This is a genomic window from Luteolibacter flavescens (assembly GCF_025950085.1).
Classification (GTDB): domain Bacteria; phylum Verrucomicrobiota; class Verrucomicrobiia; order Verrucomicrobiales; family Akkermansiaceae; genus Haloferula; species Haloferula flavescens.
In genome coordinates this window covers 57,672-112,771 of record NZ_JAPDDS010000014.1, presented here as the reverse complement: position 1 = coordinate 112,771, position 55,100 = coordinate 57,672, and the positions used below count along the sequence as shown (strand labels likewise).

The following is a 55,100-nucleotide window of genomic DNA, read 5'->3' as shown; positions in this document are numbered from 1 at the left end:
ATCCTCGCGGAAGAGCGGGTGGTCATTCCGCGTGCGCAGCGAGGCGAGGTAGTCCAGCTCCTCCGCGCGGAAGCGGAAATCTTCCAGCCACTTCAGCGCGGGCTCCAGACCCGCCGCGATGGCATAGCCACCGTGGAAGGGCAGCCTGCGGAAGAAGAGATGGAAGACGCTTTCCTGCTCCGCCTTTCCCGCCTGCCAGTAGGCGGCGGCCATGGTGAGCTGGTAGAGATCGGTCTGGAGCGGGCTGTTCATGCGCGGGGTTTCTGTTGGAAGAGGTTCAGAGGTCGAAGAGGAATCCCCGCTTCGCCGCGGCGTCGTACTTGCGGCGGTCGAAGCGGTGGAGCCGGGCGGGCCGGTGGGCACCGCTGGTGAATTCGTCGAGGGGAGTGAGGAAATCAAATGACAGGAGCTTCTTGCGGAAGTTCCGCTTGTCGATGGGCCGACCGAGGATGGCCTCGTAGAGCGCCTGGAGCTGGGTCAGGGTGAAGTGCCTCGGCAGCAGCTCGAAGCCCACCGGCTGGTAGCGGATTTTCCCCCGCAGGCGCTCCAGCGCGGCGGCGAGGATGTGGTCGTGGTCAAAGGCGAGGCCGGGCAGCCCGCCGATGGGAAACCAGGCCGCCTCGCTCGCATCCGTGTCCCCCTTCGCCGGATGCTGGTCCGGCCGGACGAGGGCATACCACGCGACACTGACCACCCGGCCGCGCGGGTCCCGGCCCGGCGTGCCGAATGTGCGGAGTTGCTCGAGGAAGACATCGCGCAGGCTGGTCTCCTCCTCCAGCTCGCGGCGTGCGGCGTCTTCCAGATCCTCCTCCATGCGGACGAAGCCGCCTGGCAGCGCCCAGGCACCGAGGAAGGGCTCGATGCCGCGCCGGATGAGGAGGACCTGCAGGCCCGTGCCATCGAAGCCGAAGACCACGCAGTCCACGGTCAGCGCGGGGCGGGGGAACTCGTAGGTGTGGGCCATGACGTTCGTTCGCTGGCGGGAAGAAAGTGTAAAAACAACACGAAGTCAAGCAATGGATTTCGCCGGGCTTGCCACGGGGCGTTTGAAGCTGGAAGTTGGGGGCATGGACACGATCAAGCTACTCCTCTGCATGACGGTGGCGCTGCTGGTAGGCGCGCTGGCGATGTCGTGGAAAAATTTCCGCCAGGACGTGCGCGCCACGCCGAAGAAGGAACTGTCGGAAGTGCATCGGCAGATCGCCGAGATCGAGCAGCAGCGGAAGCTCCTGCAGGAGGAGAAGGAGCGACTGATGCTCGGTGTGCCGCTCTCGCCGCCGTCCGCTCCGGGCACCGGCGTGCCTGCCATGCCGGATATCCCGGAGATGTCCGAGCAGGATGCGCCGGAGACGGGAGCGGTCTTCCCCGATGAAACGCCGGCCGAGGAGGTCGCGCCGGTGACGCCGGACATGCCTGCTCTGCCGGACGCCGAGCAGCGGGCAAAGGCGATCGCCGCCGCACCGGTGGTGGCAAAGATTTCCGAGTGGCTGGAAGACCCGAATCTCGGGACATTCGCCATTCTGGAGATCCTCGATCCCGCGGTCGTGAAGGCCGACGTGGTTCTCAGTGTCCGGCGGAATTCCGGCATCCTCGGCAAGCTGAAGGTTGGCGAGGTCGCTCCGGAAGGAGCCTCGGCCAGTCCGACGGCAGTCTTCGGCCAAGTGAAGCCGCAGGTGGGCGACGAGCTGATCGTGGAGCCGTGAGGCCGGGCTGCTTCGAAAGAGCCGGATCAGATTTCTTCAACGAGCCGCCAGCGGGAAACTGCGGGCGGCTTTTATTTTTCACGCGGGGGCTGAGGGGTGGAAGTGGGCTGCATGGGTGGCTTCCGCAGTGTCACTACTGCGACTACGAGGTGGATGGGCGGCGTTGGGGCGCGTGGCCACACCCCCCGCTTGCCAGCGCGCGGGAAACCACCGATGACATCGCGCATGCACGAGGATGCGGAGGAGTTCCGGGCGCGGGTGATCGAGATCGCGGGGGAGGTGTTTCCGGAGTTGGACTTCGAGGTGGATCCGGAGGAGGACGATGTGATCGTCGCCGGGCAGATAAGGCTCGGCCTGCAAAACCTCCGCGCGAAGTGCGAGTTGGGGGATCTGGCGGACGAAGAACTGGCCACCATGGTCGCGGACCACTTCGGGCCCATCCTGCGGAATGAGACGCCGAGCCTGGACGATCTCACGCTGGAGGAGCTGCGGGACCAGCTCCGCCTGCAGCTCATGCCGGCCGAGTATGCGGAGGTGGCACCGCTGCCCATCATCGCGTTTCCCTTCGCGAAAGGAGTCACCATCGGCATCGTAGCGGACTTCCCGCAGGCTTACGCCTACGTGAGGCAGGCGGACCTGAAGCGCTGGGACACCACGGCGGATGAGATCTACGAGATCGCGCTGGAGAATCTGGAAGAGATCAGCCGCGGCATCGGCATGCATCTCAGCAAGAATGACGAGGACACCTTCCTCGCGATCGATGCCGGGGATGGCTACGATGCCGCTCGCATCCTCCTGCCGCGCCTCCAGGAATTCATCGCCACACACCTGGGCGAGACCTTCCGCTTCGGCATTCCGAATCGCGACTTCCTCATCTGCTGGCGGCTGGATAGCAGCGCGGACCTGCACCGGCAGTTCGCGGAAAAGATCGCGGACGATCACTCGGAGCGCCCCTACGCGCTCTCACCCTCCGTCTTCGTGCGGAATTCCGAGGGGAACTTCCACGAACAGTCAGGACCGCACGGAGCGTGATGGTGTAGGAAGGGGGTGACTGGAGATGTGTCTCTCCCGTCGCAACCCTACCGCGCCGATGAATCCACGCACGCTTCCGACTTTCCTCCGCTCCCTGCTCGCAGGCATAGCCCTCGCTGCCGGTGGTATAGCAGCAGCACAGGAGCCCGCCGTGCCGACGAAGGAAACGCTGCTCCTGCAGGACATCCGCGTGCATGACCCGTGGATACTGCCGCATGCGGGGAGCAAGACCTACTACCTCTATACGAGTTCGCGAGACGAGGCGACGCGGCGGAATGGCGTGAAGGCCTACAAGAGCACGGACCTGAAGCACTGGACCGGGCCGGTGGAGGTCTTCCGGGTGCCGGATGGCATCTGGGCAAATCCCACGCACGGCACGTGGGCCTCCGAGGTGCATGCCTACCGGGGCCGCTACTATCTCTTCGTCACGCTGCACAACAACGACTCCGTCTTCGCAAAGCCGCCGGAGACCTGGCGGCCGAATCACCTGCGTGGCACCGCGGTGGCCGTGGCGGATTCGCCCGAGGGGCCTTTCGAATTGCTGAAGAAGGATGGCCCGCATCCGCCGCGGAATTTCATGACGCTGGATGGCACGCTCTACCTCGATCCCGAGGGGCAGCCGTGGATGGTCTATTGCCACGAGTGGATCCAGAAGATCGACGGCACCATCTCCGCCATCCGCCTGACGGACGATCTCTCCGCGACGAAGGGCGAGCCCATCCATCTTTTCAAGGGCTCCGATGCGCCGTGGCTGAATGCGAGCCTGAAGCCGGATGCCGCGCAGCTCAGCTATGTGACGGATGGCTGCCAGCTCTACCGCACGCGGGATGGCTCGCTCGTCATGCTCTGGTCCAGCTACCGGAATGGCGTCTACATCGAGACGCAGGCGCGATCAAAGACAGGCAAGCTGGAGGGGCCGTGGGAGCAGCTCGATCCACTGGTGGATGGCGATAGCGGGCACGGCATGTTCTTCGATACCTTCGCCGGCCAGCGCATGCTGGTGGTGCACCGGCCCTTTGGAAAGCCGACAACGCGGGCGAAGCTCTACGACGTGGAGGATGCAGGGGACCGCTTCAGGATCGTGCGCCCGCGCGGGGATCTGGATGGGGATGGCCGGGCGGCGATCTCCTCCGGGCGGTGACCGCTCACGGCTCCGGCGAGCGATTCATGTCGGTGGCGCGCCAGAAGTACCACGCGGCGACGGAGCGGTGCGGCTGGAAGCGCTCGCCGAGTGCCAGCAGTTCCTTCGGCTTCGGCATTTCGTCGAGACCGTAGGCGATCTTCCACCCGGCGCGGATGCCGAAGTCGTCCACCGGCCACACGTCCGGCCGGCCGAGGGTGAAGATGAGCAGCATCTCCACCGTCCAGCGTCCCACGCCGCGCACCTGCGTGAGGCGGGCGATGATTTCCTCGTCGGAGAGCTCCACGATCGCCTTTGACCCCGGCACCACGCCGGAGAGGGTCTTTTCCGCGATGTCCCGGATGGCGGCGGTTTTCGCGCGGGAAAAGCCGACGGCGCGGAGCTGGTCGTCCGTCACGGTGGCCAGTGCCTTCGGTCCGGGGAAGCGGCCGCCGAAGAGTCCGCGGAAGCGCCCCAGGATGGTCTGCGCCGCCTTGCCATGGAGCTGCTGGTGCGCCACGGCATTCACGAGCGACTGGAAGGGCGTGCGGGTGCTCTCGATCTCCATCCGGCACGGGCCAACACGGCGGATGAGCGCCTTCATGGAGGGGCAGGAGCGTTGCAGGCATGCCACGGCTTTCGAGTGATCTGCTGCTGTCATCTCATCCCATCCCGGCGCAGTCCGGGCCCGGCGTCAATCGCCGCGAATCTCCTTTCCATCCCGCGAGGGGACACACTACGAGTATCTGCAAATGAATATCCGCGCGTCTCTTGTCGTCCTCGCTTCCCTCATCGCCAGTGGCGTCTCCCTCGGTGCCGATGGGCACGTGCTCGCCCGTGCGGGCAGCCTGCCCGCGCCGGGGAAGGCCGTGACTGAGACCATGGTCCACGACGTCGCCGGCTCCGCGCTCACCCTCTCCGTGGGCGAGCAAAAGATGGAGGGCACCTATGGCATGAAGGAGACCTCGACCGAGGTCACCGAAGGCATCTCGGAGACCAAGGCGCGCCGCATCCTCACCAGCAAGACCGCGGAGCACCGCATGATCATCATGGGCCAGGAGCAGCCGTCGCCGGAAGTGGCGGACCCGCTGCAGGGCCTCCCCGTCATCTTTGAAAAGAAGGATGGCAAGTGGACCGCCACTCTGGAGGAAGGCGAGCCGACCGAGGAGCAAAAGACCGCACTGGAAGGGCAAGCCAAGCAGCAGGAATCCGATACCGACTTCCTCGTCTACGGCGACAAGCCGCGCAAGCCAGGTGACAAGTGGGAGGTGGACGTGAAGAAGCTGGAGAGCTTCGGCGGTGCGACCGGTCTGACGGGCACCTTTTCCGTGGAATTCGTGGAAGTGAAGGAAGTCGCCGGAACTTCCTGCGCAGTGCTGAAGTCCACCCTCGACATCTCCGGCACCGCCGAGAAGGAAGGCGACGCGCCCGCCATGAACATCAAGCTCAAGGGTGAAACCCTCGTCCACCGCTCGCTGGCGGACCTCGTGGACCTGGAGTCGAAGCTGACCGGCACCATGACCGTGGAAGGCTCGCCGAACGAGGGCGTGAAGATGACCATGACCGGCCCTGTCACCATGACCGGCACCGCGACGGTGGGTAAGCCGTAACCAACCGCCACCAGGCTGATTTTGGCCCCGAAAAGGGCTCGGCACCCAAAGGTGCGGAGCCCTGCGTTGGCGGCAATGATCTCCAGCAAGCCCGTTGATTGGGCTGGAATCGAGGTCCATGGTGGGTAAGTTGGTCCCATGGCCTCGACCTTGGAATTGCTGGAAAAGGAAGCCCTGCTGCTGCCGGATGATCAGAAGGTTACCCTTGCGCACAGGATCCTTGCCAGTGCTGAACCGCAACCGGAGCCGTCCATCGAAGCCTTGTGGGAAGCTGAGATTCTCCGCCGGATCGACCGGCTGGATCGGGGCGAGACCACGACTCATGCTGCCTCCGAGGTTTTCAGGGAGCTTGATCAGCGGTTCGGATCATGAGAGCCGAATTTTCCGCAGAGGCCCGTGCGGACCTCTTTGATGCGGTAGCTTACTACGAAGGCAAGGAAGCGGGTCTGGGAAAGCGGCTTCGCGATGAGGTCGCCCGAATGCTGCTGACGGTCGTTTCCGCTCCTTATTTGTGGAGAGAGCGCCGAGGCGGGTATCGACGCGTCAATTGTCCCGTCTTTCCCTATTACCTCGCCTATGTGGTGAGGGAGGAGGTTCTTGTGGTGGTGGCGGTGGCACATTCCAGCCGCCGTCCCGGATATTGGCAGGACCGGCTCTGAAGGCGCTGCCTGTCGATCCCACAAGAGCTCGTCGCCTCAATCTTCCCGCCGCGGCGCGCGCTTGGCGGTGAATTTCCGCGGGGCTTTCTTGGCGGCTTTCCGGGCGGTCTTCTTCGCCGCCTTTTTGGCGAAGTGGCGCTTCTTTTCCACCGTCTTCGGGCGCGGTTCATGGGTCCCGAGCAGCGAGGAGGCCGCGGCGCGCTTCACCCGCAGCTTCTCGCCGCCGAGCTGGGTGCCGTTCAGGCCCTTGATCATCTGCTCCGCCTGGTCGATCGACGGCATGTCGGCGAAGCCGAAGCCCTTCGACTTCCCGGTCACCTTGTCGATCACCAGATCGAAGGTCTTCACCTTCCCGTACTGGTCGAGCATCCGGCGGACGTGTTCTTCGGTGATGTTGCGGTCGATGTTGCGGATGAGGATGATCATGCCCGCCGCGAGAATAGCAGCAGGCCCGGACCGGGAACGAGCACGGAATTTCTCCTTCTTTTCAGAAAAGGATGCTGCCGACGAAGTCGCGGATGTGGTCCGGCACCGAGCCGCGCTGCGGGACGATGACGACCAGTTCGCGGGCCAGCGGCTCCGGCAGGCGCACGCGCTGGAGGCGGCGCTTGCGGGCGAAGGTGCTCACCGCCCGGCGCGGCACGCACGCCGTGCCGAGGCCCAGCGCCACGAGGTGGATGGCCATGTCAAAGCTATCCAGCTCCATCGCCGGGGAGATGGCCGCGCCGCGCTTCTCCCACCATGCGTCGATGCAAGCGCGCGACCGGGTGCCGGCGGGCGGATGGATCCATGCCTGCGCCTCTGCCCAGCTCCGCCATTCCCTGCGGTCGGCAGCGACCGCCGGGACGGAATGCCCGTGTGGTGCGATGATCGCAAAGGAGTCGGCGATACGGTGGGTGACTTCCACTCCCGCAGGCAGCCGCGATGGCGGGCAAAGAACGCCCACGTCCAGCCGGGAGTCGGCCACGTCTTCCACCAGCTTTGACCCCGCGTGATGGGAGACCGTCACGGTGACCTCCGGGTGGCGGCGGACGAAGCCGTGCAGCACGCCGGGCAGGTGGGCCAGCGAGACACTGCGGGAAAATCCGATGCGGATCTTCCTCGCATGGCCGTGGAATTCCTCGCCGAGCCGCCTCAGTGCCCCGGCCATGATGCCTGGCACGGCCTCCGTTTCCCGCAGCAGTAGGCTTCCGGCAGGGGTCAGCGTCACCCGCCGTGTGGTGCGCTGGAAAAGCGTCACGCCCAGCCGCGACTCGATGAGCTGGATCTGCCGCGTCAGCGCGCTTTGTGAAAGCCCCGCAGCCTTCGCCGCGGCAGTCATCCCGCCGTGTGCAGCCACCAGCCGCACGAGGTGCAGCCCGTGGAGATCGATGGCCGGGAGTGAAGGCTCATTCATGCTGGAATGTGATTAATCCATGCCATCAATGAATTTAACGCAATGGCAGAGTCCGGTCATCATTCCCGTCATGGCCGACCGAACCGAAAAGCATCCGGGCAATGTCCCCGGTCCATATTACAATGACACCTCCTGCATCGACTGCGACTACTGCCGGGAGATCGCCCCGCAGGTCTTCCGCCGGGATGACGAGGAGGGCCTGAGCTATGTCTGGCATCAGCCGGTCTCGCCGGAGGAGCAGGCACTCGCCCGGAAGGCGATGGAAGGGTGCCCTACTGAGACTATCGGTTGCGATGGGTGATTGCCGTGAAATGGATTGACCGCGTAGCCGTAACTCCAGTCATCATTCATCACCATGAAACCCGTATCCGCACTCCTCTGCCTCGCCGCCGCCCTCGTCTCCACGAGCTGCTTCACCGGGAAATCCGCCCAGGCCTCGACCGTCACGCCCGAGCAGTCCTTCAAGGCCGCCGATCTGGATGGCGATGGCAAGGTCTCGCGCGCGGAGTATGACTCCTACCTCATCGGCGAGATGTTCGCCCGCTACGATAAGGACAAGGACTCGGTGATCACCGAGAAGGAATTCGTCTCGAATGGCGGCACCAAGGAAGGCTTCTACAAGGTGAACACCAGCGGCACCGGCAAGATCACCCTGCACGAGGCCCGCTCCAGTGCCGCGGTGAAGAAGACCCTCGCCGCGCCCTTCAAGGAGGCCGACACGAATGGCGACGGCCAGGTGACGCTGGCGGAATTCCGCATCTCGCGCGAAAAGACGCTCGATTACGTCCGCTAAGCGGCGGTCGGTCGCGATTCGGAGTTGTCCGTCGCGGCGCGGGGCTTCAGGAAAACGCGGTGACGACTACGCCCTGGCTCATCCGCATTCCCGATGTCTTCGCGCCCTTCGCGCCGCAGATCCTGGAGGGGCTGGGGGCCAGGCCGCGGAAGGCGCTGGGCAGCGACTACCATCTGGTGGACCTGGCCGATCCCTCGGCGCTCGAGGACTCGGAGTGGTCCATTTTCATCCGCTGGGCGCTGCCGGTGGACCATGCGTGGCCGTGCTGCCCGCAGAAGATGGACGGCTTCGTGGAAAAGGCCGCGCAGGGCATCCTGAAGAAATTCGGCGACCGCGCCCCGCAGGCGATCTTCACCGGGCCGCTGCTGCCCGGCGCGCCGCATCCCTACTACAAGCATCTCGCGACGAATCTCCGCGGGCGCGTGCTCCAGCTCTTCCCCACGCTGCCGGTGGCGGACGTGGAGTCGCAGGATCCGGAGGCGGGGACGCTTTTCGCGCTGGTGGGGAAGGAAGGCCTCTACTGCGGCATCCGCAGCCCGCGGGAGGCGAATGGCTTCTACCCCGGCGGGACGAAATTCATCCGCCAGAGCGAGGCCATCAGCCGGGCCGGGGCGAAGATCGCCGAGGCGCTGCACTACCTGAAGCTCCACCGGCCGGACCTGCCCGCAGGAGCGCATTGGCTGGAGCTGGGTGCCAGCCCGGGCGGCATGACGGCGGAGCTGCTCGACCGCGGCTATCGCGTCACGGCCATCGACAAGGCGGCGCTGGATGCCCGGCTCGACCGCGCCCCGGGCCTCACTTTCGTCCGCGGGGATGTGGACACCTTCCAGCCGAAGGGTGAATTCGACGCCCTGCTCTGCGACATGAATGGCGACCCGCGCGGCTCGCTGCGGCAGGTGGTGCGGCTCTCGAAAAGCCTGCGGCCCGGCGGGAAGATCGTCTTCACCCTGAAAGCCGCCGGGGCGGACACGCCCGGCGAGATGCTGGAACTGCTGCGCGCCGCCGAAGCCTACGCCACGGCCTCCGGGCTGGAACTCATCGCCAGGACGCACCTCACCTACAACCGCCAGGAATTCACGCTCTTCTTCGAGGTGGGGTGAGCAGGGAAAAAGTGGCTGCGGCATCTTGCCGCCAGCCTTGACCATGAGGATGTCATGGCAAGTAGACTCCTGACGATGAATGGAGAACCACCTCCTGCCGACGACGCTGAGGACGAGCTGGAATTAGAGCCGAAGGGCGAGAAGGATACCGGTGCCTGTGCGGACTGCGGGCACCTGAGCCGCTTGGTTAATGGCTTCATTCACGGCGGGAATGGTGGTCCTACCCGCGCCGCTTACTTCGTGCATTGGACGCTCGGCGTGTCGGAGCATCCTGCCAATTTCGACCTGATCCTCGGACCATGGGGGGATGAGGCGGATCCGGCCGAGCGGGTCGCCGTGTCCTTGGTTTACTTCAATGACGCCGAGCGCAACTTCTTCACGGTCATCGATGCGCAGGGCAGGCGGCACGATGATCGGAAAGTGGCGGGACGTGCCTTGTCGCGTGAGGAGTTGCTCGGCTCGCCGGATCTCGCGGCGGAGGTTTTCCGGATGGTCGATCTCATCCTGTTGAGAGACTCCCGCATCGGGACCATCGAGACGAAGCCTCCGGGCCGTGGAGCGGGGTCCTTCATGGGCAAGATTCTGCGATTCTTTGGTAGATGACCTTATGATGGGAAGGGGTTGGGGAGGCTATCGGCAGGATGCCGATGCCACGGTTTTGACACTGCTCGGGAAGTCTTGGCGTCGTTGGCGACTTGGCGGTTCATCAAAAATCCGCCATCCCTGTTTCAGCCTCCCCTGTGAGTTTTCCAGCGGACCTGTGCTTACCGCTGCCAGGATGTCAGTAGCGCCCGAATGCAAATGCCGGGCAAACTGTTTGACAGAATAAACGCGTTTCAGAACGTAACGGGCGGCGGCGGTTCTTGGGAATACCAGCGGTTTTCCCGGCGACGTCGCGCCTGATCCGATCCATCATGATCGCTTTCCGGCCTGCCGGATCCTCCGTTAAACCCAAGTCCGCATCTCATCCATGAAACACCATTCCATCCTCAACCCGAAGGCCGTGCTGCTGGCTGCCAGCACCCTGAGCCTCACGCTGGCGCACGGCCAGCTCCGCCAAGCCCCGGCGGGTGAAAACGATGTCATCCCGCCCTCGACGCCGCTGGTCGCCTGCGACCCGTATTTCAGCATCTGGTCGCCCGGCGACACGCTGAATGGCGTGGAGACCACCCACTGGACGGGCAAGCAGCACCAGCTCACCAGCCTGGTGAAGATCGATGGCCAGGCCTTCCGCGTGATGGGTGCCACCCCGCTCGCCACCCCGGCGCTGGAGCAAAAGAGCCTCACCGTGCTGCCCACGCGCACGATCTACACCTTCGAGGGTGCGGGCGTCTCCATGTCGCTCACCTTCATGACCCCGGCGCTGCCGGACGATATCAGCCTGCTTTCCCGCCCGGTCACGTATCTCTCGTATGAGTTCAAGTCCACGGACGGGAAGCCGCACGACGTGTCCGTGTTCTTCGGCGCTTCCGGCGAGCTGACGGTGAATACGCCGGACCAGGACGTGACGTGGAATGATGCCAGCGCCGACGGCCTGGCCGTGGTCCGCATGGGATCGAAGGACCAGCCCGTCCTCCAGAAGAAGGGCGATGACCAGCGCATCGACTGGGGCTACCTTTATCTCGCCGCCCCGGAGGGCGATACCGCCGGGCGTGCCTTTGGCGCGCCGAATGAACTCGGCATCGCCTTCGCGGGCAATGGCCTTGGCCAGCAGAAAGGTGCCAAGGGCGAGGCAGATCGCGCCGATGGCGTGGGTGCTGGCCTGGAGCTGAAGTCCTTCCAGGTGGGCAATGACCCCGTCTCGAAGTGGGCGATGATCGCCTATGACGACATCTACGCGATCCAGTTCAACCGCAAGAACCTCCGCGCCTATTGGCGGAAGGACGGCTGGGAGGCAAAGGACCTGCTCGCCGCTTCCGCAAAGGAATTCGCCGAGCTGAGCAAGCGCTGCGAAGCCTTCGACACCGAGCTGATGGCAGACATGGAAAAGATCGGCGGCGTGAAATACGCGAAGCTCGCCGCGCTGTCCTACCGCCACTGCTTTGCCGCCGGCAAGTTCGTCGCCGATGACAATGGTCAGCCGCTGCAGTTCTCGAAGGAGAACCACTCGAACGGCTGCATCGCCACGTCGGATGTCTTTTACCCCATGGCCCCGCAGTTCCTGCTGCTGAGCCCGTCGCTGGCGAAGTCCTTCCTCGCGCCCTTCATGGAGTATGCGAAGAGCGACCGCTGGAAATTCCCCTTCGCCCCGCACGATCTGGGTACCTATCCGCACGCAAATGGCCAGGTCTATGGCGGCGGTGAAAAGACCGAGCACGACCAGATGCCCGTGGAGGAAAGCGGCAATCTGCTCCTGCTGATGGCCGCCCTCGCCCAGATGGAGGGAAATGCCGACTACGCGGGCCTCTACTGGAGCCGCCTGGAGCAATGGGCGGAATACCTCAAGAAGGAAGGCTACGACCCGGCGAACCAGCTCTGCACCGACGACTTCGCCGGTCACATGGCGCACAATGTGAACCTCAGCGCGAAGGCCATCTGCGCCCTCGCCGCCTTTGGCAAGCTCTGCGACATGCGCGGGGAAAAGGAGAAGGCTGCGGAATACACCGCGCTCGCGAAGGACTTCGCCCAGCGCTGGGTGAAGGAAGCGAAGGACGGTGACCACTACCGCCTCGCCTTTGACCGCCCGGGCACCTGGAGCCAGAAGTACAACCTCGTCTGGGACAAGATCCTCGGCCTCGGCCTCTTCCCCGATGAAGTCCTCCGCACCGAGATGGACTTCTACCTGAAGAAGCAGAATGCCTACGGCCTGCCGCTCGACAACCGCCGCGACTACACGAAGCTCGACTGGATCGTCTGGACGGCTTCGCTCACGCAGGATCGCTCGGATTTCGAAGCCCTCATCGCGCCCATCATCAAGTTCGTGAACGAAGGCCCGGTCCGCCTGCCGATGGGTGACTGGTATGACACCGTGAACGCGCGGAAGGAGGGCTTCACCGCTCGCCCCGTGGTCGGCGGCGTCTTCCTGCCCGCCCTCTATCACAAGGACCTGTGGACGAAGTGGGCGAGCCGCGACGTGACCAAGGCGAAGGGCTGGGCCCCGATGCCCGAGTACATCGAGCCGGTCCTCACCACCATCGTGCCCAGCGGCATCGAGAAGGACGGCATCGTCTGGAGCTACACGACCGACCGCCCCGAGGGCGAGTGGTTCGCCACCGGCTACGATGACTCGAAGTGGAAGAAGGGTGCCGCGGGCTTCGGCGCCGGCGGTCCGCCGAATGCGAAGATCCGTACCCGCTGGAACAGCTCCGACATCTGGGTCCGCCGCGAGATCGAGATGCCATCCAGCATTCCGGACAGCATCCAGCTCCACGTTTACTTCGACGAGGACATCGAGGTCTTCATCAATGGCGTGCGCGCTGCCGCCGCCGGTGGCTTCGTGACGGACCTCTCGCTCGTGCCGCTCCTCCCCGAGGGCAAGGCCGCGCTGAAGCCTGGCAAGAACGTCATCGCCGTCCACTGCAAGCAGACCACCGGGGGCCAGTACCTCGACCTCGGCATCGTGGACGTGAAACCCGGCGAGAAGAAGAGCAAGTAAGCCAGCCGGACAAGCGACATCGCTTCCTACAAGTCAAAGGCACGGGGTGAAAGCCCCGTGCTTTTTTGCGTGAGGGGGGCGCTGCGGACAGGGCAGATGAACCGCGGAGGCGCAAAGGTCGCGGAGGATCGCAGAGAGGCGAAGAAAGGGCCTCCATTTGCCATAATCTCTGCGATCCTCCGTGACCTCTGTGTCTCCGCGGTTTCACGAAAGGACGGAGAACATGCCGATCCGATTCGCCGGGCAATTCTCGTATCTTCCAGAGTTATGGAAGTTGCGTCATGCCGGTGAATCGGGCACGACTGGACTCATGCCAGAAGCCCCGTCCGTCACGAAACCGCTCGCAGTGCTAATCGATGCGGACAATGCTCAGGCGGCGGTGATTGCCGCGGTGCTCACTGAGATCGCTGCCTACGGCACCGCGAGCGTGAAGCGGATCTACGGGAACTGGACGTCCGATCAGCTGAAGGGCTGGAAGGGACCGCTTCTCGAGCACTCGATCCAGCCGATCCAGCAGTTCAGCTACACCACCGGCAAGAACGCCACCGACAGCGCAATGATCATCGATGCGATGGACCTGCTCTATACCGGGCGCTTCTCGGGCTTCTGCCTGGTCACCAGCGACAGCGATTTCACGCGACTTGCCGCACGCATCCGCGAGCAAGGTCTGCTAGTGCTGGGCTTCGGGGAAAAGAAGACTCCGAAGCCCTTCGTCGCTGCGTGCGACAAGTTCATTTATACCGAAGTCCTCCAGACTGCATCCGACACCGCCGCGGGCAATGAGGTGAAATCGAAGAAGACGGGAGCCGAGCTGGGCAAGGATCGCAAGCTGGTGCAGCAGATCCTCACGGCCATCGACTCCGCCACGGGCGAGGAGAGCGAGTGGGCATCGCTAGGGCTGGTGGGAACCCACCTCTCCAAGCTCATGCCCGACTTCGACTCGCGGAACTATGGCTACGGCAAGCTGAGCGAACTCTTGGAAGCCATCGGCTCCTTCGAGCTTTCGCGGAAGGACAAGCACGTGCTCATCCGCAGGAAGTCCAAGGGCGGTTGAGCCAACTTAGTGGGCCGCTTGGCAAGTGACCTCACCGGCGGCGAAACCATCCCGCCCATGGATTTCTGAAAATGGTCACCCGTTCGTCGGAAGTGTTCCCGAGGAAGTTCATGCGGGTCGCGCTGGTGGCAAAGCGGGCACCATCCAGCGATGCCATTCCTGCCGCCGCGCGGATGTTTCCCCGCTGCAGGAAACCGCGGTCGAGCATCGCAGCCTGTCCGAACATCGGATTCCCGAACATGTCCGGGGTGAATCCATGGACGAGGATACAGCCGTCCTTTGCCGCCAGCATCGAGGACTGGAGCGGGATCTCCACTTCATCCACCACGGACCACTCGCCGGCTTCCCTGCTGATCCTCCACAGGATGCTTCCTCCCGTGGGATTGCCGAGGAAGTCGGTGTTTCCGAGCCCGACGACCAGTACCTCACCGTCAAACGCCGCGTGCATGTTCACGGTGGACACAAGGAACGAGCCGGGGTTGAAGAGCTCGACGGCCTCCCCTGCGGTCCATGTGCCGGCGGGCGTCTTTTCGTGGAACTCGATGTAGGCGGGTTGACCGTTGCCGCGGCGGATGAGCGCGAGCCGGTTTTCACTGAGAAAGAAATCATTGGGATTGCTCAGTGTGCCCCGCGGGAACTCGCGCTCAGGCTGCCAGTCGCCGGTCTCTGCGTTTCGCGAGAAGATGAAAAGCGACCCGCCGACATTCGGGAACGCGAGCAGGTCATCCGAGAGGAGGATCTTTCCATTCGGCCAGACGGTCCCTTCGAAGGCTCGTGCGATCGACTGCGTCAGGATCCACTTCCCGCTGCGGTCCAAGCCATAGACCGAGAGTCCGCCGGGCCATGGGGCGGCCACCATGAGCTCGCGGTCGCGCAGCGCCATGGGAAATTCCGGATGAGCGCCGGGTGAGAAGGCGCTGATGGAATCGACCTCCACCTCCTGCCGCCATTGCCAGGGCTTCCGGGCACCCCCGCTGGTGCGTTGGAAGAGGTGAACCGAGGCGCTGGAGTCGCCGGATTCGCTCCAGCTCGATTCGCTGACCGCCAGCCACCGTCCGGATATCTCGACATCGGCTGCAAAAACGGAACTCCCTGGATTTCCAACCGGAGCATCGGCTCGGGAAATGATCTGCTCCACCGGATACCACTCCTGCTTCTTGAGCTGGGGGCGAGCCACGACGGTGCCCGTGAGGGCGATCAACAGGAGGGAGGAGAAACGCACGGTCGGACCATGCGTGACCTGACGATGATAACAAGGAAGATGAGTGGACGCCTCCTTTGCCCAATCCGCTGCAGGTAGCCTGCCGGACCGCATCAGGTCACTCCCCGCGCTTGTCGGCGGTGGGCGGGGTGGCGATGACTCCGCCACCGGCGGCGGGCGCCGGGGTGGTGGGGGCCATGTCGCGGCCGTTGGGCAGCCTCTTGGTGAGGTCGGGCAGGATCATGCCGCTGTCCCGGTTCACCAAGGCGGGGGGCTGTTCCGTCGTGGGAGCGGCTTCCGGCTTGGTGGGCTTGCGCTGGCCGGTCGGTGGCACCGGGTCTTCGACCACGACTGCCTTCGGCGCACACGCCGCGAGGCCGAGAGCAAGGAAGAGACAGCAGGCCGGTTTCATCATCGGAGGGGAACGATGGCGCAGCCCGGGCGGCTTGGCAATGGCGAAGCCGGGGCTGCCTGCGGTGCGGACCGCTCAGTGCTTTGCCTCCGGAAGCCGGGCGAGCCACTTTTCCACGTCGCCGATTACCTTGTCCTTCTGATCGTCATACATCAGCAGGTGGTAGCTCTCGGGATAGTGCTTGTAGGTGCGATTTGCCTCCTTCGGGACGTTGCCGTAGAAGGCCTTCACGTCGGATTCGCTGCTGAAGAAGTCCTTCCCGCCGTGAAGCACCAGCGTCGGCACGGAGAAGGTGCGGGCGCAGTCCGGCATGCCATCGATGAGGTCGCTGAGCGCCACGAGCAGGCGAAGCGTGTGCCGGTCGATGTGCCAGGAATTCGTCTCCGCCTGCTGCGAGTGCACCGTATCGTGCGTCATCTGCACCTGCTGGCCGCCAGCCATGGTCTCCAGCGAGACGCGGGCCGTCGGGATCACCCCGGCGATGCCGTGGACGAGGTCCTTCTTCCACTTCGGGAAATCCTCGCGGAATTTCACCACCGGCGAGGAAAGCACGATCGCATCGCACGGCGGCTTTTCCCCGGCGGCGACAGCCTGCTCGTAGGCGTGGGAAACGATGAGCGCGCCCATGCTCTCGCCGAACCACACGATGCGTGCGTCCGGGTGCTTCGTGCGCACCATGGCGGAGAATTTCGCGAGATCGCTGAACCACAGCTCCGGATCATCGATGTCGCCACGGCGCTCCTTCAGCGGATCCTTCCCCTGGCCGCGCACCTCGTAGGCATACACGGCCATGTCAGGTCGATCCTTCAGGAGGCGCTTGCCGAGATTCTCGTAGTCAATGGAGGCTCCGCAAAAGCCGTGGACGCCGATGACCACGGTCTCCGGCTCGGCTTTCGCGCTCATCCACTTGCGGTAGCCGAAGGTTTCATTCCGCACGGCTTCCTCCGGCCTGTCCGCCACCAGCGCGTAATTCGTCGCGCACTGGGTGAGCAGGAGGGGCGCGAGAAGCAGCGCGCCCAGCCGTGCGGCCGTGCGTGCCCGGCTGCCACCGGCTCTGCTGGAAATGCGCTTCATCCGCTGCGAAAGTGCCACCAAGAGGCCGGGTCGGCAATCATGCATTCGCCTCAATATCGGCAGGGCCGCACCGTTAGACCGGCACGGCTTCCCGCTTCGCGAGGCCGCTGGTGATCGCGGGCAGGATGTCGGCCAGCTCGTTTGCCACCACGAAGTCCCCGGGCTGGCACATGCCGCTGAGCAGGTCGATCAGCGGGTCCCAGAAGCGCACCCCGGCGGCATTCGGGCGGTTGAAGATCACCACCGGCTTGCCCGCCATCAGCTCGTTTTCCTGGCGTTTGAAAATCATCAGTGCCAGCAGCTCCTGCACCGTCCCGGCTCCCCCGGGGAAGATCACGAAGGCATTCGAATTCTCGATCATCACCTCCATGCGAGTGTAGATGTCCGGCCGCAGCCAGAAGCTGGAGAGTCCGTCCGGCAGGCCTTCCAGCTCGATGATGTGCGGCACATTCGACCCCGCGGTCCAGCCGCCCGCGCCCACCGAGCCCTCCACCACGGCACCCATGATGCCGGAGCGGCCGGCACCGGAGACGCAGCCCAAGCGGTTCACCGCCAGCAGGCGTCCCAGCTCACGGCCATCCGCGAGATAGGCAGGGTCTTCCAGCGTGGCTGAGCAGAAGACGCACACGTTTCCCACGTAGTCCGTGGGGATGGGCGTGTCGAATGACGTGCCCTTCGCCTCGCCGATCTTGTGGCGGCCGGGATCTGGCACCCCTTTCTCGCGGACGAGTTCCAGCGTTTCCAACACCGCCTCGGGAGTCCCCGCGGTGAGCAGGAAGTCGCGGTGATCCTGCTTGATGGTGCCCATCTTGTTCAGGTGATCGAGCACCGAGAAAAAGGGGTCCCAGGAAAAGTCCGTATTCAGGATCACCGTCGGCTTGCCGGAGAGATGCTGGTCCAGCGTCTGGTAGCCGACGAAGATGGAGATCGCCTTGAACATGTCCTCCAGCGTGGCACCGGGCGTGAAGACGAAGCAGTCCGCCTCCACGATCTTCCGCTCGATGTTCGAGAGCGTGATGATCTGGTCACCGTTGGAATTGTAGATGTCCCACCCTGCACCGAAGAGCAGGTAGAGAAGGCGGGCACGGACCGCTCGGCCGGGGTCTTCGGTTCCGAGCACGGTTCCAGAAAGTCTTACTTTAGGCATGGGATTCGCTGAATGAAGGCTGTCTTCGCAGCCACCGTCCCCCTTGGGTGGGGACGGCTTTGAATGCCGCAACGTACGCCATGGACCCCTTTCTTCAAGCCGCCATCGCGGAAGCGACCACCGGTTTCTCCGAAGGCGGCATCCCCATCGGCAGCGTGCTGGTGCGGCAGGGGATCATCATCGGCCGCGGGCACAACCGACGGATGCAGCAGGGGAATCCCATCCTGCACGGCGAGATGGATGCGCTGCAGAATGCCGGCCGCCTACCCGCGCACATCTACCGCGAGTGCACGCTCTACACCACGCTCTCGCCGTGCCCCATGTGTACCGGCGCGATCCTCCTCTACGGCATCCCCCGGGTTATCGTCGGGGAGAACCAGACCTTCATGGGCGAGGAGGCGCTGCTGCGGAGTCGCGGCGTGCACGTGGAGGTGGTGCAGAGCCCGAAGTGCGTGGATCTGATGCGCATCTTCATCGAGGCCAATCCGGGGGTGTGGAACGAGGATATCGGCGAATCGTGATTTCACGCTTCGCACCGGGTGCGTCCGGGGTGCATCGTCCGCGGCGTGAGCCCCGCCCTGGAGACCCTGCTGCTGCCCTTTTCGCAAGGCGAGATCGCCGTGCCGCCGCGGGCCTTGTTTCTCGGGGCGGAGCCTCATCCGGACCTGGTGTCATGGCCGCAGGTGACCGGCTGGCAACCGCTGAAGCCGCTGGCGGATGCGTGGGAAAAGGCGGGCCTCCCCCGCACGGACGCACCCGCAGGCACGTGGCCGCTGGTGCTGCTGCTGCCGGGCAAGTCGAAGGACGAGACGCTAGCCGCATTCGCGAGGGCGCATGATTTGTTAGAAAGCGGCGGCACCCTGGTCGTCTCGATGGCGAATACCGCGGGAGCGCAGCGCTTCGAGAAGGAGCTGGAGAAAGCGACGGGCAAGGTGGCCACGCTCTCGAAGCACAAGTGCCGCGCCTTTCACGCGGTGAAGGACGGCTCGTGGGATGAGGCCGTCCTCGCCGGGTGGCGCGCGCTGGGCACACCGCGCGAGGTGGATGGCTTTCTCGTCGAGGCCGGTGTCTTCAGCGCGGATCACGTCGATCCCGGCTCGGCCTTGCTCGCCGCGCATCTGCCGAGAAACCTGCGCGGCACCGTGGCCGATCTCGGCGCAGGCTGGGGCTATCTCGCGAAGGCGGTGGCCGACACGAATCCCGCGGTGAAAGCGGTGCACCTCTACGAGGCGGACGCCCGTGCGCTGGACTGCGCGCGGAAGAATCTCGGCGAGGGGAATTTCGAGTACCACTGGCACGATGTCGCCGCCGGAGTGCCGGGCAAGTACGAGGTCATCGTGAGCAATCCACCCTTCCACACCGGACAGGCGACGGATGTCCTGTTAGGGAAGACATTCCTTGGCGCTGCCGCTGCAGCGCTGAGGACGGGCGGGCGCTTGCTGATGGTGGCAAACCGGCAGCTCCCCTACGAGCCGGAGCTTGAAGCGCTCGGGCTGGTCTGGCGCAAGCCCGTGGAGGACTCCACCTACAAGGTAATCTTTGCCGAAAAGCGGATGACCATGAGGTCTGAAGGTGGGCGGCGCGGGCGCTGAAAACTTACCTGGAAATTCCTACCCGGAACCTGAACGCATGAAACTGGTGAAACTCCTCGCGAACCTCGGCTACGGCTCACGCAGCCAGGTCGAAAGCTTCCTGCGCAAGGGCGTGGTGACGGACACGGAGGGCCGCGTGCTCGGCTCCAGGGACTTCCCTCCGCATGCCGAGATCCTCTTCAAGGGCGAACCTCTCGATCCCCCGGCGCCGCTCACGCTGATGTTTCACAAGCCCGCAGGCTACACGTGCAGCACCGATGACCCCGGCGACACGATCTACGACCTGCTGCCTGTGCGTTACGCGCTGCGGAATCCGGTACTGAGCCCCGTGGGCCGCCTCGACAAGGACACCACCGGCCTGCTGCTGATGACGGACGATGGCCAGCTCCTCCACCGCCTGATCAGCCCGAAGCACCACGTGCCGAAGACGTATCACGTCACGCTCGATCGCCCGATCGAGGGCCACGAGGCGGCGCTCTTTGCCAGCGGGGAGCTCGTCCTGCGCGGCGAGGACAAGCCGCTCCTGCCCGCCACCATGGAAGCGCTCGGCGAGAAGGAAGCGCGCATCACGCTGGAGGAAGGCCGCTATCATCAGGTCCGCCGCATGTTCGCCGCCGCGGGGAACCACGTGGTGGAGCTGAAGCGCGTCTCCATCGGCGGACTCGCGCTGCCCGATGACCTCGAGGAAGGTGAGTGGCGCACCCTCGGAAGTACGGAACTCGCCGTAGCAAAGGGCGGGTGATGCCGCGGGTGCAGACGCACTTCATTCCCGCGGCAGGCCGCCGAGATGGCGATAGCGCATGAGGGCGGAGAAGTCGGCAGTCTCGTGAACCGGCGCACCGAGCGACTGGATCATCATGCTCCCGTGTTGATTGAGGACGCATTCCTCAAGCCGGTATTTTTCGTCTCCCGGATACTTTGCGAAGCCGACCCGCGTCCCGTATTCGCCACCCTGTCGCAATTGACGGTCGATGAGCGCGGCGGCTGCCAGTCCCCTCGGGCGTCCGAGCAGATCCACGAGGCTCCCGCGCAACGTCGCCAGTTCGTCTTTGAGGCGATCACCCACGGGCTCGATGCGCACCGTCATGTAGCGGGCGAGCCCGTTGTCGCTGGCGCGGACGACGGCGAGACTCTCGGCCGGGATCGTAGTGGCCAATTCCAGCTCCACTCGTGTGGATGCCTTGAAGTAGATGTCGAATGCGGCGCGGATCGCTGCCTGCTCTCCGGGGTCCAGCGCCAGCAGATCCCTGAAGTCCTGGGTGAACTCACAATCGTCGGGATCGAAGGCGGTCACGTCGATGGTGTCCAGCAGGCCGGGAGGCACGAGCAGGGTTTCCACCGGCTTTTCCAAGGAGCGTGCCTTCCTGCTGGAACCTGCCTCCGCTAGTCCTGCGGATCGATCCATCGGGGTGCCCGGGCGACCGCCGGCTGATGGGATGAAATCGTGCGGTGGAGGAGGGGCCTCCCTCGCTGACCGCGACAGCCAGAAGCTGGCGAGGAAGACGGCAGCACCACAGGCGATGAAGGCAAATGGTGGCTTCATCGGTCGCCCGGAGGTTGGCCCCCGTTGTTGAGTTCCGGATCGAACTTCAGGAAGTCCACCCTTCCCTCGGAGTTGATGCTATGGTGCATGGGACGAGCTTCCGGCGGCGAATCAATCCTTCTGGCCACATACCAGAATCCGTGAAGATGCCGAGGAAGATGCCTGTGGTCGGAGATTGTAATCATGCCGGTGAGAGACAAGGTCACCTCCAGATCGTGGCCGTATTCTTCCTCAAGTTTCTTCGCGGCGACATAGCGGGCGAGATCCCTTTCCGCTGCTGACAGGTTGCCGGGAAGAGCGGCGATCGCCTCCTCGGCGAGAGGGCGGATGTCATCCTCGGACAAGGCCGGTAGGACCACCGAGTCGTTTTGCTTCATCACCCGTCCGACGAATTCGCCTGCCTGCGTGAGCTTCGCCATTTCCGCTGCGCGGTCCGCCGCTTGGACGAATGCGTCGGCTTCGACCTCTTCCAATTTCAGGAGGTCGTGGAATTGGCTGCTGTCGATGCTGATATTACTGCGTTCCAGCCAAGCGACCGGAATGGGCGTCCACGCGCCGGAGGAGTCGGGCCTGTGGCTCGGGGAAGGCTGCCTGCTTGAGGGGTCGTGAAGCCGAAGGCTGTGTGCCTCTGGCTGGGTGGCCACGTCATCGCCGGACTTTCCGGGAGCTTCTTGTGCCGGGGTCATTCGTGCTGCCCACCAGCCTGCAACGGCACATACAGACATCGTGACGACCCACGTGAATGCACGTGGCCACCGGGCAGCGATGTTTGCATGGGTGCTGATTTCAGCATGTCATGTCTTGGAGATACTGATGTCAAGCTGCCTGGAATCGCTCTCATCGCGTCAGGGCGATGTCGGAATTGAGCAGGGTGTTTGCGACGAGGACCATGGCTGCCTCGTCGGGCGTGGGTGCCAGTTTCGCGGATTCCGCGGGGGATTGCTCGTAGTCCGCCTTTGCCTCGGCGTGGAGCTTGGCCAGGGTGCCGATCACCGGCTGCGGCGCGTCTTGCAGCGTCAGCATCTTGTAGCCGAGCGCAAGGCGTTCTTCCACGGTCGCTCCTTCCATCCGCTTTGCGAATGCCCGGGCGAACTCGATGTGCGCGGGATCATTCAGCGTCACCAGCGCCTGCAGCGGCGTATTCGTGGAGATGCGGCGGGCCGAGCAGACGTCACGCGTCGGCGCATCAAAGGTGAGGAAGGCCGGGTAGCCGCTGGTGCGCTTCGAGTAGGTGTAGAGCGCGCGCCGGTAGCGGTCCTCGCCCTGCGACGTGTCCCATCGAGCCCCGCTGTAGACCGACTTCCACACGCCCTCCGGCTGCGGCGGATAGACAGGCTTGCCGTATTGCTTCCGAGACAGGAGGCCGGAGACGAGCAGCGCCTGATCCCGCACCATCTCCGCGGACAGCCGCTGGCGTGGGCCGCGTGAGGCGAGCTGGTTCATCGGATCGGCTGCGAGTGCGGGCGGCGTTGCCTTCGATGACTGCCGGTACGATGCCGATAGTACCAGCTCGCGGAGGAAGGGCTTCAGGTGCCAGCGATGGTGATCGCGCAGGCGGAGCGCGAGGTGATCGAGCAGCGGCTGGTTCACGGGTGGCAGGCCGGAGCTGCCGAAGTCCTCCTGCGTCTCCACGATGCCGGTGCCGAAGAGCTCGGCCCACAAGCGGTTTGCCATCACTCGCGCGGCCAGCGGATTCTCCGGGCCGGTCAGCCACGCGGCCATGTCGAGGCGGGTCATCCGGCTGTCGCTCGTCCCGCCGCCCGTGAGGCTAGGGATCGCGGGCTGCACGGGGACGTCTTTCGTCATGCGATTGCCGCGGAGGAAGACGCGGGTGTCGCGCGTCGCCTCGGGCAGCCGTTCTTGCATCACGGGAATCATGATGCCGGGTATCGCTTGGTAGGCCTGCCTGAGCTCGCCATGGGCCTTCCACGAGTCAGCGCGGCCGGGGCTGGTCACGAAGGTGGTAAGCCGCTCGTCCGGCGAGATGGCGAGGCGGAATTTTCGCATCACGCATCCCTGCGTCTCATTGCAGGTGACGCCGTGTTTCAGCCGGATCTCGAATTTCGAATCCGCAGGCGAATCTTCCACCTTCTCCGCGACAAACCATCCGGTCCTCGGTCCGCGCAGCACGGGATAGTCGCCGAATCCGCCGCCGCCCTGCACGACACCGTTATGATCATGCGGACCGGCGATGAAATCCGCGACGACTTCCTTCAGCTTCACCGGCTGCCGCGTGCCATCGGGCAGGACGCGGTCGATCTCCAGCTTCGTGACCACCGCGCCGAACTCGCTCCACTTCGCCGGATCGTCACTCGTCGGCAGGATGTCCAACCGCAGCACCCCGAGGCGCGATGCCGGCAATGTGACCGTGAAAACGGTGTTGGTCGGATTCGTCCCGCTGGCCAGGAAGACCCCGTCTGCCTGTTGCTCCAGCTTCCCGGTTGCTGCCGATGCGGTGGCGGAATCCGCCTTCACCGTCTGCCAACCGGTGGTCTCACGGGCGAGCGCGAGGACCTCCTTGTTCAGCACATCGCGTCCAAGCCGGATCTCTTTTTCGAGGCGCTGCGCCTCGGCTTGTTGTGCCGGATCATCCGCGGACTTCGTCTTGGGGAACTCGTTGTTTAGGTCGCTGTCCTCGCTGCTGTCGAAGAAGGCCATGAACTTGTAGTAATCTTCATGAGGGAAGGGATCGTAGGGATGCGCGTGGCACTGGATGCAGGCGAAGGTGGTGGCATTCCATGCCGTCCACGTCGTGTTCACGCGGTCCATCACCGCGGCCACGCGATACTCCTCGTCATCGGTGCCGCCTTCAGTGTTGTTCTGCGTGTTGCGATGGAAGGCCGAGGCGATCAGGTCGCCGGGCTCCGGGTTTTCTAACAGATCGCCTGCCAGCTGCTTTTGCGTGAACTTGTCGAAGGGCATGTCCGCGTTCAGCGCGCGGATCACCCAGTCGCGGAAAGGCCAGATGTCGCGGTGCGGATCCTTCTCGAATCCCGTCGTGTCCGAGTAGCGCGCGAGATCCAGCCACATCGCCGCCCAGCGTTCGCCGAAGTGCGGCGATGCGAGCAAGCGGTCCGCCACGGCCTCCTTCGCGGTCCCGGGACTTTCCGCGATGGCTTTCTCGAAAGCGTCCCACTCCTCCAAGGTGGGCGGCAGTCCCGTGAGGTCGAGCGTCACGCGGCGCAGCCACTCCGCGGGCGGAGCCTCGGGCATCGGCGCGAGATCCTTCGCCTCCAGCTTCGCGAGCACGTGGCGGTCGAGGTCCGACTTCGGCCACTGCGCGTTTGTCAGCGTCGGCAGCGGTGGCTCTTCCGGCTTTTGGAAGGACCAGTGCTCGCCCCACTTCGCTCCTTCGCGAATCCATCGCTCTAACAACTCGATCTGCGCCTTCTCCAATCCATGCGGATGCTCGTGGGGCGGGGGCATCTTCTCATCGGGATCGCTGCTCGTGATGCGACGCATCAGCTCGGATGCGGCGGGATCACCCGGCACGATGATCGTCTTGCCCGACTCGCCGATCCCAAGCGCATCCTCGCGATAGATGAAGGATGTGCCGCCTGCCTGCTTCACGCCGCCGTGGCAGGTCGTGCAGTTTTTCGTGAGGATGGGCCGGATGTCGCGGTTGAAGTCGACCGGCTCCTCCGCCGCCAGCGGCAGCGTGAAGGACGCGAGGATGAGCGGGTGAAGTCGCATCGGATGGTGAAGCTATACGGGATGCCCTTCACGGGTTTCATCGCCCCGAGCGTGGAAAGTCAAAGTAGGGCCGCGAGGATCGGGCGGAAATCACCCGTAAGGGTCAGCGGAGGGCGGCTCGCCATGCAGGCACGAAAAAGGCCGGAACCCATCGGGCTCCGGCCTTGAGATGATCAGGTGCTTCGAGGGACTTCTCAGTCCTTCTTGGCGGTGCGGGCATTCAGCTCCTCGACCGTCTTGCGCAGGTTGTCGATTTCAGAGACCTTCGCGGCGACCTGCTGCTGGAGCGAGTCGCGGTTGGTCACGGCGGAGGCGAGTTCGCCCTTCACGGTGTTCAGCTCCTTCTGCAGGGCGGCCTGGTTGTCCTCGGCTTGCTTGCGGGCGATGTTCGCCTCGCGGATCGCGCCGGTGGCGAGTTCGGTCTGCTCCTTGGCAGCCTTGATCTCGGCTGCGAGCGGTCCGACCGTGTCACGGAGCTGGGAAGCCTGCTTCTGGAGTTCGGCCAGGGCGTCTTGGGTCTTGGCGAGATCGCCACGGGCCTCGTCACGCTCCTTCACGACGGTCTCGGCCGTCTTCTTGAGTGCTTCGGCTTCGTTGCGGACGGCCACGATGGCCTTCTCGTTCTCGGCCAGCTTCTGGGCGAATTCACCGCGCTCGCGGATCGCCTTGGCCAGCTCCTCGGACTTCGCCTTCACGTCGTTGGTCAGCTTCGCGTAGGCTTCCTTGATGCCAGCGAGGGCATTCTGGGTCGCGGTCAGGCGTTGCTTCGTTCCGGCGTGCGCCTTTGCCTCGTCTTCGCCGCGCTTGGCGAGTTCGGCGTTGGCGGCCTTCAGGCTGTCGACTTCCTTCTTCAGTGCGACGCGCTCGGCAGGTGCCTGGAGCTCACCGCGCACTTGGGCAAGGTCGCCTTTCAGCGTGCTGAATTCCTTCAGGGCCGAGTCCATCTCATCGCGGAAGGTGGCGAGCTTGGCGTATGCTTCCTCGCCGGCTCCCAGCTTCTTCTCAAGCGAGGTAGCCTTGTCCTTCCAGCGGGCGATCTCCTGGTTGGAGGTGCCGAGCTGCTGCTTGAGACCGGCGAGCTGCTGCTCCAGCAGTTGCGTCGCCTCGCGCAGGGCGGTGGCTTCGGTGCGTGCCGCATCGCGCTGGACGGCCGTGTCGGCGGCCTCCTTGCGTGCGTCGTTCACCGACTTGTTGATGTCCTCGAGCTGCTTGTGGAGCTGCTTGAGGGCCTCGGCATCGGAAACAGCGGTCGCGGCGGCCGGAGCCTCTGCAGGCTGGGCTGGCGCAGGTGCATTCTCCGCGCGGACAAGCGGGCTGGCGGTCACCGCAAGGGTGAGCCATAGTGGTGCAATGGTGCGTTTCATGGTTTGAGAATCGAGTCGCGAAACGAATTTCCCCCCGCGACCTTGCAACCTACATAATCAACTAATTGCGCCGTTCAATCAAACTTCATACCAAATATGGTTAATAAAACCTAACAATGCAACATGCGCCAATGGCAAGTCGAATCTGTCAGGAAAGCAAATCCGGCCGGTTCACGCGCGTACGCTCCAGAGCCTTCTCCTTCTTCCACGCGGCGATTTTCGCGTGATGCCCTGAGGTGAGCACTTCCGGCACTTTCATCCCGCGGAAATCGATCGGGCGGGTGTAGGCGGGCGCCTCCAGCAGGCCGGGATCGGAGAAGGATTCCTCCTGGTGCGAGCGCTCGTCGCCGAGGGCTCCGGGGAGCAGGCGCACGATGGCATCGGTCACCACGGCGGCGGCGATCGCGCCATTCGTGAGCACGTAGTCGCCGATCGACAGCTCGATATCGACGAGCGCCTCGATGACCCGGTGATCCACTCCCTCGTAGTGGCCGCAGAGCAGGATGAGGTGTGTTTCTTCCGAAAGTGCCTGGGCGGTCGCTTGTTTGAAAACGCCGCCCTGCGGGGTCATCAGGATCACCTTTGACTCCGGGGTGCGCAGTTCTTCGATGGCGGCGAAGATGGGGCCCGGCATCATGAGCATGCCTTGGCCACCGCCGCAGGGCGTGTCGTCGGTTCGCTTGTGCTTGTCGGTGGACCAGTCGCGGATGTTGTGGGCGCGGATTTCCACCAGCCCGGCGTCCTGTGCGCGGCGGATGATGCTCTCGCCCAGCGGGGCGAGGGCGATCTCGGGAAAGAGGGTGAGGATGTCGATGCGCATCTGGCGGCCCAAGTTTTAGCGGTGAATGCGAGCGAAGGAACGCGAATCTTCCGCGGGACGTCGCGAAACGGCTGCGCCGTTTCGGTGGGGCGAGCGTTGATGGAGATCGCCGCCTGCGAGTCGTCTGGGGGCCGCCCCTTCGATGGGGGATCGCACTCGGGATCAATCTTCGGGCCGCACCCAGCCGGAGCGACGCAGTCGCCCCGCTACATGCGGTAGTCCTCTACACGAAGTCGCTTCGCTACCTTGAGTTCGCGATGAATGCGACCAGCGCGATGACGGCGATGACCAGCAGCGTGACGAACGCGATCTTCCACGCGCTGAGCGGGAAGCGGGCGTGGGCGGTGCCGGTCACGGCATTCACGGCGCCTTGCCACGTCTTGCCGCGATACTGGTAGGCGAGCAGCCAGATCGGCACGAGGATGTGCTTGAAGGTCTTGTCGGAAAACTGGGGGAAGATCCGCAGGTTCCGGTAGGTGTCTCCCGGGACCTCGCGGCCGCACATCTCGCGCAGCATCCCCTCCATGGTGCCAAAGCCGAGGCGCGCGGCATCCAGCAGCGGCACCTGGTAGTGCTCCACCTGCCAGCCGGAAACGTAGCGCGTTTCGTAAGGTACTAGGTCCTTAGTAGGAAAGGGCTCCAGCTTCCGGAGCAGATCGGTATCGAGCCCGCGCGACCCGGACACCACGACATCGTCGAACCACGTGGAGACATGGCCACGGGCGGGCCGCCACTTCGTGCGGCGCTCGCGGCGGCTCACCGTGCGGCCATTGGAGTCCCGGCTCTGCACGGTGACATAGTAGTAGGTGCCGCTCTCGGCGGTCCACGGGCACTCCGCCGAGGAGTCGAAGGTCCAGTAGGGCAGATAGACGCGGTGGATGCGGTCGATCAGGTTGCGTCGCTTCAGGTCATTCGGCGCGAACCAACGCGCGGCGAGGAAGGCCTTGATCGCATGATACGCCTGCTCCTTCGAGATCGCCGCGGGCAGCAGCGACTCCGGCAGGATGGGGCTCTGGATGTCCTGGTAATCCAGCAGCTCCGGGGAGCCGCAGAAGTCGCAGTGCTGCGCCACCGTGCCCGCGCCACGGACGAGCACGGCGTGGCAATTGTTGCACTCCACGCGGCGGGTGGCCGTGTCCACGTTGGCCGCCTTGTCGCCCAGGGTGGCGAGCGTCGCGTCGAGATCGTGCTCGACCACGCTGCCGGGCATGGGCGGGGGGCCGACATTCGGGAAGTGGGTGCCGCAGTAGGGGCAGACGAGTTCCTTCTTTCCCGGGTCCCACTCCGCCTTGCCCCCGCACTCCGGGCAGACGTGCCGCTCCAGCGAGCGCACCTCCGCGGCCACCCCGCGCTGGCCCGGCAGCGGGGGTGGGATGCGTTTCTTCGGCAGCTCCAGCGGCGGGGCTTGCTCGTCCGGCAGCTCCGTTGAATCGGTCGGCTCCATGGCGGTGCAGGGGCTTGCGGCAGGGATGCCGCAGCCGTGCTATTGGGCGAGGAAGGCGTCGAGCGCGGTGCGGGTGACCCGGTAGCTGGAGCCGATCTTCTTCGCGGCCAGCGTGCCGGCGGATATCTCGGCCATCACGTCGGCCTCGGAGACGCCGAGCATGCGCGCGACGGTCGCGGGATCCAGCACGTCCGGATTTGCCACGGTGGAAGCCGCGGCTCCGGCGGCCGCCGCGGGGGCACCCGGCAGCGGCGGCGGCGTGCCACCGGTGAGACCGCCCTGTTGCATGAGTTCCTTCGCCACGGCGAATCCGACGGCGAGCTCGCTGGCCATGCCGGCGGCACCACCGCCACCGCCCGCGGCCATGCCCTGCGCCATCTGGTACTTCACGTAGTCGTTCAGGTTTCCGATGGCGGACATTGCCGAGCGCTTGTCGATCGCCTGCTCCACTTCCGGCGGGACGCTCACGTTCTCGACGATGAAGGAGGAGACCTCGATGCCGTACTTCGACGAGATGACCGGATTGATCAGCGGCAGCAGCGCGTCGCCCAGCTCGATGTAGCGCGTCGCCACGTCGAAGACCGGCACATGGGCATTTGCCAGCGCGTCGGAGAAGATGCTGACGATGCGCGAGCGCATGGTATCAGCAAATTCATCCACGCGGAAATCGTGGTCCGAGCCGGCGACCTCCTTCAGGAAGGTCTGCACGTTCACCACCTTGAAGTCATACGTGCCGTAGGCGCGCGCGCGGACCACGCCGAGGTCGGCATCGCGCAGCATGATGGGATTCGCGGTGCCCCACTTGTTGCCGGTGAAGAGGCGGGTATTGACGAAATAGACGTCCGCCTTGAAGGGCGACTGGAAGCCGTACTTCCACCCCTTCAGCCGGGTCAGCACCGGGATGTTGTCCGTCGTCAGCGTGTGCTTGCCCGGCGTGAAGGTATCACCGAACTGGCCGAGATAGAGGAACTGCGCGACCTGGCTTTCCCGCACGATGAGCTGGGCGCCGTTCTTGATCGCCTTGTCGTCATCCGGGTAGCGCCAGGCGATGGTGTCCCGTGAATCGTCCTGCCACTCGATGATCTCGAGCAGCTCGCCTTTGATGAAGTCCATGAGTCCCATATGCGTGGAAGGGGTAGAAATTAACCGGCGCAGACTGGCGTCCCCGGGCGATGTCTTCAATGAGAAACCGGCGGCGATTTTGCATCCCCGGCTGCACGCTTCCCAACTCCGGCGGACCTGCTAGATGACACGGGAGTGTCATGAAAGACTCCACGAAGTTGATCCTCGGTTCGCTGTTCTTCGTCCTGATCGGCGCGGGGGCACTCCTTGCTCCGCAGTATCGCGAGTGGAGCTCGGCCCGCACCTTGGCGGAGCTGGAGACGCTGCCGCTGAAGTCGGGCGTTGCCAGATCCGGCAGCGAGATCACCGGCGGCCGCGAGACGTGGTCGCTGGGGAGCTACGGCATCACCGACCTGGGGAATCTCCGCCTGGCATTCGAGGACCTGCCGTTTTCGGGCAGCTCTTCCTCGGGCGCACTCGTCCTCGCGACCGACTCCACCCATGTCGGCGGCGGAGGCAGCACCGGCGAGGGGAACCGGACCTTCGACCACGAGTCGATTCCCGGCGGGACGCGCGTTCATTTCGGCGGTGCCACTTTCGAAATCGTCGGTGGGAAGCTCACCCTCGCGGACAAGACCGTCGATGTCACGGGGCCGCCCTCGCTGGTGATCATTGGAAAGGACCGCCGGATCCGCGAGGTCAGGCCGCTCAAGCCGGCTGCCCCATGACACGAAAAAGCCCGGCTCCCTCACGGAAGCCGGGCTCTTCAAATCCAGTCGCGTCCCGATTAGTTCGAGGACGAGATCAGGCTGGCCTGGGTGGCGCCCTTCTTGAGCTTCTTGGCCTTCAGCCAGCTCATGGTGGCGCGCAGCTTTTCACCGGTCTTTTCGATTGGGTGGCTGGCCTCTTCCTTGCGGATCTTGTTGAAGCGCGGGTAGCCGTTCTTGTATTCGGCGATCCAATCCTTGGCGAACTTGCCGGATTCGATGTCCTTGAGCTGCTTCTGCATCCGCTTCTTGACGGAAGCATCGATGATCTTCGGACCCACGGAGACGTCGCCCCACTCGGCGGTCTCGGAGATGGAGAAGCGCATGCCGGCGAGGCCCTGCTCGTTCATCAGGTCGACGATCAGCTTCAGCTCGTGGAGGCACTCGAAGTAGGCCATCTCCGGCTGGTATCCGGCTTCGACCAGCGTTTCGAAACCAGCCTTCACCAGGGCGGAAGCACCGCCGCAAAGGACGCACTGCTCGCCGAAGAGGTCGGTCACGGTTTCCTCGCGGAAGTCGGTCTCGAAGACACCGGCGCGGGTGCAGCCGACGCCGCGTGCCCAGGCGAGTGCCTTGTCCTTGGCCTTGCCGGTCGCATCCTGGTGGATGGCGATCAGGCCGGGAACACCCTTGCCTGCGACGAACTGCGAGCGGACCGTGTGGCCCGGGCCCTTCGGCGCGACGAGGATGACGTCGATGTCGGCCGGAAGCTTGAGGCCGCCGAACATCACGGCGAAACCGTGCGAGAAGAGGATGGTCTTGCCCTTGGTGAGGTTCGGAGCGATGTCCTTCTCATAGACGCCCGGGATGACGGTGTCCGGCACCGCGACGAAGATCACGTCGGCGGCCTTCACTGCTTCAGCGGTGTCCATGACCTCGAAGCCGAGCTTCTTGGCGACTTCGCGGGACTTGGACTTCTTGTAGAGTCCGATGACGACCTTGCAGCCGCTGTCCTTGAGATTGAGGGCATGGGCGTGGCCCTGGGAGCCGAAGCCGATGACGGCCAGGGTCTTTTTCTTGAGCGGCGTGAGGGACGCGTCCTTGTTCGTGTAGATCTTCGCGGCCATGGCGATGAGGTTTCAGTGGTGTTTGCCGGAGCCTCCTCAGCTACGGCGGGCGGACAAGCTGGAGACTTGATCCTCAGGGGTCAAGCGCGCGGTGCGCGGCGGATTGCGCCGCATTTGGTCCCGTGATTCGCGTGATTCGTCACAGTGACCTTGGACACCGCGCGACGGGACGGCATGTAATGCGACGTGACCCGCATCGTTTCCATCCTTGCATCCCTGATGTTGCCTCTATCCGCCGCCACGTGGACGAGTGACTTCGACGCAGCGCTGAAAGAGGCCAAGTCTTCCGAGAAGGCCGTGCTCATCGACTTCACCGGCTCCGACTGGTGTGCGTGGTGTATCAAGCTGGAGCAGGAGGTCTTCGACAAGCCGGAGTTCGAGGCCGGGGTGAAGGACAAGTTCGTGCTCGTGCAGCTCGACTACCCGAAGGACAAGACACGCCTCACCGAGACCGTTGCGAAACAGAACGAGGCGCTGCTGAAGCGTTACCCCGTGAAGGGCTACCCGACCATCCTGCTCTGCGACGGCGATGGAAAGCCCTTCGCCGCCACCGCATATCAGGAAGGCGGGCCGGAGAAATATCTGCCGCATCTCGACGAGCTGCTGGCCAAGCGCACCGCCCGCGACAAGGCCCTCGCCGAGGCGGCGAAGAAGGAAGGCGTGGAGAAGGCGAAGCTGCTCATCTCCGCACTGAATGATCTGGCGCTCGACCCCGCGATGGTCGCGTCGAACTACGTGGACGTCGCCGAGCAGATCAAGAAGGCCGATCCCGAGGATGAGACCGGCTTTGCAAAGAACGAGGTGGCCGAGGGTCGCTTCGCGGAATTCATGGTGAAGCTCGGCGAGAGCCGCCAGGCGAAGAATCTGGAAGGGGAGATCAAGGCCGCGGAAGAAGCCTTGGCGGACAAGAAGATCACCGGCGAGCTGCGCCAGCAGGTCTATGGGCATCACGCCGCCTCGTATGCCTACGCAGAGAAATTCGACGAGGCGATCGAAGTGCTGACCCGCGCGATCGCCGAGACGCCGGATGGCAAGCGGACGGTGGAGCTCCAGAACTTCCGCTCGCTGCTGGAGCGCCTGAAGGCAGGCCTCCCGGCGGACGCCATGCCGACCAAGGGCGACTGACCGGACAGGGGAAACTTCGCCGCGTGCGAAAATTTCCCCTTGTTGTTTACCAAATGGTCAACTATTCGTCTCGGCGTGGGACGCAAAAGCGACGCCAAGCAACGACTCCTCGATGCTGCTCTCGATCTGATCTGGGAGAACAGCTACGGGGTCGTGACGATTGACGCCATTTGCGAGAAGGCCGGCGTCAAGAAGGGCAGCTTCTACTACTTCTTCGAGTCCAAGGCGGATCTCGCCGTCGCCGCCCTCGATCACGAGTGGCAGACGGAGATGAAGCCGAAGTACGATGAGATGTTCTCCGCCTCGCGTCCGCCGCTGGAGCGCATCCTCCTGATGTTCCAGTCCTGCATCGATTGCCAGGCGGAGATTCAGGCGGAGTATGGCCAGATCCTCGGATGTCCTTGTTTCTCACTGGGTTCCGAGGTCTGCACGCAGAATGAGCCGATCCGCGCGAAGGTGCAGGAGACGCTTTGCCGCATCGTCCGCTACCTGGAGTCCGCGATCCGCGACGCTCAGGCTGAGGGAGTTGTGTCCCCCGGCGATCCTTTGGTGAAAGCGAAGTCGGTCTACGCTCTCTATGAGGGCAGCCTTGCCCAGGCACGCATCGCCAATGACCTCGATCCGCTCCGCGTGATGCTCGGGTCCGTCATGGATTTGATCGGCGCGACTGCTGAAGTTCGTCAGGACTGATCCCTCCCTTTTTTTGGTCGTATTGTTTACTAATCAGTCAACTATAAATCCCTGATCCACAGTCATGAGCACGAAGAAACTTGAAGGAAAAGTCGCCGTCGTCACCGGAGCTTCCAAGGGCATCGGAGCCTCGATCGCAAAGCACCTCGCGGCCGAAGGAGCCGCCGTCGTGGTGAACTACGCCTCCAGCCGCGACGCCGCGGAAAAGGTGGCCGCGGAAATCGCCGCAGCAGGCGGAAAGGCCGTCACGATCCACGGCGATCTTTCCAAGCAGGAAGATGTCTCGCGCCTTTTCGCCGAGGTGAAGCAGCAGTTCGGAAACGTGGACATCCTCGTGAACAACGCCGGCATCTACCAGTTCGCCCAGCTCGAGCAGATCGATGCCGCGCATTTCCACCGGCACTTCGACGTGAATGTGCTCGGCCTGCTACTCGCTACCCAGGAGGCGGTTGCCCTCTTCCCCGAGCGCGGGGGGAATGTGATCAATATCAGCTCGGTGGTTTCCACCGGTGCCTTCCCCGGAGCCTCCGTCTATAGCGCGACGAAGGGCGCGGTGGACGCGATCACCCGCTCGCTGGCCGCCGAACTCGGCTCCCGCGGCATCCGCGTGAACTCCATCAATCCCGGCATGGTCGAGACCGAGGGCTTCCACGCCGCCGGTGTGGGCGGCAGCGATCTCCAGCGCCAGGTCGAGGCCACCACCCCGCTCGGCCGCATCGGCCAGCCGCAGGATATCGCTTCCGCCGTTGTCTTTTTCGCGTCCGACGATTCGTCGTGGATCACCGGGCAGACCTTCCAGATTTCCGGTGGCTACCGGTCATGAATCCCCTTTTTTGGCCAATAACTTTACCAATCAGTCAACTACCTCTCGCCATGAACCTTCCCGACCGTGATGAAATCACCCTTCCTGAAGCACCCGAGTCCAAGGGCCGCTTCCACACCCGTCTCGCGCTGATGCTCGCTAGCATCGGTGCCGTCGCCGCCGGCATCCACTACGCCCCGCAGGCGCTCGCCGCGGAGTCGAAACAGGAGGTCGCTCCCGTGATGGCTCCGGCCAAGGTGACGGTCGCCCCCGTGGAGCAGCAGACGCTCGCCGAGCACCGCGAACTCGTCGGCCGTGTCGATGCCCGGGAGACCGTGGAGATCCGTCCCCGCGTCTCCGGCCATATCGATGACGTTCGTTTCCGAGCCGGCAGCGTCGTGGAGAAGGGGGACATCCTCTTCGTGATCGATCCCCGCCACTACCGCGCCCAAGTGGATCTTGCCGCGGCCGCCGTCGAGCGCGCCAAGGTCCGCCTGGGGATCGCGGAAAGCGAGGCGAAGCGCACCGGCACCCTGCTGGCCGCCCGCGCCGTCTCGGTGGAGGAGTCGGACACGCGGAACTCCCGCCTTGCCGAGGCCCGCACCGACCTGGCCGCCGCTGAGGCGACCCTAGCCACCGCGAAGCTCGACCTCGAGCACACGGAAGTCCGCTCGCCCATCCGCGGCAAGGTGAGCCGCGCTCTGGTCACCGCGGGGAATCTGGTCTCCAGCCAGAACCTGCTGACCACCGTGGTCTCGACCGGCGATGTCTTCGTCTATGCCGACGTGGATGAGAATACCGCGCTCACCTTTGACCGCCTCCGCCGGGAAAAGAAGATCGGCGATGGCACGGTGACCGTGGAGATGCAGGTCGGCGATGAAACGGGATACCCGCACAAGGGCTTCATCGAGTCCGCCGACAATCGCGTCGATGCCGCCACCGGCACGCTGGTCTATCGCATGGTCTTCCCGAATGCCGACGAGTCGCTGGTGCCCGGCCTCTACGCCCGTGTCCGCCTGCCCGTGAGCGCGCCCGCCCCGGCGCTGCTGGTGAGCGAGCGCTCGATCGGCACGAACCAGAGCCAGAAATTCGTGCTCACCGTGACCCCGGACAATACCGTCGCCTACCGCACGGTGAAGCTCGGCCCGGTGCTGCAGGGCAAGCGCGTGATCCGCGAGGGCATCGAGCCCGGCGACCGCGTCATCGTGAATGGCCTGCAGCGCGTCACCGCCGGGATGATCGTCGATCCCGCCGTGGCGAACTGAAGCACGCCGCCCCGAACCACCGGGGCCTCCGACCATCGACCCATCCGTAGGCGCGTTCGCGAGAACGCGGCAGGGAGCCTTTTGCCCTCGCTTCAGGCTGCCCCGCGATCCCGCCACCGCGCCTGCGGACTTCCCTCCCGCAGTCCGTCCGGTCACCCCGGCCAACCCTCCGTCCTCCTGCCATGAACTTTTCCGATTTCTTCATCAAGCGCCCGATCTTTGCCGGCGTGCTATCCATCGTCATCTTCCTCGTCGGCGCGATCGCGCTGTGGAAGCTGCCCGTCAGCGAGTATCCCGAGGTCATCCCGCCGACCGTGGTCGTGCGGGCGACCTATCCGGGCGCGAATCCGCAGACCATTGCGGAAACCGTATCCACGCCGCTGGAGCAAGCGATCAACGGGGTGGAAAATTCCATCTACATGTATTCGCAGGCGACCAGCGACGGGGTCATGACCCTCACGGTCACCTTCAAGCTCGGCACCGATCCCGACCTCGCGCAGGTGCAGGTGCAAAACCGCGTGGCCCAGGCGCTGCCAAAGCTGCCCGAGGAAGTCCGCCGCCTCGGCGTCACCACGGTGAAGAGCTCGCCCGACCTCACGATGGTGGTCCACCTGCTCTCGCCCGACGGGCGCTACGACGACATCTATGTGCGCAACTACGCCACGCTGCAGGTGCGCGATGTGATCGCCCGTCTGCCCGGCGTCGGCCAGGTACAGCTCTTCGGCTCCGGCGACTATGCGATGCGCATCTGGCTCGACCCGAACAAGGTCGCCGCACGCGGCATGACCGCCGGTGACGTGGTGAATGCCATCCGCGAGCAGAACGTGCAGGTGGCATCCGGTGCCGTTGGCCAGCAGCCGAATCCGCAGGCAGCCGATACCGAACTGCTCATCAATACGAAGGGCCGCCTGGTCTCCGAGGAGGAATTCGGGGAGATCGTGCTGAAGGTGGGCGCGCACGGTGAACGCACGCTTTTGAAGGACGTCGCGCGCGTGGAGCTCGGTGCATCCGAGTATGCGCTGCGCTCGCTGCTCAGCAACAAGACCGCCGTGGCCATCCCGATCTTCCAGCTTCCCGGCTCGAACTCCATCGCGCTCTCGAATGCCGTGCGCGACAAGATGGAAGAGCTGAAGAAAGACTTCCCCGAGGGCCTCGACTACAAGATCGCCTACGACCCCACCGTCTTCGTCCGCCACTCGATCAAGGCGGTGGTTCACACGCTGTTAGAGGCCATCGTGCTCGTGGTGCTGGTGGTGATCCTCTTCCTCCAGACGTGGCGCGCGTCGATCATCCCGCTCGTCGCGGTGCCGGTGTCGCTGGTCGGCACCTTTGCGGTGATGCTCGGGCTGGGCTTCTCGATCAATGCGCTCTCGCTCTTCGGGCTCGTGCTCGCCATCGGCATCGTCGTCGATGACGCCATCGTGGTGGTGGAGAATGTGGAGCGGAATATCGCGCTCGGCTACTCACCGCTGGAGGCGACGAAGCGCGCGATGCGGGAAGTGACGGGGCCCATCGTGGCGACCGCGCTGGTGCTCGCCGCGGTCTTCATCCCGACTGCATTCATCACCGGCTTGAGCGGCCAGTTCTACAAGCAGTTCGCCATCACCATCGCGATCTCCACGATCATCTCGGCCTTCAATTCGCTCACGCTTTCCCCCGCGCTCAGCGCCCTCCTCCTGCGCGATCATCATGCGCCAAAGGACCGTCTGACGCGGATCATGGATAGCGCCTTCGGCTGGATCTTCCGCCCGTTCAACCGCTTCTTCGAGTGGTCTTCGAACAAGTATGCCAGCTCCGTGCAGCGGCTCGTCCGCCGCGGCGCCATCGCGCTGGTGGTCTATGGCGGTCTCGTCTTCATGACGTGGAGCATGTTCAAGAAAGTGCCGGCGGGCTTCGTGCCGGAGCAGGACAAGCAGTACCTCGTCGCCTTCGCCCAGCTCCCGGAAGGAGCCTCGCTGGAGCGCACCGATGAGGTCGTGCGGCAGATGGGGGACATCATGCTGAAGCATCCCGGCGTGCAGGACTCCATTGCCTTCCCGGGTCTCTCGATCAATGGCTTCACGAACAGCCCGAACTCCGGCATCGCCTTCGTCGGCCTGAAGTCCTTCGAGGAGCGCAAGGGACCGGGGCTCTCCGGCAAGGAAATCGCGGCCCAGCTCCAGGCGGAGTTCGCGAATATCCAGGGTGCCTTCGTCGCCGTCTTCCCGCCGCCGCCGGTGAATGGCCTCGGCACCACGGGTGGCTTCAAGCTCTACATCGAGGACCGCAGCGGCGCGGGATATGACGAGCTCTACGCGGCGACGCAGGCGCTCGTCGCGAAGGCCAACGAGACGCCCGGGCTCGCGGGCATGTTCTCCGGCTTCACCGTGAATACCCCGCAGCTCCAGGCCGATGTGGATCGCGCGAAGGCGAAGCAGCAGGGCATCCCGCTGGGGAATGTCTTCGAGGCGATGCAGGTGAATCTCGGCTCGCTCTACGTGAATGATTTCAACCGCTTCGGCCGCACCTACCAGGTCGTCGCGCAGGCCGATGCGGAATTCCGCAGCGATGCCGATGACATCGCGAACCTGCGGACGCGCAATGACAAGGGGCAGATGGTGCCGCTCGGCTCCGTGCTGACCGTGAAGGAGACCTACGGCACCGACCGCGCGATGCGCTACAATGGCTACCCCGCCGCCGACCTCACCGGCGGGCCCGCGCTCGGCTTCAGCTCCGGGCAAGCGGAAGCGATGATGGAAAAAGTCGCCGCCGAAACCTTGCCGAAGGGCATGTCGCTCGATTGGACGGACCTCACCTACCAGAAGATCCTCGCGGGCAATACCGGCATCTATGTCTTCCCGCTCTGTATCCTGCTGGTGTTCCTGGTGCTGGCTGCGCAGTACGAGAGCTTCCGCCTGCCCTTCGCGGTGCTGCTCATCGTGCCGATGGCATTGCTCTCCGCGATGGTCGGCGTGTGGATGACGGACGGGGACAACAACATCTTCACGCAGATCGGCCTGATCGTGCTGATCGGCCTGGCAGCGAAGAATGCGATCCTCATCGTGGAGTTCGCCGTTCACTTGCGCGAGCAGGGGAAGGGCATCGTGGAGTCGGCGGTGGAAGCCGCGCGCCTGCGCCTGCGTCCCATCCTGATGACCTCCATCGCCTTCATCGCCGGCGTGTATCCGCTCGTCGCTGCGACCGGTGCCGGTGCGGAGATGCGCCACGCGATGGGCGTCGCGGTCTTCGCCGGGATGATCGGAGTCACCGTCTTCGGCCTGTTGCTCACGCCGGTGTTTTACGTCGTGCTTGAGAAGATCGGCACGAAGAAGGCGTGAGCAAAGGTAGCCGCACGCTAGTAGCGGAACGACTGCGTCGTTCCGGCTGGGGACGGCCCGAATGGAGAAACAAACCGTCGCCTCGTCTTCAAACTCCTCCCAGCCGGAAGGGCGCAGCCCATCCGCTACGAAAAACGGAGCTTCTCGCTACTACGAAAGAAAAGCACATCATGAAAACTTCCCGCCTCCTGCTGCTTTCCGCAGCGCTCTTTACCTCCTGCTCCTTCGTGCCCGAGCTTGGCAAACCGGGTGTCGAGGTCGTGCCTGTCAGCTTCCCGGGCAATGGCAGCGGCACTACTTCCGCCACCCTTGACTGGAACTCCTTCTTCAAGGACCCGCGCCTGAAGAAGCTCGTCTCCATCGCGCTCGACAACAACCGCGACCTCCGCATCGCCGCGCTGAATGTCGAGCAGGCCCGCGGCCAGTACGGCATCTCTCGTAGTTCGCTTTTCCCGACCGTCGATTTGTCCGCTACCGGCTCACGACAGCGGACACCGGGCTCGACCGTCTCCGGGGGGACGGCGGTCGAGTCCCGGAACTACGACGTCTCGGTCGGCGTTACGGCCTACGAGCTCGATCTCTTCGGACGGGTCCGCAGCCTGAATGACGCGGCGTTGCAAAGCTACTTCGCCAGCGATGCGGCGCGCCTCGGCGCACAGATCACGCTCGTTTCGGAAATCGCCGCGCGCTACCTGACCGAGCGCGCGCTGTTGGAAGAGATCGAGCTTTCCGAGCAGACGCTTGCCTCGGTGAGCAAGACCTATGAGCTCACCCGCCAGCGCCTCGAAGCGGGCGACGTGTCCGAGCTGGATTCGCGCTCCGTGGAGATCCAGGTGAAGACCGCGGAGGCAAATCTCGCCGCGTATCGCCAGCAGCTCGCGGAGACCCACAATGCGCTGGCCTTCCTCATCGGCAGCTCCTTGCCATCGGATCTCCCGGCGGGTCGCGGGCTGGACCAGACGCTCGTCGCCGAACTGCGTGCCGGGGTTCCCTCGGACCTGCTCTCGCGCCGGCCGGACATCCTCGAGGCGGAGCACCAGCTTCGCGCCGCGAATGCGAATATCGGTGCCGCTCGCGCCGCCTTCTTCCCGCGGGTCACACTGACAGGTGGCGCAGGCACGGCGAGCAAGAGCCTCGGCGATCTCTTTCAAAGCGGCAGCTCCGCGTGGGCATTCTCGCCGCAAATCAGCGTGCCGATCTTCGACGGTGGCTACAACAAGGCGAACCTCGAAGTGGCCGAGGTCCGCAAGCAGATCGGCGTCGCGCAGTATGAGAAAGCGATCCAGAATGCCTTCCGCGAGGTGTCCGACGGCCTCGCCGCACGCTCGGGTCTCAATGGCCAGATCGAGGCTTATGAAGGCCTCGTCGCTGCGCAGCAGAAGCGCTTCGACCTCGCCGACACGCGCTATCAGCAGGGCGTGGACAGCTACTTCGAGGTGCTGGATGCCCACCAGGATCTCTACGCCGCGCGACAGGGGCTGATCCGCCTGCGGCTCGCCCGACTGACGAATGCCGTGGGGCTCTACAAGGCACTGGGCGGCGGCTGGTGACCGGAATCTGGCTCGACCATGACACGGGCGTCGGCTGCATTGCTGCCGACGCTCATGCCCGCCACCGCCACCCGCCTCGCCGGTTTCACGGAGTCCGTGATCCGCGGCACCACCCGCCTCGCGAACCAACACGGCGCGATCAATCTCGCGCAGGGCTTCCCGGACTTCGATCCGCCGGAGGAGCTGTTAGGTGCCTTGGAAAAGGCGGCCCGCGGCCCGCATCACCAGTATGCGGTCACGTGGGGCGCGCCCCGTTTCCGCGATGCGCTGGCGCGGAAGATCTCGCGCTTCACCGGGCTGGAGGTCGATCCGGACCGCCACCTCGTCGTCACTTGCGGCAGCACCGAGGCGATGATGGTCGCCATGATGACGGCCTGCAATCCGGGCGACAAGGTGATCGTCTTCTCGCCCTTTTACGAAAACTACGCGGCGGACGCGATTCTCTCCGGTGCGGAGCCGATCTATGTCGCGCTCCATCCGCCGGACTTCGGCTTCGATCGGGATGAACTGGCGAAGGCCTTCGAGCAGAAGCCCAAGGCGATCGTCGTGTGCAATCCCTCGAACCCCACGGGCAAGGTTTTCACGCGCGATGAGCTGATGTTCATCCTCGGTCTCGCAGAGGAGCACGATGCCTTCGTGATCATGGACGAGCCGTACGAGCACATCGTCTTCTCGCCGCACGAGCACGTCTATGCCGCGGCCCTGCCCGGCGCGGCGGAGCGGGTCATCACCTGCAACTCGCTTTCGAAGACCTACTCCATCACCGGCTGGCGTCTCGGCTATGTCCACGCCGCGCCGGAGGTGATCGCCCAGGCACGGAAGGTGCACGACTTCCTCACGGTGGGTGCAGCCGCCCCCCTGCAAGAGGCCGCGGTCGCCGGGCTGGAGCTGCCGGACAGGTACTACGCCGGCCTGCGCGATCTCTACACGGCGAAGCGCGATGTCTTCCTCGGCTACTTCAGGGAACTCGGCTTGCCCTTCACCGAGCCGCAGGGTGCCTACTACGTGATGCTCGACATCTCGTCCTTCGGCTTCGCGACCGACACGGAGGCATCGGAGTGGCTCATCAAGGACATCGGTGTGGCCGGTGTCGCGGGCTCGAGTTTCTTCCGCGAGCCGGAGAACCGTTTCATCCGCTTCCACTTCGCGAAGAGCGAGGGCATCCTGCGCGCGGCAGGTGAGAAATTGCTGTCGCTCCGGGCGAAATAAAAAAGCCGCGGGCGTCTCATGGGACGCCGCGGCGGGGTTGGAAAAGCTCCGGGCCGGATGCTTCAGAAGCCTTCGAAGAAGTGTGACTGGACCTTGTCGGAGGAGGCCTTCACAGCGGTGTCGATGGCGCGGTAGAGCGCGTCCTTCCCGTCTCCGTCGATGGAGACGCCGTCCCCCGTGTTGATTACCGGGATGGCGGAGCGCCAGAGGATCTTCTGGTCGCTGGTGGAATACATCGCGCCCTGCATCGGGGCGATGGCGCTGCTGCCGGAAAGCGGGATGAAGGCATAGACGAGCTTGGCGCGGCCGACTGCGGGCATGGAGAGATAGATGGCCGCATCGTAGCCATTGAGGTAGCTGCCTGTCCCCGGGATGGGCTTCGAGGCCGAGGGCTTGGCCGTCATGGGATTGATGTCCTTGTAGGTCGGATGGATCGACGGCAGGTGCGTCGCCTTGTAGCCGTGGCTGCTGAGGCGCTTCGCGAATTGCTTGCCTGCTTCATCGAGCTTCGCCTGGGAGGGGTAGCTCTCCAGCTCGCGGCGACCGCCGGTCGCCATCGCGTGATTGGCCGCCATGTCGAGCAGGCCTTGGCTTCCGACGTGATGCACGGACGCCGTGGGCGCCTGCATCGTGATCACCGCCACTTTCATCTGGCGGTTCGATTTGAATGACTGGTCCACCGCCACTGGTCCGTAACAACTCGCTAGGGCCAAGGAAACGATGGCGACGGGCAGGGAAAGCAGGCGGCGGAGTTGATGCGACAACCGGGGGAGATTCATGCGGCGCGAGAAATCTGTTAGTGCCACATGTTGTCAATTCCGGAGAGATCTTGCCGTGGGTGTTTCCACAAAAAAAGCCGCCCCGGATTTCCCGGGGACGGCGTGATTACTGTCGGAATGAAGGAATGCGCTGCCTTACTTCAGCGGGATCGAGATCTCCGGGCCGACGAGCTGGATCGTGCTGTCGGAGCAGGTTTCGATGCGCTTCAGCACGCGGGTCACGGCGTCGCGGGCCGGCTTCGGCAGCGCATTGATCTGAGCATCGCCGAGGGTGGCCTTCACGGCTTCCGCGACAGGGGAGACCCTCACGCCCATCTTCACGATCTCGTCATCGGCGGGCTTCTCCGGCTTGGCGAAGAGGCCTTCGAGCGGGCTCTTCGGCTCGGGCACCAGCTTGAGCGCATCGGCATTCACGCCGGACTTGTCGGCGGCGTAGGCCACCGCTTCACCGAGTCCGCCGAGTTCATCGACGAGACCGAGTTCCAGCGCGCGCTTGCCGGTGAAGACGCGGCCACCGGCCATGCCTTCCAGCTCGCCCTTCAGGCGGTCGCCGCGGCCGGCTTCGATGCGCTTCTTGAAGGTGCCATAGACCTGCAGCATCGAGTCGCGCACCAGCTTCGACTCCTCCTCGGAGAAGGGATGGACCATGGACTGCGCACCGGCATTCTTGCCGCGCTGCGTCGCATGGGTGGTGATGCCCAGCTTCTCCATCGCGCCGCCGAGCACGAGCTTCATGCCCACCACGCCGATGGAGCCGGTGACTGTTCCTTCCTCGGCGAAGATGCGGTCCGCACCGCTGGAGATGTAGTAGCCGCCACTGGCAGCCACGCCGCCCATCGACACCACGAAGGGGCGTCCGCTGGCCTTCCACTCGTCGGTGGCTTCCCACAGCACCTCGCTCGCGAGGGCGGAGCCGCCGGGGGAATCCACGCGCAGCACCAGTGCCTTCGCGCGGTCATCCTTCAGCAGCTTGAGGATCTGCGTGCGGATCGGGGCGATCGACTCGCTGGAGATCTCGCCTTCGAAGGGCACCACCGCGATGTAGTCGGTCTTCGCGTTCTTCGATTTGTCGCTTTCGAACATCAGCTTGAAGATGTCCAGCATGCCGGTGATCTCCGGGCCGTCCTGATCCGGCAGCTCGTATCCGCGGTCAAACTTCGCGCCCTCGTAGGCTGCCTTCACGGCGGCGGAGAAGTCGGTGCGGTGCTTCAGGTCGTCCACGAGTCCGGCTTCCTTCGCCTGTGCGGGAGTGAAGGTGCCGCGGTCCACGAGCTCGCGGATCTTCTCCGCCGGGACCTTGCGGCCTTCGGAAATCTCGCCGACGAGCTGGTCGAAGATGCCGCCGATCAGCTCTTCCTTTTGCTGCTTCGCGAAGTCGCTGGGGCCGGTGCGGTAGTATTCCTCGCCGAAGCTCTTGAAGTCACCGATGTGGATCACGTCGGCCACCACGCCCGCCTTGTCGAGCAGGCCCTTGAAATACATCGACTCGGAGTAAATTCCGCTGAAGGAGACATCGCCCTCGGGCATGAGGGTGAAGTGGTTCGCGGCGGAGCCCAGCAGGGCGGTGCCATTGCCGAGCGAGTCGGTGTAGAGCCACACGTCCTTGCCCGCGGCGCGCACTTCCTGCAGGCGGCGGTGGATTTCCTGGAGCTGGGGCAGGCCGAGCTGGGCATCGTCCGTATCCACCACCACGGCCTTCACATTCGGGTCCGCGGCGGCTTTCTTCAGGCTGCGGGTGAGGTCGAAGAGGGTGAGCGGGCGGGTGGCTTCCATGTCCAGACCGAGGAGCGACGCCTCCGGGCGGCCTGACTCGGAGATGGTGCCTTCCAGATCGTAGATGGCCACGACCGGCTTTTCTTCCGCCGCGGCGAGCGGCAGCGCGGCGAGCAAACTGATGGCGATGGTTGTTTTCATGATTACATCGAGACTTCGCACCACATGAGCGGCAGGTTACACGGGATTTGTGCGCTCTTTCCGCGGCAGGTCAATGGGCGGGTGTCCCCGGCGGGCGATTCGCGGCCATCGTTTCGGGGCGGGGGATGAGTTGGAATTGGTTCGCTTTTATTGATTTGGGCAATATCTCAAGGGTGTGACTTCCCAAGATCGCGGCAAATGGATCCGCTGGATTTTCACCCTCGGCCTGGTCCTCGCCGCAGGGGGCGCGGGACTGTATTTCGCGCTGCCGCAGGAAGAACGACACGCGCAGGAGCAACCGCCCGCCGAGCAGGTGACCCGCGACAAGCTCGACGCCCTCCTCGCGACGCGGGACAAGCTGATCATCGTCAACATGATCATGAGCGGCAGCTCCGAGTCGGAGAGGCTCCGGAAGCTGCTTGAGAAGCGGAATGCCGAGCACCCGGACGAGCGCATTGTCGTGATGGATCTCCACATCGAGGACGAGCCCGAACTCGCGGCAAAGATGGGCGTGAAGCAGGACGGCTTCATGGGACACCTCGACTTCTACGCGAACGGCAAGAAGCTGGACCAACTCGTGGGTCAGACCGATCCGTCGCTGGTGGAGCAGACCATCGTGCGCTTGCTTGCGGGGATCTTCCAGCGCATCGACAAGGACTGGTTGCCGCAAGTGCCGGGGATGACCCGCGGCGGTGGCAAGCAGGCATCGCCCGGACAGCCTGCCGGACAAGCTCACTAGAAATGACCGCATGAAACTTTCACTCGTCGCTTCATTGCTCGTGCTTGCCTGCCTGCCGGGCTGCGAGAAGGCGAAGAACCTGGTATCCAAGGTCAGGGCGTCGGCATCGAAGTCCACGGCAAGTGCCTCGGCCACGGCTGCAGGCCCCGCCGTGCGGGATCTCGATTCGGCGGGCTACGATTCCTTCGTCGCCACTCCCGGACGCCTTGTCGTGGTCGATTTCCACGCCGAGTGGTGTGGCCCGTGCAAGATGGTCGGCCCGGTGCTGGAGTCGGTGACGGGGGAATTCCCCGGCAAGGTCCTGCTGGGGAAGGTCGATGTCGATCAGGTGCAGGACGTTGCGAAGCGGGAAGGCGTGCGCAGCATCCCGGACGTCCGGCTTTTCCGCGACGGCAAGGAAGTGGACCGCTTCATCGGCGCGATGGATGACACGAAGGTGCGCGCCCTGTTCGAAAAGCACACCGCGGGTATCGAGGCCGGGAAGGCCGAGGCGACACCCTCCGGTGGCTCGGGCGGGGCCGATCCGCACATCCAGCCGATGAAAAAGGACTGGCTGCCACCGGGCATCGAGCGCCGCTAACCGGCGTCTGCTCTAGCGCGCCCTGCCGTCGCTCATCTTGATCGGTCTGATCAGGCCCTTCGCGTCGTACTCGATCTTCTCGACCGCGATCTTGCGGGTGCCGCGGAAGGGCGGCTCCTTCCGCGAGGTCTCCCAGCGGTGGTAAACGATGAACCAGTCCTTGGTCGCGGGATCCTGGACGAAGGCGTGATGGCCCGGGCCCTGGTGCTTTTCGTCGCTGGAGAGGATCTGGCCGCGGTATTCCCACGGGCCGGAGGGGGACTTCCCGGTCGCGTAGTGGACGGAGTAGCTGCTGTCATTCCACCGCCCGTGGCTGTAGCTGAGGTAGTAGGTCCTCTCGTGCACGTGCATGAAGGGGGCCTCGGTGAAGTGCTTCGGCTGCTCGATTTCCACCTCGCGCTTGAAGCTCACCATGTCGTCCGCCATTTCGAAGACCCGCAGCTTCGAGCCCGCGCTGCCACCGGCATAGAACCACGACTTGCGATTCGCGGGGTCGGTGAAAACCATCGGGTCGATCGCTTCGAAGCCATCGCCGCCGGTCAGCAGCGGCTTTCCGCTGTCCTTGAATGGTCCGGAGGGCGAGTTGCCGACCGCCACGCCGATGCGGCTGGGGGTGGGATTCTGCGGGCCCACCGAGTAGTAGAAGTAATACCGGCCCTTTTTCTCCGCCATGGCAGGTGCCCAGGCCCCGTGCCACGGTGCGCCGTCCTCCTTCACCCACGGCACCTTGTCCAGCTCCAGGATGGTGCCCTCCCGGTGCCACGTACGCAGGTCGGTGGAGCGATATGCGGCGAAGACCGGCCGGCGGCTGCGCGACTCGGTGGGATACATCCAGTAGTTCTTCCCCACGGCGATGACGTGCGGGTCGGCACCGTCCATCACCGGATTTGCGGCGAGCGGGGAGATCAGGAGGAGCAGGGCGAGGCAGAGGCGCATGGTGGTGACTACCGGGGCGGGCAAGAGGATCTTGCCCGCCCTGCAGAAATCCAGCCAATCGTGCGGCCTTATTCCACCAGTTGCTCGTGGACGCTGCCGTCCTTCTCGATGACCGAGAATTTGCCGCCGCTACGCAGGGCGAGCTGCTTCATCGGGCCCACCGCGCCGGGCTCCATCATCGAGATCGCATTGATGATCGTCTTCTTGGTCTTCGCACGGTGGCCCATGCGCTCGGCGATGGCCATGGATTCGTTGCCGGACACGCCATCCGTCATGAAGAAGATCAGGTCGGGAGCGGGATTCAGCTTCAGCGCCATTTCGAGCGGGGCCTCCCAGGAGGTGCCGTATTGCATGGGCATCTCGTCGATGGCCGTGACGGCGTCTTCAAGCCGGACCGGGTCAGCCTTCATCCAGCGGACATCGCGCGGGCGGCCCTTAGCCTCCCAGACCGGGCTGTCCTTGGCGACTTCCCACTTGTATTCCCGGTTGCCGGAGTGGACCACGGCATCGCGGCGGCTGGCGCCCATCTCCACCTTGTCGCCCATCATCCACGCCGGGCCGGCGAAGAAGATGATCTGATATTCCTTTTCGTAATCGAGGGCCGAGATGCTCCGCTTCAGCTCCGCGCGCAGCAGTTCGATCCGCTTGCCGGACATGGAGAGCGAGTAGTCGATGACGTAGGCGATGCGCTTCCCGCGGGTCGTCTGGTTGAAGAAAGTGACGGCACCGCCCTGGCCGAAGCCCTTGCCTGTTCCGCTGCCCGGGCCGCTCCCCGTCCCGATGCCGGTGCCATTTCCGCCGCCGCTCCCGCCACCGCTGCCACCGCCGGAGCCCGCCCCGGACATCATGTCCGGCATCGACGAGCTCATCGGCGAGGAGTCGGCATCCGGCAGCGCGATGCTGGAGATCGACGTGCTGGCGATCCGGTGCGACATCGAGGCGGACGACATTTTCTGCTGCGCCTTTGCCTGCTGCATCACGCGGTGACCCCCATCGCCACCACCGCCGCCACCGGCCGCGCTGAAGTCCGGCGGAGCCTCCACGGGTGGCTTCACCACGGTGTAAAAGGCGAAAATGGCCAGCGCGATGAAGATCAGGTGCGCCGTCACGGAAATGAAGAACGCCCCGGCCCCAAGTCGGGCGAGGCGTTGTCTCAGTGACGATGGCGGCGGTGTATAAACCGGCTCGGCAGGTGGAAGGGTAGGATGGCTCATAGGTCCAACGATGATTTTCTCGCAGGGCGGAACGGCCAGCCGTCCCGGAATCTTGGAGGAAATCCCGAGGGACCGGATTTTAGCGCATCACCACCGGCAGGGCCCCATTCGGCTCCCGCAGTTCCTGCAGGCGGGCGAGGCCGTCGCGGACGTCGCGAAGAATATCAGCCAGTTCGCCGCGATATTCCGAGGTCCCGCCGACAAGCCGGACCAGCACCCGTTCCAGCCTGCGGTCGCTGCGCTCGCATTCGCGGGGCAGGCCCTCCCGGAAGGTGGGGAAGCGGCGATTCACCAGCGACATCCAGAGCTGCTGGAAATTCGCCTCGCCGCTGAAGCCGAGATCGGGCACGTCCCCGACTTCACGGATCATCACGGCGATCCTGTCTGCCTGCTTGCTCCGCTCCGAGGCGAATTCCCGGCAAAATCTCGCCAGCAGCTTGGACTCGGAGATGCCGGTGGCGTGCCGGTAGGCGACTGCCGCATCGAGCGTGCGGGTGAGAGCGGTCTGGAGCGTGACGACGGGAGCTTGGGTGGGCAGGCGCAGATCGTACATGGCGGCCTATCTCGCAAACGTCGTGCCGAAAGATGGGGGTCGGACTTTGCGTATTTCTCAAGGAGTTCCGCCAAAGCCGAAACCACCGGGAGAGCATGCTGCAATTCCCGCGTGGCGCTTTGCCATCACTGCGCCTCACAGGAGGACGTGCCAGCCGGTCTCGTCCCGCCGGAAGATCTCCGAGCTGTCTTCCATGAAGCGGTCTCCCTCGTAGCGGTGCAGCACCACGCGCAATTGGTCGCCGTCGAGGTGGATCATGTGGAATCCGGGCGGCTCGCCCTGCAGCCGGGTCGAGCAGACGGTGGGGGCTTGGGAGACGATGGAGCTCCACTCGGAAGTCCCGGCGACCGTGCCGATGCGGGACTGGTGGAAGTGCCCGCAGAGCACCAGATCGACGCGCGAGCCGGAGAGCATCGTGAGCAGCGGCGGCAGCGGCTTCACCACGTCCCGGCGGTGATCCGGCGGGGCCAGGAGGGGGTGATGCAGGGTCAGCACCCGCAGCCCGGGCGAGACCGGGCCGAAGCGCCGCGCCGCGCCATCTAGCTGATCCTGTGAGAGATAGCCCTTTGACCAGTCGAGATCCCGGCTGAAGGCCCGGTTGCTATTCAGGCCGATGACCTCGATGCTCCCGGTGCAGAGCGAGGGCTCCAGATCCTTTCCGAAGGTCTCGCGGTAGCGCCGGAAGGGCCGGAAAAACCGGTCGAGCGGCTGGTTCAGCGCGGGGATGTCATGATTCCCGGGGATCACGAACCGCGGTTGGGGGAGCTGCTCGTAGAAGGCCTTCGCATCCCGCAGCTCCTGCCGCCGCGCCCGCATGGTGAGGTCGCCGCTCAGCACCGTCAGGTCCGGGGCGAGCTCCTTCGCCCGGGCTAGGAAGGCCTGCGCGGTGGCTTCGTCTGCGGCTCCGAAGTGCGGATCGGACAGATGGAGAAGGCGGATCATTCGGCGGGCGCGAGCTTTTCCGCCGTGGTCAGCACGTGCAAGTGCTTGGGCTGGATCGTCAGCTTGATGGGCAGAGGCAGGCGGAGGATTTCCCCGTCGATCATGACCGAGAGGCGCTTCTTCTTCCCCGCATGCAGCTCCAGGTTCGATGCTTGGAACATGGTCAGCTCCGGATTCGCCTCCTGCCGCCCGAAGATATAATCCAGCATCCCGCGCAGGGCGGCGGCGGCATGGCGCTGGCGACCGACGTAGGCGGTCATCTTTCCGGAGGTGAAATCCGTGCGCGCCGGGACGATGCCCGTGGTCGCCTGATAGCGTCCGGGGACGAAGGCGGAGAATTTCGTGCGGGCCTGGCCCTCGGCTCCATCGCCGCTCCACGTCAGCCGGATCGGCCGGGACTCGGAAAAGGTGCGGGGGAGCGAGGTGATCAGCTTCAGCGTTTTCTTCCACCACCGGCCACCGTGGTCGCGACGCTCGAAGGTATTCGCGAATTCCGGGTAGAAGCCGAGGATGGTGGTGCACAGGCAGGCATGGCCGGCGGCGTCCAGCACGTCGATCGCGTGGACTTCCGCCGCGGCGAGGAAAGCGGCGGCTTCCTTGATGTCCAGCGGCACGCCCAGATCCCGCGCGGCGAGATTGAAGGTGCCCATCGGCAGGATGCCCAGCGGCAGGCCGGTGCCGCCGAGGTGGCGCGCGGCTGCGGAGACGGAGCCATCGCCGCCGGCGATGATGAGCGACTCGGGCTTCGCCTTCACGGCGTCCTTGAGCGCGGCATCGAGCTTTCCGGGCTCGACGATCCTGGTGTCGATCTCGCGGCCCTTTTCGAGGAAGGCGGCGACGACGGTTTCGCAGACCTGCTCGGCTTGCAGGCCGCGCTCATTCCCGCCGGAGCCGCGGTTCAGAAGCAGTAGGGATCGGGGCATGCCGGCTCTCCTAACAGCCTGCATGCCTCTCCCGAGGTGATCGCAAATCAGCCTCCATCAAACGTTTCCATGAGCGGGCGGCTTGCCGTGCCGTGCGAAATGCCGCCAGTGCAAATTGCGGAGGGCACTATGCAACATTATCTAACGCGCTGAAAGTGTGGTTTCGTTGGATTTCCAAGGCTTTCCCGGATTGGTCCGGAGTTTGCGAAAGGGAGATCCATCATGAATCCCATCTTCCTCTCGAATTCTTTCGTCTGCCGCTCCTCCGAAGTGATCCGCCTTCGCTTCCGCCCGGTCCTCATCGCCCTTTGCTTGGGTGGTGTGACTCTCGGCCTCAACTCCTGCGCCACCGCCCGCGGCTTCGGTCAGGACGTGGAAAAGACCGGCAACAAGATCGAAGAAGCCGCCTCGCGCTGATCCAAGCCGCGACGAAAAAGCCCGCTCCGGCAGATTGCCGGGCGGGCTTTTTTATTGGGCGGAAATGAGGCTTACTCAAGGAAGCTGCGCAGCATCCACGCGGCTTCCTCGTGATTCTGGAGGAGCTTGGTGAGGAAGTCCGCGGTGCCGGCGTCGCCAGCCTCATCGGTTGAGTCCACGGCATCGCGCAAGGCACGGGCGGCGGCTTCGTGGTCGTCGCGGAGCAGGGCGATGGCTTCATCGCCGCCGATCAGTTCGCCCGCGCATTCCTGCAGCGAGGCGAGGGCGAGGAATTCCTTCATCGAGCCCGGGCTGGCAGCGCCGAGCATGCGGATGCGCTCGGCGGTCTCGTCGATCGCCTCGGCGAGGGCCGTGTATTGGGCCTCGAAGAACGCATGAAGCGTATGGAAACGGTGGCCGGTCAGGTTCCAGTGGAAATTGCGGGTCTTGAGATAGAGCACGTGCTGGTCGGCGAGGATGCCGGACAGCGCTTTCACCGAGCCTTGGCGGATCTTCGCATCGAGACCGATGTCGAGGGATTCCGTGGTTTTGGAAGCGTTGGCTGCGGTGGTCTTGGCAGGGGTTTTCTTGGCTGCGTTCTTTTTCATGATGGCACCTGCTATCTTAGCAAATGATGCGCCGCCGTGACCACGCATGTGTTATCATTGATGGTGAGTTGCTTGCGTGTTGTTTCATGGGTGTGGGTGGGAGCCGGTGCGCGGCGTTTTGCATGATCCATGTTTGCGTCCCTTGTCGTCCTTCGGTTTGAGGTCCAGATTTGCGCCATGACCGAGCCGCTTGCTGCCGTCGCCGCTGGATTCGTGGAACTGCGCGACTTGCCCTTTTCCCAGCGAGCGGCGGGACTGCGGAGAGCCGCCGATCTCTTGGAGGAAGGAAAGGAAGAGTTCGCCCGTTGGATGGCGCGCGAGATGGGCAAGCCGGTCACGCAAGGCATCGCGGAAGTCGCCAAGTGCGCCAGCGCCTGCCGCTTCTACGCCGACCGTGGCGAGGCGATGCTGGCCCCGCAAGAGTTGGACGAGGGAGCCACGTTGCTCCACCAGCCGCTCGGCCCGGTGCTGGCGATCATGCCGTGGAACTTCCCTTTCTGGCAGGTCTTTCGCTTCGCCGCACCCGCACTGATGGCAGGAAATACGATCCTGCTGAAGCATGCCTCCAACGTGAGCGGCTGCGCGACGGCCATCGTCGAGGTGATGTCGAAGGCCTTCGGGCGCGATGACTTCCTCCAGGCCGTCTTCGTCTCCGGAAAGGATGTGGAGCCGCTGATCGCCGATCCGCGGATCCGGGCGGTGACCTTCACCGGCAGCACGGATGTCGGTCGCGCCGTGGCCGCAGCGGCGGGCCGTCATTTGAAGAAGTCCGTCCTGGAGCTAGGCGGCAGCGACCCCTACCTCGTGCTGGATGATGCGGATCTCGATCACGCCGCGAAGACCTGCGCCGCCGCGCGCATGGTGAATGCCGGCCAGAGCTGCATCGCGGCGAAGCGCTTCCTCGTGGCAGAGGATATCTACCAGGATTTCCTCGATCTTTTGAAGCAGGAGATGGCGCATTGCCAGCCGGGTGATCCACTTGATCCCGCGACGAAACTGGGCTTCATGGCCAAGCGAAGCCTCCGCGATGAACTCCATGCACAGGTAACGGATAGCGTGAAGGCCGGTGCCCGGCTGCTGCTCGGCGGAGAGCCGCTGGAACTACTAGGAAAACCGTACTATCCCCCGACCTTGCTTGCCGGTGTGGGGCCGGGCATGCGGGCATTCGACGAGGAGACCTTCGGGCCGGTCGCCGCCGTGATGGCGGTTCATGATGAATTCGAGGCGATCCACTGGGCGAACCAGTCGTCTTTCGGATTGGGAGCGGCGGTCTTTTCCAAGGACGAGCGGAAAGCCCGCCGCGTCGCCGCGCAACTCGATACCGGCACCGTGGCGATCAACTCACAGGTCGTGTCCGACCCGCGTTTTCCCTTCGGCGGCGTGAAGGACAGCGGCTGGGGACGCGAGCTCGGCGAGCATGGCATCCGCGAGTTCGTGAACGTGAAAACGGTGAGGGTGTAGCCATGGCTCCGGTGGGCCGCTTGTGAAAGTGGCGGAAAATGTTCCTTGCCAGCCGGGAAAAAGCGGCCAGTCTCCGCGCCCCGCCGCCCGAAGTGCGCGGCGTTTGTGCGATCCAGGAGGCCTAGCTGTTTGTGGTTTCCAGGATCATCCGTCCTGAAAATCACACTGCTTACCTATATGGAAACACCTCCGTTCTCTGAACTTGGCCTGCCGTCCGAACTTCTCGCCGCTGTCGAATCGCTCGGCTTCGAGCGCCCTTCGCCGATCCAGGCAAAGGCGATCCCCGTCGCGCTGACCGGCCGCGACATTCTCGGTCTCTCGCACACCGGCTCCGGCAAGACCGCCGCCTTCACGCTGCCGCTGCTGGCAAAGCTCGATTTCAAGAAGCGCCTGCCCCAGGCGCTCATCCTCTGCCCGACCCGCGAGCTGGCCGTGCAGGTCTGCGAGGAGGTCCACCGCCTCGGCTCGAAGCTCGGCCAGCTCCGCGCGGTGCCGGTCTATGGTGGCGCGCCGATGGACCGCCAGCTCCGTGCCTTGCGCGATGGCGTGCAGGTCGTGGTCGGCACCCCCGGCCGCGTGATGGATCACCTGCGCCGCGGCTCTTTCGACGTGAGCGAAATCCAGACCATCGTGCTGGATGAGGCCGACCGCATGCTCGACCTCGGCTTCCGTGAGGAGATGGAGGAGCTGCTCGGCTCGCTGCCGAAGGAGCGCCAGTCGATGTTCTTCTCCGCCACGATGAGCAAGGGCGTGTCCCACCTCATCGGCAAGTTCGGCAACAATCCCGAGACCGTCCAGATCGACCAGAAGGCGAAGACCGTCTCGACCATCGATCAATCCTACTTCGAGGTGCGCGAGCGCTCGAAGGTGGAAGTGCTCTCCCGCCTGCTCGACATGGAACAGGCCCGCCTCGCCATCATCTTCTGCAATACGAAGCGCTCCGTGGACGAGTGCACCGAGTCGCTGCTCGCCCGCGGCTACACGGTGGACCGCCTGCACGGCGACATCACCCAGCAGATGCGCGAGCGCGTGCTGCGCCGCTTCCGCGAGGGGACCATCGAGTTGCTCGTCGCCACGGATGTCGCCGCGCGCGGTCTCGACGTGGAGAACATCGACGTGGTCTTCAACTATGACCTGCCGCAGGATCCGGAGGACTACGTCCACCGCATCGGCCGTACCGGTCGTGCCGGACGCAGCGGCCGTGCCGTCAGCTTCGTCTTCGGCCGCGAGATCCATCGCCTGGAGATGATCGAGCGCTACACGCGCCAGGTCATCCGCCGCGAGAAGGTCCCGTCTCAGGAGCAGGTCGAGGGTCGCCTCGCCGACCTCGCCTTCGAGGAGATCAAGGAGCGCCTCGAGAAGAGCGAATTCCAGTCCCACGAGGAGCAGGTGGACCGCCTGCTGGAGCAGGGCTACACGCCGACGGACATCGCCAGCGTGCTCTTCACGCTGCTGCGTGAAGCCCGTGGCCGTGAATTCGGCGAGATCCAGGAGGACCGCGAGGACCCGCGCGATCGTCGCCAGCAGCAACGTGGTGATCGCCGCGAGCCGCGTGAATTCCGCGAGCGCGAACCGCGTGCCCCGCGCGAGCGCCGCGACGGACCGCACGACAATGCGGACATGGTGCCGCTGTTCTTCTCGCTCGGGAAATTCCACGGCGTGAAGGTCGGCGAGATCATCGGCATGCTTTACGGCGAAGCCGGCCTGCCGGATGGCGCTGTCGGCCATGTGAAGCTTTTCGCAAAGCACAGCAGCATCGACGTCCGCGCCGACTGTGCCGAGCGCCTCGTGCAGATCTCGAAGGGTGCCCAGCTTCGCGGCCGGAATTTCATCCTCGATTTCGACCGCGGTCCCCGTGGTCCGCGCGGCGCGTGAGTGCGGCGGCATCCGCCGCTTCACCAGTCCCGGCTGCCAATTCGGCACGACCGGTGTGAACCCGCCATGATTGGCTGAATCATCATGGCGGGCCGGTGCTTCCGGCGGAAGATCCTCCGCCTGCCATGAAGTACCTTCCGCTTTCTCTCGTCGCTGGCATTGCGGTGCTCGCCGCCACAGCCAGCGAGTCCCGCACGTGGGTCTCGAATGACGGTCGCCCGATTGAGGGCGAGTACCTGCGCGCGAACTCCGAGGCGGTCGTGTTGCGAAAGAAGGACGGCGGTGAGCATTCCATCCGCCTGAAATTCCTCAGCGCTGCCGACCGTGAATTCGTGAAGCAGAAGCTCGCCGCCGAAGCTCCCGCGGATGCGAAGGAGGAGAAGGTGCGCACCGACCTGAAGTACCAGCTTTCCGGCGGGCACGAGAAGTGGCCTGAGGACCGGAAGAAACGCATCACCGACGCGATGGACGCCGCGGTCGCGCTCTATAACAAGACCGGCAGCTTCAAGAAGCACGTCACCGCGAACAACAGCCCGGGCACCCCGACGGCGGACGCGAACTACGACGGCTGGATCAATTTCGGAGGCAGCATCAATACCCGCGTCGCGCTGCACGAGATCGGCCACACGCTCGGCATCGGCACGCACGGGAATTGGCAGGCGAATATCAAGGACGGCAAGTGGACGGGGAAGCACGCGCTGGAACAGCTCCGCGAATTCGACGGCAAGGACGCGGTGCTCCACGCGGACCGCATGCACTTCTGGCCCTACGGTCTGAATTTCGACAACGAATCCAGCAAGGAGAACGACGTGCGCCACGTGAAGATGGTCGCCGCGATGCGGAAGGACATGGGGATCGAATGAGCCGGGATCAGTCCGCCACGCAACATGGCAGCAGCACGGCGTCTCGCATCCCATGGATCTTCTTCTTGTCCGCGGGGGCGAGGGTGGCCA

55 protein-coding genes (2 of these 55 cut by a window edge) are annotated in these 55,100 nt (G+C 64.5%); 29 read left to right on the top strand and 26 right to left on the bottom strand.

What is annotated here, in order from left to right; all coding sequences use genetic code 11:
• A protein-coding gene (locus OKA04_RS20340) for a nicotinate phosphoribosyltransferase (RefSeq protein ID WP_264503051.1) crosses the window boundary here: on the bottom strand, positions 1–252 show its 5' portion. 1,182 nt of this gene lie to the left of the window's left edge; the window shows 252 of its 1,434 coding nt (coding positions 1–252); the start codon lies at positions 250–252; its stop codon lies beyond the left edge, outside the window.
• Between the two features lie 25 nt (positions 253–277).
• Positions 278–964, bottom strand: a complete 687-nt coding sequence (locus OKA04_RS20335; protein WP_264503050.1) for an NUDIX hydrolase — start codon at positions 962–964, stop codon at positions 278–280.
• A 103-nt stretch (positions 965–1,067) separates the two neighbouring features.
• Between OKA04_RS20335 and OKA04_RS20330 the strand changes: the two genes are divergently transcribed.
• The 3 genes from OKA04_RS20330 to OKA04_RS20320 all read left to right on the top strand — a co-directional run bounded on the left by OKA04_RS20330 (position 1,068) and on the right by OKA04_RS20320 (position 3,876).
• On the top strand, positions 1,068–1,703 hold the full coding sequence (locus OKA04_RS20330) for a hypothetical protein (protein ID WP_264503049.1): 636 nt from the start codon (positions 1,068–1,070) through the stop codon (positions 1,701–1,703).
• 213 nt (positions 1,704–1,916) lie between these two features.
• Positions 1,917–2,735, top strand: a complete 819-nt coding sequence (locus OKA04_RS20325; protein WP_264503048.1) for a DUF1444 family protein — start codon at positions 1,917–1,919, stop codon at positions 2,733–2,735.
• Between the two features lie 58 nt (positions 2,736–2,793).
• Positions 2,794–3,876, top strand: coding sequence for a glycoside hydrolase family 43 protein (locus OKA04_RS20320; protein ID WP_264503047.1), 1,083 nt, complete (start codon positions 2,794–2,796; stop codon positions 3,874–3,876).
• Between the two features lie 4 nt (positions 3,877–3,880).
• Here the strand turns inward: OKA04_RS20320 and OKA04_RS20315 are convergent, their stop codons facing one another.
• Complete coding sequence (locus OKA04_RS20315; protein ID WP_264503046.1) at positions 3,881–4,459, bottom strand: DNA-3-methyladenine glycosylase family protein; 579 nt, start codon at positions 4,457–4,459, stop codon at positions 3,881–3,883.
• 148 nt (positions 4,460–4,607) lie between these two features.
• Here OKA04_RS20315 and OKA04_RS20310 point away from each other — a divergent pair, with 148 nt between their 5' ends.
• The 3 genes from OKA04_RS20310 to OKA04_RS20300 all read left to right on the top strand — a co-directional run bounded on the left by OKA04_RS20310 (position 4,608) and on the right by OKA04_RS20300 (position 6,124).
• Complete coding sequence (locus OKA04_RS20310) at positions 4,608–5,465, top strand: hypothetical protein (protein ID WP_264503045.1); 858 nt, start codon at positions 4,608–4,610, stop codon at positions 5,463–5,465.
• A gap of 138 nt (positions 5,466–5,603) precedes the next feature.
• Positions 5,604–5,837 (top strand): addiction module protein, encoded by a 234-nt coding sequence (locus tag OKA04_RS20305; RefSeq protein WP_264503044.1) that lies wholly within the window; start codon positions 5,604–5,606, stop codon positions 5,835–5,837.
• Complete coding sequence (locus OKA04_RS20300) at positions 5,834–6,124, top strand: type II toxin-antitoxin system RelE/ParE family toxin (protein ID WP_264503043.1); 291 nt, start codon at positions 5,834–5,836, stop codon at positions 6,122–6,124. Before OKA04_RS20305 ends, OKA04_RS20300 begins: the two co-directional genes overlap by 4 nt.
• A 36-nt stretch (positions 6,125–6,160) precedes the next feature.
• Here the strand turns inward: OKA04_RS20300 and OKA04_RS20295 are convergent, their stop codons facing one another.
• Together OKA04_RS20295 and OKA04_RS20290 are read right to left on the bottom strand one after the other, a co-directional pair.
• Positions 6,161–6,550 carry an RNA recognition motif domain-containing protein gene (locus tag OKA04_RS20295; protein ID WP_264503042.1) on the bottom strand — a complete coding sequence of 130 codons (390 nt, stop codon included), beginning with the start codon at positions 6,548–6,550 and terminating at the stop codon, positions 6,161–6,163.
• Positions 6,551–6,611: 61 nt separating this feature from the next.
• Positions 6,612–7,520: a LysR family transcriptional regulator gene (locus tag OKA04_RS20290; protein ID WP_264503041.1), complete on the bottom strand. Its 909-nt coding sequence runs from the start codon at positions 7,518–7,520 to the stop codon at positions 6,612–6,614.
• 70 nt (positions 7,521–7,590) lie between these two features.
• Between OKA04_RS20290 and OKA04_RS20285 the strand changes: the two genes are divergently transcribed.
• From OKA04_RS20285 to OKA04_RS20260, 6 genes are all read left to right on the top strand, one after another.
• Positions 7,591–7,821, top strand: coding sequence for a ferredoxin (locus tag OKA04_RS20285; RefSeq protein ID WP_264503040.1), 231 nt, complete (start codon positions 7,591–7,593; stop codon positions 7,819–7,821).
• A gap of 54 nt (positions 7,822–7,875) precedes the next feature.
• Entirely contained in the window at positions 7,876–8,313 is a 438-nt protein-coding gene (locus OKA04_RS20280; protein WP_264503039.1) for an EF-hand domain-containing protein, read from the top strand.
• A 59-nt stretch (positions 8,314–8,372) separates the two neighbouring features.
• Positions 8,373–9,413 (top strand): SAM-dependent methyltransferase, encoded by a 1,041-nt coding sequence (locus OKA04_RS20275; protein ID WP_264503038.1) that lies wholly within the window; start codon positions 8,373–8,375, stop codon positions 9,411–9,413.
• 54 nt (positions 9,414–9,467) lie between these two features.
• The gene (locus OKA04_RS20270) at positions 9,468–10,016 is read left to right on the top strand and encodes a hypothetical protein (RefSeq protein ID WP_264503037.1); all 549 of its coding nucleotides are present in this window, start codon (positions 9,468–9,470) and stop codon (positions 10,014–10,016) included.
• Positions 10,017–10,383: 367 nt separating this feature from the next.
• Positions 10,384–13,008 (top strand): glutaminase family protein, encoded by a 2,625-nt coding sequence (locus tag OKA04_RS20265; protein WP_264503036.1) that lies wholly within the window; start codon positions 10,384–10,386, stop codon positions 13,006–13,008.
• A gap of 310 nt (positions 13,009–13,318) precedes the next feature.
• The gene (locus OKA04_RS20260) at positions 13,319–14,062 is read left to right on the top strand and encodes an NYN domain-containing protein (RefSeq protein ID WP_264503035.1); all 744 of its coding nucleotides are present in this window, start codon (positions 13,319–13,321) and stop codon (positions 14,060–14,062) included.
• A 31-nt stretch (positions 14,063–14,093) separates the two neighbouring features.
• Here the strand turns inward: OKA04_RS20260 and OKA04_RS20255 are convergent, their stop codons facing one another.
• From OKA04_RS20255 to OKA04_RS20240, 4 genes are all read right to left on the bottom strand, one after another.
• On the bottom strand, positions 14,094–15,284 hold the full coding sequence (locus OKA04_RS20255) for a hypothetical protein (protein WP_264503034.1): 1,191 nt from the start codon (positions 15,282–15,284) through the stop codon (positions 14,094–14,096).
• A 97-nt stretch (positions 15,285–15,381) separates the two neighbouring features.
• Positions 15,382–15,678, bottom strand: a complete 297-nt coding sequence (locus OKA04_RS20250) for a hypothetical protein (RefSeq protein ID WP_264503033.1) — start codon at positions 15,676–15,678, stop codon at positions 15,382–15,384.
• Positions 15,679–15,750: 72 nt separating this feature from the next.
• On the bottom strand, positions 15,751–16,749 hold the full coding sequence (locus OKA04_RS20245) for an alpha/beta fold hydrolase (RefSeq protein WP_264503032.1): 999 nt from the start codon (positions 16,747–16,749) through the stop codon (positions 15,751–15,753).
• A 73-nt stretch (positions 16,750–16,822) separates the two neighbouring features.
• Positions 16,823–17,869 carry an LOG family protein gene (locus tag OKA04_RS20240; RefSeq protein ID WP_264503031.1) on the bottom strand — a complete coding sequence of 349 codons (1,047 nt, stop codon included), beginning with the start codon at positions 17,867–17,869 and terminating at the stop codon, positions 16,823–16,825.
• Between the two features lie 107 nt (positions 17,870–17,976).
• Here OKA04_RS20240 and OKA04_RS20235 point away from each other — a divergent pair, with 107 nt between their 5' ends.
• Genes OKA04_RS20235 through OKA04_RS20225 form a run of 3 tightly spaced genes read left to right on the top strand, consistent with a single transcriptional unit; the run spans position 17,977 to position 20,230 of the window.
• Positions 17,977–18,417: a nucleoside deaminase gene (locus tag OKA04_RS20235; RefSeq protein WP_264503030.1), complete on the top strand. Its 441-nt coding sequence runs from the start codon at positions 17,977–17,979 to the stop codon at positions 18,415–18,417.
• A 45-nt stretch (positions 18,418–18,462) separates the two neighbouring features.
• Positions 18,463–19,488 (top strand): class I SAM-dependent methyltransferase, encoded by a 1,026-nt coding sequence (locus OKA04_RS20230; protein WP_264503029.1) that lies wholly within the window; start codon positions 18,463–18,465, stop codon positions 19,486–19,488.
• A gap of 37 nt (positions 19,489–19,525) precedes the next feature.
• Complete coding sequence (locus OKA04_RS20225; protein ID WP_264503028.1) at positions 19,526–20,230, top strand: pseudouridine synthase; 705 nt, start codon at positions 19,526–19,528, stop codon at positions 20,228–20,230.
• 21 nt (positions 20,231–20,251) lie between these two features.
• Here the strand turns inward: OKA04_RS20225 and OKA04_RS20220 are convergent, their stop codons facing one another.
• The 7 genes from OKA04_RS20220 to OKA04_RS20190 form a co-directional block, all read right to left on the bottom strand.
• Positions 20,252–21,031, bottom strand: coding sequence for a hypothetical protein (locus tag OKA04_RS20220; RefSeq protein ID WP_264503027.1), 780 nt, complete (start codon positions 21,029–21,031; stop codon positions 20,252–20,254).
• On the bottom strand, positions 21,028–21,717 hold the full coding sequence (locus OKA04_RS20215) for a hypothetical protein (protein ID WP_264503026.1): 690 nt from the start codon (positions 21,715–21,717) through the stop codon (positions 21,028–21,030). Before OKA04_RS20215 ends, OKA04_RS20220 begins: the two co-directional genes overlap by 4 nt.
• Positions 21,718–21,868: 151 nt before the next feature.
• Positions 21,869–24,724, bottom strand: coding sequence for a PSD1 and planctomycete cytochrome C domain-containing protein (locus OKA04_RS20210; RefSeq protein ID WP_264503025.1), 2,856 nt, complete (start codon positions 24,722–24,724; stop codon positions 21,869–21,871).
• Between the two features lie 194 nt (positions 24,725–24,918).
• A complete protein-coding gene (locus OKA04_RS20205) occupies positions 24,919–26,088 on the bottom strand; it encodes a coiled-coil domain-containing protein (protein ID WP_264503024.1) in 1,170 nt (389 codons plus the stop codon).
• Positions 26,089–26,236: 148 nt separating this feature from the next.
• Complete coding sequence (gene trmD / locus OKA04_RS20200; protein WP_264503023.1) at positions 26,237–26,908, bottom strand: tRNA (guanosine(37)-N1)-methyltransferase TrmD; 672 nt, start codon at positions 26,906–26,908, stop codon at positions 26,237–26,239.
• Between the two features lie 241 nt (positions 26,909–27,149).
• Positions 27,150–28,352, bottom strand: coding sequence for a TFIIB-type zinc ribbon-containing protein (locus OKA04_RS20195; protein ID WP_264503022.1), 1,203 nt, complete (start codon positions 28,350–28,352; stop codon positions 27,150–27,152).
• Positions 28,353–28,391: 39 nt separating this feature from the next.
• Positions 28,392–29,474, bottom strand: a complete 1,083-nt coding sequence (locus OKA04_RS20190) for an SPFH domain-containing protein (protein WP_343226914.1) — start codon at positions 29,472–29,474, stop codon at positions 28,392–28,394.
• A gap of 140 nt (positions 29,475–29,614) precedes the next feature.
• Here OKA04_RS20190 and OKA04_RS20185 point away from each other — a divergent pair, with 140 nt between their 5' ends.
• Positions 29,615–30,142, top strand: coding sequence for a hypothetical protein (locus tag OKA04_RS20185; protein WP_264503020.1), 528 nt, complete (start codon positions 29,615–29,617; stop codon positions 30,140–30,142).
• A gap of 59 nt (positions 30,143–30,201) precedes the next feature.
• Here OKA04_RS20185 and ilvC read toward each other — a convergent pair whose 3' ends face one another.
• Positions 30,202–31,248, bottom strand: coding sequence for a ketol-acid reductoisomerase (gene ilvC, locus OKA04_RS20180; RefSeq protein WP_264503019.1), 1,047 nt, complete (start codon positions 31,246–31,248; stop codon positions 30,202–30,204).
• A 219-nt stretch (positions 31,249–31,467) separates the two neighbouring features.
• Here ilvC and OKA04_RS20175 point away from each other — a divergent pair, with 219 nt between their 5' ends.
• From OKA04_RS20175 to OKA04_RS20145, 7 genes are all read left to right on the top strand, one after another.
• Positions 31,468–32,373, top strand: coding sequence for a thioredoxin family protein (locus tag OKA04_RS20175; protein WP_264503018.1), 906 nt, complete (start codon positions 31,468–31,470; stop codon positions 32,371–32,373).
• Between the two features lie 75 nt (positions 32,374–32,448).
• The gene (locus OKA04_RS20170) at positions 32,449–33,063 is read left to right on the top strand and encodes a TetR/AcrR family transcriptional regulator (protein ID WP_264503017.1); all 615 of its coding nucleotides are present in this window, start codon (positions 32,449–32,451) and stop codon (positions 33,061–33,063) included.
• 64 nt (positions 33,064–33,127) lie between these two features.
• The gene (locus OKA04_RS20165; RefSeq protein WP_264503016.1) at positions 33,128–33,886 is read left to right on the top strand and encodes an SDR family NAD(P)-dependent oxidoreductase; all 759 of its coding nucleotides are present in this window, start codon (positions 33,128–33,130) and stop codon (positions 33,884–33,886) included.
• A 50-nt stretch (positions 33,887–33,936) separates the two neighbouring features.
• The gene (locus tag OKA04_RS20160) at positions 33,937–35,130 is read left to right on the top strand and encodes an efflux RND transporter periplasmic adaptor subunit (protein WP_264503015.1); all 1,194 of its coding nucleotides are present in this window, start codon (positions 33,937–33,939) and stop codon (positions 35,128–35,130) included.
• 182 nt (positions 35,131–35,312) lie between these two features.
• On the top strand, positions 35,313–38,447 hold the full coding sequence (locus OKA04_RS20155; RefSeq protein WP_264503014.1) for an efflux RND transporter permease subunit: 3,135 nt from the start codon (positions 35,313–35,315) through the stop codon (positions 38,445–38,447).
• Between the two features lie 170 nt (positions 38,448–38,617).
• Positions 38,618–39,997 carry an efflux transporter outer membrane subunit gene (locus OKA04_RS20150; protein ID WP_264503013.1) on the top strand — a complete coding sequence of 460 codons (1,380 nt, stop codon included), beginning with the start codon at positions 38,618–38,620 and terminating at the stop codon, positions 39,995–39,997.
• A gap of 54 nt (positions 39,998–40,051) precedes the next feature.
• The gene (locus OKA04_RS20145; RefSeq protein WP_343226915.1) at positions 40,052–41,206 is read left to right on the top strand and encodes a pyridoxal phosphate-dependent aminotransferase; all 1,155 of its coding nucleotides are present in this window, start codon (positions 40,052–40,054) and stop codon (positions 41,204–41,206) included.
• 62 nt (positions 41,207–41,268) lie between these two features.
• On the opposite strand, the gene OKA04_RS20140 is transcribed toward OKA04_RS20145, so the two are convergent.
• Positions 41,269–41,985, bottom strand: a complete 717-nt coding sequence (locus OKA04_RS20140; RefSeq protein WP_264503011.1) for a toprim domain-containing protein — start codon at positions 41,983–41,985, stop codon at positions 41,269–41,271.
• Positions 41,986–42,120: 135 nt separating this feature from the next.
• Positions 42,121–43,899, bottom strand: a complete 1,779-nt coding sequence (locus OKA04_RS20135) for a S49 family peptidase (RefSeq protein WP_264503010.1) — start codon at positions 43,897–43,899, stop codon at positions 42,121–42,123.
• 175 nt (positions 43,900–44,074) lie between these two features.
• Between OKA04_RS20135 and OKA04_RS20130 the strand changes: the two genes are divergently transcribed.
• Both OKA04_RS20130 and trxA read left to right on the top strand, forming a co-directional pair.
• The gene (locus OKA04_RS20130; RefSeq protein WP_264503009.1) at positions 44,075–44,638 is read left to right on the top strand and encodes a thioredoxin family protein; all 564 of its coding nucleotides are present in this window, start codon (positions 44,075–44,077) and stop codon (positions 44,636–44,638) included.
• A gap of 10 nt (positions 44,639–44,648) precedes the next feature.
• Entirely contained in the window at positions 44,649–45,218 is a 570-nt protein-coding gene (gene trxA / locus OKA04_RS20125; protein WP_264503008.1) for a thioredoxin, read from the top strand.
• Between the two features lie 12 nt (positions 45,219–45,230).
• On the opposite strand, the gene OKA04_RS20120 is transcribed toward trxA, so the two are convergent.
• From OKA04_RS20120 to OKA04_RS20100, 5 genes are all read right to left on the bottom strand, one after another.
• Positions 45,231–46,178 (bottom strand): family 43 glycosylhydrolase, encoded by a 948-nt coding sequence (locus OKA04_RS20120; RefSeq protein WP_264503007.1) that lies wholly within the window; start codon positions 46,176–46,178, stop codon positions 45,231–45,233.
• Positions 46,179–46,222: 44 nt separating this feature from the next.
• Entirely contained in the window at positions 46,223–47,368 is a 1,146-nt protein-coding gene (locus OKA04_RS20115; RefSeq protein ID WP_264503006.1) for a vWA domain-containing protein, read from the bottom strand.
• A 79-nt stretch (positions 47,369–47,447) separates the two neighbouring features.
• Complete coding sequence (locus OKA04_RS20110; RefSeq protein WP_264503005.1) at positions 47,448–47,921, bottom strand: hypothetical protein; 474 nt, start codon at positions 47,919–47,921, stop codon at positions 47,448–47,450.
• 135 nt (positions 47,922–48,056) lie between these two features.
• Entirely contained in the window at positions 48,057–48,863 is an 807-nt protein-coding gene (locus OKA04_RS20105; protein WP_264503004.1) for a metallophosphoesterase family protein, read from the bottom strand.
• On the bottom strand, positions 48,860–49,786 hold the full coding sequence (locus OKA04_RS20100) for a diacylglycerol/lipid kinase family protein (protein WP_264503003.1): 927 nt from the start codon (positions 49,784–49,786) through the stop codon (positions 48,860–48,862). Before OKA04_RS20100 ends, OKA04_RS20105 begins: the two co-directional genes overlap by 4 nt.
• 222 nt (positions 49,787–50,008) lie before the next feature.
• On the opposite strand from OKA04_RS20100, the gene OKA04_RS20095 reads away from it, so the two are divergent.
• Positions 50,009–50,203: an entericidin A/B family lipoprotein gene (locus tag OKA04_RS20095; protein WP_264503002.1), complete on the top strand. Its 195-nt coding sequence runs from the start codon at positions 50,009–50,011 to the stop codon at positions 50,201–50,203.
• A gap of 71 nt (positions 50,204–50,274) precedes the next feature.
• Here OKA04_RS20095 and OKA04_RS20090 read toward each other — a convergent pair whose 3' ends face one another.
• Positions 50,275–50,811 (bottom strand): Dps family protein, encoded by a 537-nt coding sequence (locus OKA04_RS20090; protein WP_264503001.1) that lies wholly within the window; start codon positions 50,809–50,811, stop codon positions 50,275–50,277.
• Positions 50,812–50,988: 177 nt separating this feature from the next.
• Here OKA04_RS20090 and OKA04_RS20085 point away from each other — a divergent pair, with 177 nt between their 5' ends.
• The 3 genes from OKA04_RS20085 to OKA04_RS20075 all read left to right on the top strand — a co-directional run bounded on the left by OKA04_RS20085 (position 50,989) and on the right by OKA04_RS20075 (position 55,010).
• Positions 50,989–52,272 carry an NAD-dependent succinate-semialdehyde dehydrogenase gene (locus OKA04_RS20085; protein WP_264503000.1) on the top strand — a complete coding sequence of 428 codons (1,284 nt, stop codon included), beginning with the start codon at positions 50,989–50,991 and terminating at the stop codon, positions 52,270–52,272.
• A gap of 177 nt (positions 52,273–52,449) precedes the next feature.
• Positions 52,450–54,147 (top strand): DEAD/DEAH box helicase, encoded by a 1,698-nt coding sequence (locus tag OKA04_RS20080; protein ID WP_264502999.1) that lies wholly within the window; start codon positions 52,450–52,452, stop codon positions 54,145–54,147.
• A gap of 125 nt (positions 54,148–54,272) precedes the next feature.
• Positions 54,273–55,010, top strand: coding sequence for a hypothetical protein (locus tag OKA04_RS20075; protein WP_264502998.1), 738 nt, complete (start codon positions 54,273–54,275; stop codon positions 55,008–55,010).
• A 7-nt stretch (positions 55,011–55,017) separates the two neighbouring features.
• On the opposite strand, the gene OKA04_RS20070 is transcribed toward OKA04_RS20075, so the two are convergent.
• Positions 55,018–55,100: the 3' portion of a hypothetical protein gene (locus tag OKA04_RS20070; RefSeq protein ID WP_264502997.1), read on the bottom strand. The gene runs 1,198 nt beyond the window's last position; 83 of the gene's 1,281 nt are visible here — the last part of the coding sequence; its start codon lies beyond the right edge, outside the window; the stop codon is at positions 55,018–55,020.

What these genes read in the sequence shown, in the direction of transcription:
- trmD (WP_264503023.1), bottom strand. Translation starts at nt 26,908, where the DNA reads ATGCGCATCGACATCCTCACCCTCTTTCCCGAGATCGCCCTCGCCCCG.
- OKA04_RS20335 (WP_264503050.1), bottom strand. Translation starts at nt 964, where the DNA reads ATGGCCCACACCTACGAGTTCCCCCGCCCCGCGCTGACCGTGGACTGC.
- OKA04_RS20145 (WP_343226915.1), top strand. Translation starts at nt 40,052, where the DNA reads ATGCCCGCCACCGCCACCCGCCTCGCCGGTTTCACGGAGTCCGTGATC.
- OKA04_RS20325 (WP_264503048.1), top strand. Translation starts at nt 1,917, where the DNA reads ATGACATCGCGCATGCACGAGGATGCGGAGGAGTTCCGGGCGCGGGTG.
- trxA (WP_264503008.1), top strand. Translation starts at nt 44,649, where the DNA reads ATGAAACTTTCACTCGTCGCTTCATTGCTCGTGCTTGCCTGCCTGCCG.
- OKA04_RS20080 (WP_264502999.1), top strand. Translation starts at nt 52,450, where the DNA reads ATGGAAACACCTCCGTTCTCTGAACTTGGCCTGCCGTCCGAACTTCTC.
- OKA04_RS20115 (WP_264503006.1), bottom strand. Translation starts at nt 47,368, where the DNA reads ATGAGCCATCCTACCCTTCCACCTGCCGAGCCGGTTTATACACCGCCG.
- OKA04_RS20235 (WP_264503030.1), top strand. Translation starts at nt 17,977, where the DNA reads ATGGACCCCTTTCTTCAAGCCGCCATCGCGGAAGCGACCACCGGTTTC.
- OKA04_RS20195 (WP_264503022.1), bottom strand. Translation starts at nt 28,352, where the DNA reads ATGGAGCCGACCGATTCAACGGAGCTGCCGGACGAGCAAGCCCCGCCG.
- ilvC (WP_264503019.1), bottom strand. Translation starts at nt 31,248, where the DNA reads ATGGCCGCGAAGATCTACACGAACAAGGACGCGTCCCTCACGCCGCTC.
- OKA04_RS20285 (WP_264503040.1), top strand. Translation starts at nt 7,591, where the DNA reads ATGGCCGACCGAACCGAAAAGCATCCGGGCAATGTCCCCGGTCCATAT.
- OKA04_RS20085 (WP_264503000.1), top strand. Translation starts at nt 50,989, where the DNA reads ATGACCGAGCCGCTTGCTGCCGTCGCCGCTGGATTCGTGGAACTGCGC.
- OKA04_RS20155 (WP_264503014.1), top strand. Translation starts at nt 35,313, where the DNA reads ATGAACTTTTCCGATTTCTTCATCAAGCGCCCGATCTTTGCCGGCGTG.
- OKA04_RS20210 (WP_264503025.1), bottom strand. Translation starts at nt 24,724, where the DNA reads ATGCGACTTCACCCGCTCATCCTCGCGTCCTTCACGCTGCCGCTGGCG.
- OKA04_RS20300 (WP_264503043.1), top strand. Translation starts at nt 5,834, where the DNA reads ATGAGAGCCGAATTTTCCGCAGAGGCCCGTGCGGACCTCTTTGATGCG.
- OKA04_RS20215 (WP_264503026.1), bottom strand. Translation starts at nt 21,717, where the DNA reads ATGACCCCGGCACAAGAAGCTCCCGGAAAGTCCGGCGATGACGTGGCC.
- OKA04_RS20150 (WP_264503013.1), top strand. Translation starts at nt 38,618, where the DNA reads ATGAAAACTTCCCGCCTCCTGCTGCTTTCCGCAGCGCTCTTTACCTCC.
- OKA04_RS20090 (WP_264503001.1), bottom strand. Translation starts at nt 50,811, where the DNA reads ATGAAAAAGAACGCAGCCAAGAAAACCCCTGCCAAGACCACCGCAGCC.
- OKA04_RS20175 (WP_264503018.1), top strand. Translation starts at nt 31,468, where the DNA reads ATGTTGCCTCTATCCGCCGCCACGTGGACGAGTGACTTCGACGCAGCG.
- OKA04_RS20225 (WP_264503028.1), top strand. Translation starts at nt 19,526, where the DNA reads ATGAAACTGGTGAAACTCCTCGCGAACCTCGGCTACGGCTCACGCAGC.
- OKA04_RS20260 (WP_264503035.1), top strand. Translation starts at nt 13,319, where the DNA reads ATGCCAGAAGCCCCGTCCGTCACGAAACCGCTCGCAGTGCTAATCGAT.
- OKA04_RS20245 (WP_264503032.1), bottom strand. Translation starts at nt 16,749, where the DNA reads ATGAAGCGCATTTCCAGCAGAGCCGGTGGCAGCCGGGCACGCACGGCC.
- OKA04_RS20205 (WP_264503024.1), bottom strand. Translation starts at nt 26,088, where the DNA reads ATGAAACGCACCATTGCACCACTATGGCTCACCCTTGCGGTGACCGCC.
- OKA04_RS20190 (WP_343226914.1), bottom strand. Translation starts at nt 29,474, where the DNA reads ATGGGACTCATGGACTTCATCAAAGGCGAGCTGCTCGAGATCATCGAG.
- OKA04_RS20105 (WP_264503004.1), bottom strand. Translation starts at nt 48,863, where the DNA reads ATGATCCGCCTTCTCCATCTGTCCGATCCGCACTTCGGAGCCGCAGAC.
- OKA04_RS20250 (WP_264503033.1), bottom strand. Translation starts at nt 15,678, where the DNA reads ATGATGAAACCGGCCTGCTGTCTCTTCCTTGCTCTCGGCCTCGCGGCG.
- OKA04_RS20185 (WP_264503020.1), top strand. Translation starts at nt 29,615, where the DNA reads ATGAAAGACTCCACGAAGTTGATCCTCGGTTCGCTGTTCTTCGTCCTG.
- OKA04_RS20320 (WP_264503047.1), top strand. Translation starts at nt 2,794, where the DNA reads ATGAATCCACGCACGCTTCCGACTTTCCTCCGCTCCCTGCTCGCAGGC.
- OKA04_RS20265 (WP_264503036.1), top strand. Translation starts at nt 10,384, where the DNA reads ATGAAACACCATTCCATCCTCAACCCGAAGGCCGTGCTGCTGGCTGCC.
- OKA04_RS20330 (WP_264503049.1), top strand. Translation starts at nt 1,068, where the DNA reads ATGGACACGATCAAGCTACTCCTCTGCATGACGGTGGCGCTGCTGGTA.
- OKA04_RS20095 (WP_264503002.1), top strand. Translation starts at nt 50,009, where the DNA reads ATGAATCCCATCTTCCTCTCGAATTCTTTCGTCTGCCGCTCCTCCGAA.
- OKA04_RS20135 (WP_264503010.1), bottom strand. Translation starts at nt 43,899, where the DNA reads ATGAAAACAACCATCGCCATCAGTTTGCTCGCCGCGCTGCCGCTCGCC.
- OKA04_RS20165 (WP_264503016.1), top strand. Translation starts at nt 33,128, where the DNA reads ATGAGCACGAAGAAACTTGAAGGAAAAGTCGCCGTCGTCACCGGAGCT.
- OKA04_RS20295 (WP_264503042.1), bottom strand. Translation starts at nt 6,550, where the DNA reads ATGATCATCCTCATCCGCAACATCGACCGCAACATCACCGAAGAACAC.
- OKA04_RS20315 (WP_264503046.1), bottom strand. Translation starts at nt 4,459, where the DNA reads ATGAAGGCGCTCATCCGCCGTGTTGGCCCGTGCCGGATGGAGATCGAG.
- OKA04_RS20160 (WP_264503015.1), top strand. Translation starts at nt 33,937, where the DNA reads ATGAACCTTCCCGACCGTGATGAAATCACCCTTCCTGAAGCACCCGAG.
- OKA04_RS20310 (WP_264503045.1), top strand. Translation starts at nt 4,608, where the DNA reads ATGAATATCCGCGCGTCTCTTGTCGTCCTCGCTTCCCTCATCGCCAGT.
- OKA04_RS20110 (WP_264503005.1), bottom strand. Translation starts at nt 47,921, where the DNA reads ATGTACGATCTGCGCCTGCCCACCCAAGCTCCCGTCGTCACGCTCCAG.
- OKA04_RS20280 (WP_264503039.1), top strand. Translation starts at nt 7,876, where the DNA reads ATGAAACCCGTATCCGCACTCCTCTGCCTCGCCGCCGCCCTCGTCTCC.
- OKA04_RS20290 (WP_264503041.1), bottom strand. Translation starts at nt 7,520, where the DNA reads ATGAATGAGCCTTCACTCCCGGCCATCGATCTCCACGGGCTGCACCTC.
- OKA04_RS20100 (WP_264503003.1), bottom strand. Translation starts at nt 49,786, where the DNA reads ATGCCCCGATCCCTACTGCTTCTGAACCGCGGCTCCGGCGGGAATGAG.
- OKA04_RS20270 (WP_264503037.1), top strand. Translation starts at nt 9,468, where the DNA reads ATGGCAAGTAGACTCCTGACGATGAATGGAGAACCACCTCCTGCCGAC.
- OKA04_RS20140 (WP_264503011.1), bottom strand. Translation starts at nt 41,985, where the DNA reads ATGAATCTCCCCCGGTTGTCGCATCAACTCCGCCGCCTGCTTTCCCTG.
- OKA04_RS20305 (WP_264503044.1), top strand. Translation starts at nt 5,604, where the DNA reads ATGGCCTCGACCTTGGAATTGCTGGAAAAGGAAGCCCTGCTGCTGCCG.
- OKA04_RS20220 (WP_264503027.1), bottom strand. Translation starts at nt 21,031, where the DNA reads ATGAAGCCACCATTTGCCTTCATCGCCTGTGGTGCTGCCGTCTTCCTC.
- OKA04_RS20075 (WP_264502998.1), top strand. Translation starts at nt 54,273, where the DNA reads ATGAAGTACCTTCCGCTTTCTCTCGTCGCTGGCATTGCGGTGCTCGCC.